We start from the raw sequence: 57072 nt of genomic DNA, 5'->3' as shown, positions 1-57072 counted from the left end.
GCCGGGCGCGGCAGAGGGAAAACTTGCGGGTTTTAGGCGGTAAAATGGACCACGGCGACGCGTCGATCAACGAGATGAATGCGAGCGGCTCTTTGTCATCAACCGTCTCCGAGGCGCGTCTGGCGAGTGTCTTTGATACGGCGGCGGACGGCATCATCGTCATGAATGACCGGTGCCAGGTTCTGGCGTTCAACAAGGCTTCAGAGCGGATTTTCGGTTACGACGCTGCCGATCTGCTGGGCGGGAACATCGACAAGATCATGCCCGCTGATTACGCGGCAGCCCATGACGGCTATGTCCGCCATTATCTGGACACCGGCGAGAAGAAGATCATCGGCATCGGCCGGGAGGTGCGCGGGCGCCACAAGGACGGCACGGAATTTCCCGTCGAGTTGTCGGTTGGCGAAGCCTCGACACCCGAAGGCCGCCAGTTCATCGGAATTCTGCGGGACCTGAGGCCGCGGCGTAATGTCGAAGAGCGTTTGGCACAGGCACAAGCCCAACTGGTGCACATGACGCGGATCAGCGCGCTGGATGAGATGGGGGCTGCGATTGCCCATGAGCTGAACCAGCCATTGACGGCACTCATTCTCTATATGCAGGCTCTGTCCAGAAAAGCCTCCGCTCTGGAAGAGGCCAACCCGCAGTTTCTCGATATCCTCGCGAAGGCTCTCGGTGAGGCTGAACGGGCCAGCGACATCATTCAGCGCATGCGCCAGTTTGTGGAACGCAAGGAGCCCGAACGCGAACTGATCGACATTCCGGCATTCGCCACGGAGTGTATCGGCCTGGTCAACATGGCAGATGCCGGGGACCGGCCGGACTATCAGCTCACAGTTTCAGACAATCTGCCGCCACTGGAGGCGGATGCGGTCCAAATCCGTCAGGTTCTTGTCAATTTGCTCCGCAATGCGAGCGATGCAGTTCAAAAGCAGCCAACCAAAATCGTTTCGCTGAAAGTTCAGGCGGATAAGGGGTCAATAGAGTTTATCGTTCAGGACAGCGGTCCGGGTGTGCCTGACAGTTCAATTCCGGAGCTCTTCAAGGCATTTTCGGGCAGAAAGAAAAAAGGCCTGGGGCTTGGGTTGGCAATTTCGAGGTCGATCGCCCAAAATCACGGCGGCGACTTGGTGCTGGATACAAACAGGACAGAAAGCGGAGCCACGTTCATCTTGCGTTTGCCCGCTGGCGTCCACCAAAACTAAATACGTGTATTTGAAAAAGGAGCGCGGTTCATGTCGGATACAGCCGAGGCCATCTATATTGTTGACGATGATCCTGCTGTTCTGGACGCATTGTCCGTGATCTTCAATATGGAAGGGTTCGAGGTCGAAACCTTCAGCGACGGCGACACTTTCATTAAGTCGGCAAGCAAGACGCAGCCGGCATGTGTCCTCTTGGACGTGCATATGCCCGGACGGTCCGGTATCGAGATTTTGAAAGCCCTGAATGCGGAACACTATCCGGCTCCGATCTTTATCATTTCGGGCCAGGGCGACATTCCGATGGCAGTAGAAGCGATCAAGAGCGGCGCCTATGACTTTATCGAAAAGCCGTTCGACGCCGATACCATGGTGTCCCGGGTCAATGACGGCATCGCGGCCTTGCGCAACCTTCATTCCAGTGAAGTCGAGGACACATTTGCAGGCTCCGAACAACTGACGCGGCGCGAGCGGGAAGTGCTGAAGGAGATTACCAACGGCGCGTCCAACAAGGAAGCCGGGCGTACTCTTGGCATCAGCCCGAGGACCGTTGAAGTGCACCGTGCCCGGATCATGGAAAAGCTTGGTGCGAAGAATGCCGCAGATCTGGTCAGGATTGTTCTCAACAAGTGACAGCGCTCCTGCCGTGGATTGGCGAAGGGCGGCCGCTTTTGGGCAATCGGCGGGCAATCCGGCATCCGGCAAAGCGCGAGATAACACCGACAGGGTTTGTGCGTACAGCCCTTTGCCCAATAATGGTGTAGTTTGACAGCATCATTGGTCCGCAAAGAGGAAGGTACTTCCTTGATAGTTCACATCATAGAAGATGATTACGCTGTTGCGGATTCGCTCGCTCTGCTGTTGGAGGATTTCGGGCACGAGGTGGTTTGTTATCCTGATGCCGAGTCCTTTTTCGAATCCGGCCCGCCAAATTCACAGGACTTCGTCGTTGTGGACCTCGGCTTGCCCGGAGTTGCCGGAGACGAGGTCATCGGCTGGCTGCGGCAGTTGAAGAAACCGCCGCAGATGGTGGCAATCACCGGAAAGCCGAAAACACTTTTGCAGCAAAGCAAGGCGGATTTTTCCAGCCTGCCGCTGCTGCGAAAGCCCTTGTCGATGCGTGTATTGACCGAGTATTTCGGGCCCGGGACGAGCGGAGCTGGGGCTGCTGCCTGATGTGCGGCAGTTTGTCTTAGGTACTAGACCCTACGCAATCGACCGAATTTATTGATTTAAATCATATCTCTAACGTGGAGCCATGAGGACGCGGCAGGTCGGACGGGATCTGCCGGGTTCGGAAAATTCGCTGGACGGGCGTTGTTTTCCGGCAAATCCGCGTGGGCAGAACAGTCTTTGCCCATGTGTCCTTTAATACAAAGATATCAGGTGGGGCTCATGGCGTATCTATCCTATCCGGCAACTGGCGAAGCCGACCCGATGCGGGCGGAAAGTGTCACGCAACCCGCAGCCGGCGGGTCATTCGCGGACATTGGCGCAAAGACCCATTCCTTCGGGTCGCACGATGTCATTTTTTACGAAGGTGATCCGGCGAAGCGGCTCTACGAGCTGGCGGCGGGGACGGTGATGCTGTTCAAGCTGCTTCCCGATGGCCGCCGCCAGGTTGTCGAGGTCTTGCGTCCGGGCGATATTTTCGGGCTCGCCAAGTCGGAGGAACACGAGAGTACGGCCGAAACCCTGACCGAGGCGCAGGTTCACGAAATCGACCTGAGGCGGATTGAGCAGTCTCCCGGCCTGCAACGCAAACTGACCCGGTGTCTGATGACGCAGATGCAGGCGCTTCACGAGCATGCGGTCTTGCTGGGGCGCAAATCAGCTGTGGAGCGTGTGGCAAGCTTCCTGATGTATCTGGTGCCCAACCGTGGTGGTGTTGGATGCTTCGGTCCGAAGGATGGGGCGGAAGACGGTTTTGATCTCCATCTCACCATGACCCGTCAGGAAATCGCCGATTATCTCGGATTGACCATCGAGACGGTCAGCCGGGTGTTTTCCGATCTGAAGCGCCGGGGTATCATCCGGATCGACCGCGCCGACCAGATTCACCTGAACAAGGTGTGCGGTTTGTGCCAGATCACCGGAATTCACTGAAACGCCCCTGGTTCACGCAAGCCCCTTCCGAAGACCAGGCCGGACTTGTCCGGCCTTTTTCATGTGCTCTGCGCGGTTCTTGCAGGGCAGGGTTTGAAGATCCGGCCGGGAATCAACGCGGCTTGATCAGACCGCCATGGAATGGCGGGCCTTGGGCGCGTTCGAGCTGGTGTGCAAGTAGGCATCGAATGCAGCCGCCACCAGACGCACATAAGGGAGGCCCTTGTCTGTCATTTCGATTTTCGGACCCTGGTCAGATCGGCCTTGGATGGTCACAAGGCCGTCGCGCTCCAGATCGCCCAGCAGATCGACAGACCATTCAAGCTCCGCGGGATTGGTGTCGAAATCCCGGCAGATTGCCGCGGTGTCGCAGGCATGGTCCGTCATGATCTGTTCGATCAGGCGGCCCCTGAGCAGATCGTCCTTGCTGAGGGCGAGCCCCTTTGAGACCGGCAGCCGACCGGCCGCAAGTGCACGTTCCCAGTGGCGGACATCGGGCATGTTTTGAACGAAACCCTTGTCCAGCTTGCCGATGGACGAGACGCCGAGACCGATCAGTTGTTCGCCGGTATCCGTTGTATAGCCCTGAAAGTTGCGCTTCAGCAGGCCCTCCTGCAAGGCGATGGCCATGCTGTCATCGGGCCTTGCGAAGTGATCGAGACCGATGGCGACATAGCCCGCTTCCAGAAGGGCATCGCGTGCAAGTCCGGCCAGTTCCAGCCGCTGACTTGCGTCCGGCAACCGGTTTTCGTCAATCAGTCTCTGGTGCTTGCGCATCCATGGCACATGGGCATAACCGAACAGGGCGATGCGGCTCGGGGCTAGGTCGAGTGTCTTGCCGACCGTGTCGCGGATTGTATCCGGTGTCTGCTCCGGAAGGCCGTACATCAGATCGAAGTTCATGCTGTCAAGGCCAGCGGCGCGCAGGTGTTCCGTTGCCGCCTTGACCTTTTCAAAGGGCTGGACCCGGCCAATTGCCTGCTGGACCCTCAAGTCGAAATCCTGCACCCCGAGGCTGGTGCGCGTCACGCCCATGCTTGCAAGGGTTTCGGCAAGCGAGGCGCTGACATAGCGCGGGTCCAGTTCGATCGCATGTTCCAGATCCTCCGCCAGATCGAAGGAAACACGCATCAGACCGGCAAGCTCGACCAGAGACTCCTCCGGCAGCAGGCTCGGCGTGCCGCCGCCCCAATGGATGTGCTTGACCGGTCCGGCATTTGCCAGGTGTCCGGCAACCAGTTCGATTTCGCGGCCCAGTGTCTTGCCATAGGCTGCCAGCGGGGCATCCTGGCGGGTGGCCTTGGTGTGGCAGCCGCAATAATGGCAGATGTCCCGGCAGAAAGGGACATGAAGATAGAGCGACAGTGTGTCCGCCGGTCCAAGCGTTGCCAGCCACTCGGCATAGGCCGCGCCGTCGATCCCGGCATGGAAATGCGGTGCGGTGGGATAGCTGGTATAACGCGGAACGGTCCGCATGGCGTAGGAAAGGCTTTGCTCGGTCATGTTTCGACCATGCGCATGGAATGGCAGCTGCGCCTTGATCTTGCTCAACCGGCAAAATGAAAAACCGCCGCCAGACGGGGCATCATCCCCGGTTGCTTGACACAGCTTTGGGGCAAAGAGGGGGGAGCAGAGTGATCTCAAAATCTTGCGGGATGTTTTTATATTGATTCATGCAATCAATCATGACGGCAATGCATCCGCCTTGTAGGGGCTGTTGTGAACCGAATGTCTCTGTTTCAATGGTGATCCGGCATCAGCCGGGCGAGAAGATGCGAATGTCTGGTATTCATCGATTTGCCCTGACCTGTCTGCTCGGGCTTGCAGGCGGGTATCTGTTTCATCTGGCGCACATGCCTGCGGCGTGGCTCTCCGGCGCAATGGTTGCCGTAGCCATCGCCTCCTTGCTGGGGGCGCCCACCCATATGCCGGACAGGGTTCGCAACGGCGCATTCTTTCTCATCGGACTGACCATGGGGGCAGGCGTGCAGCCGGAAGTCCTCGAACGAATTGACGAGTGGCCTGTGTCGATGCTGGCGCTCGTCGTCGTCGTGGTGGCCAGCACTGCGGGGGGATATATCGTGTTGCGCAATCTTGTGCGCTGGAAACCGGAAACGGCCTTTTTCGGAGCAATTCCGGGAACCTTGTCCTATGTGCTGGCTCTTGCCTCGGAGCGGTCGGCGGACCTGCCGCGCATTGCTGCCTCGCAATCCCTGCGTCTGTTCATTCTTGTCGCCATTTTGCCGATGGTCCTGACGAATGGCATGACCGGCGATCTGGAAGGCGTGAGCCGGGCGGTGACTGCTGCGCCTTTCGAACTGGTTCTGGGCGGCCTGCTATGTCTCGGGGCAAGCTGGACGGCAAACCGGCTGCGGATCCCGGGTGGCTGGATGACGGGTGCCTTCTTCATGAGCGCTTTTTTGAATGCAACCGGATTGCTGCCCCTGGCTCTTCCTGTTTATTTGATGATCCCGAGTTACATCGTGCTGGGGGCGATGATCGGTTGCCGCTTTGCCCAGATGAGCCTGCGGTTTTTTCTCAATCTGATCTGGGGCTCCCTTGCCGCGTTTGCGGCGGCCTTTTCCATCGCCTCTCTGGGGGCATGGGGCGTGTCGGCTGCCATGGGATTGCCATTCGGTCAGGTTCTGCTGTCTTATGCGCCCGGCGGACTGGAAGTGATGACGTTGCTTGCGTTCATTCTGGATCTTGACCCGGCTTTCGTGGCCGCCCATCAGCTGGTGCGCTTCATTGGCATGGTGCTTCTGCTGCCGGTCATCACCGTTCTGGTCTTCGGACGCGGCGTCAACTCACCTGCGGAGTGACCAGGTCCGGGAGGTGCCCTTTGGTCATGCAAGGGGCTGTGCCAATATGCCACAATCCCCTTGTGCGGCGCAGAAATCCGCCGATTTTTTCCATTATTACCAAAATGAGACTTGACTTGCCCGGCACATCTGCCGGGGAGCGCCGCCGTGCCTTGATTTGAATCAACGCCACACACCGCCCGCCATGCGCAAGGTCCCCGTATCGTTGGCACCTTGTAACGATTTTCAAGACTGGGGCGCTAAAAAAATGGCACAGAACAAGGCCGGGATGGTATCGCTCGAGGAAGGCGCCTTTGCGTTTTTCCTTGTGCTGCTGGCATTCGCCTGCCTCATCATCGCAGGCAAAACATTCGATCAAGTCATGGCGTTTCACGCGATGCTCGGCGCGGTCCTCGCCGGCGTTTTCGTGTTCGTCATCTTTAAAAACTACTTCAATGACGGCGGGATTGTTATTCCGCAGGAAATTGACGGCAAACCCAACTACAATTTGGGTCCGATCAAGTTCGGCGCCGTGGCAGCGATGTTCTGGGGCGTCGCGGGCTTCACCGTCGGGCTGATCATCGCATTGCAGCTGGCCTATCCGCTGCTGAATTTCGATCTGCCCTGGATCCATTTCGGACGCTTGCGGCCGCTGCACACCTCGGCGGTGATTTTTGCGTTTGGCGGCAACGTTCTCCTGGCGACCTCCATGTATGTGGTGCAGCGGACCTGCCGCGCGCGCATGCCCGGCAAGATCCTGCCCTGGTTCGTGATCATCGGCTACAACGTCTTCATCCTGATCGCCGGTACCGGCTACCTGCTGGGTGTGACCCAGTCCAAGGAATATGCGGAGCCGGAATGGTATGCCGACCTGTGGCTGACTGTGGTCTGGGTGGCGTATCTGATGCTGTTTCTGGGCACGATCTGGAAGCGCAAGGAACCGCATATCTATGTGGCGAACTGGTTCTACCTTGCTTTCATCGTGACGATCGCATTGCTGCACATCACGAACAATCTGGCCGTGCCGGTGTCGATCTACTCGACCAAGTCCTACATCGTCTGGTCCGGTGTGCAGGATGCCATGGTCCAGTGGTGGTATGGCCACAACGCGGTGGGCTTCTTCCTGACCGCCGGCTTCCTGGCCATCATGTACTACTTCATCCCGAAGCGCGCCGAACGGCCGGTCTATTCGTACCGCCTGTCGATCGTGCACTTCTGGGCGCTGATCTTCATCTACATCTGGGCCGGTCCGCACCACCTGCACTACACGGCTCTGCCGCAATGGGCCTCGACCCTTGGCGCGACCTTCTCGATCATCCTGTGGATGCCGTCCTGGGGAGGCATGATCAACGGCCTGATGACCCTGTCAGGGGCCTGGGACAAGCTGCGCACCGATCCGGTTCTGCGCATGATGGTCGTCTCGGTTGCCTTCTACGGCATGTCGACCTTTGAAGGTCCGCTGATGTCGCTGCGCGCGGTCAACTCCCTGTCGCACTACACCGACTGGACCATTGGCCATGTGCATTCCGGTGCTCTGGGCTGGGTTGGCTACATCTCCTTCGGCGCGCTCTACTGCCTGGTTCCGTGGCTGTGGAACAAGAAGTCGCTGTACTCGCTTCGTCTTGTAGACTGGCACTTCTGGCTCTCAACGATCGGTATCGTGCTCTACATCACCGCGATGTGGGTCTCCGGTATCATGCAGGGCCTGATGTGGCGCGCTTACGACAGCCTTGGCTTCCTCGAATACTCCTTCGTGGAAACCGTCGAGGCGATGCATCCCTTCTACGTGATCCGGGCTCTGGGAGGCGCACTGTTCGTCCTCGGCTCGCTGATCATGGCCTACAATCTTTGGATGACGGTTCGTCACGGGGAGGCTGAAGAAGTCGAACCGCTCGCAACCGGCTCCCTGGCACCTGCCGAATAAGGGGAGAATGGAATGTCTTTATGGACAAAACACCAAGTCTTTGAGAAGAACTCCTTCATTCTTCTCGTCGGTATCCTGGTCATGGTCTCCATTGGCGGCCTGGTCGAGATCGCCCCGCTCTTCTACCTGAAGAGCACCATCGAAAAGGTGCAGGGCGTGCGGCCCTACACCCCGCTGGAGCTGGCAGGCCGCAACATCTACATCCGCGAAGGCTGTTATTTGTGCCATTCGCAGATGGTGCGCCCGATGCGCGACGAGCTGGAGCGCTACGGCCATTATTCGCTGGCTGCCGAATCCATGTATGATCACCCGTTCCAGTGGGGGTCGAAGCGGACAGGGCCGGATCTGGCCCGCGTCGGTGGCAAGTATTCGGATGACTGGCATGTCGAGCACCTCGAGAATCCGCGCTCGCTGGTTCCGGCCTCGATCATGCCCGGTTATCCGTTCCTGAGCGAAAACCGGTTGAACACGCGCGACATCGTCAATGACCTGAAGGCCAACAAGATGGTCGGCGTCCCCTATACAGACGCGCAGATCGAAAACGCTCTTGCCGATCTGCGTGGCCAGGCGATGCCCGACAGCGACGCGGCCTACGAGTTCGAGGAGCGCTGGCCGACTGCAACGGTGCGGAGCTTCGACGGCAATCCGAAGGAAGTCACCGAGATGGACGCGCTGGTCGCCTATCTGCAGATGCTTGGCACGATGGTCGATTTCTCGATCTACGACGACAAGGCAAACCTGAGGTGATGCTATGAACGAGACCTATACCGCAGTGGCAGGCTTCGCTCAGACCTGGGGCCTTCTCTACTTCATGATCATGTTTGCCATTGTCGTGGCCTACGTCTTGTGGCCGAAAAACCGCAAGTCGTTCGATGATGCCGCACAAATCCCGTTCCGGGAGGACTGATCCATGGCCGATACACACAAAAAAGAAATTGACCACATCTCGGGCGTCGAGACGACCGGTCACGAGTGGGACGGGCTGAAGGAGCTGAACAATCCGCTGCCGAAGTGGTGGTTGTACATCTTCTATGCCACGGTTGTCTGGGCGGTCATCTACTGGGTGCTCTATCCGGCCTGGCCGCTTGTTTCCGGCTACACCACCGGCCTGCTTGGCGACAACCAACGTGCAAACGCCATGATCGCCTACGACAAGGGGTTGGCGGAGCGTTCTCACTATGCCGAGAAGGTCATGGAAGCGGACTTTTCGACGATCGTCGAGGATCATGAGCTTCTGCAATACGCTCTGGCAAACGGTGCGGCAGCTTTCGGTGACAACTGCGCCCCCTGCCACGGCTCCGGCGCAACCGGGTCGGTCGGTTATCCGAACCTTCAGGACGACAACTGGCTATGGGGCGGCACGATGGAGGACATCCACACCACCTTGCAGCACGGTATCCGGGCCGGGAACGACGACACGCGTTTCGGTGATATGCCGGCTTTCGGGATCGACGGCATCCTGAGCAAGCAGGAGATCTCCGAAATCGCCAACTATGTGGCTTCCCGTATCGGGCTGGAGCCTGAAAAGGGTGTCGACGTGGCGGCCGGGGAAACCCTCTACCAGGACAATTGTGCCGCATGTCACGGCGACAATTTAAAGGGTATGCAGGAGCTCGGCGCGCCGAACCTGACGGCTGCGACCTACCTCTATGGCAAGTCTCTGGATGCCATCAAGGCGCAGATCCATGCACCGCGCAATGGTGTCATGCCGGCCTGGGAAGGCCGTCTTGATCCTGCGACGCTCAAGTCGCTCGCGGTTTACGTGCATTCCTTCGGCGGTGGTGAAAAGCCGGAATAACGCACAGGTTTGACCAGCCGCAAAGCAGCATGTGCTGCAAGCGTCTAAAAGGTTGAGCATACGAAAACTGCCGGGCCGGCATTCGGCCGGCCCGGTGTGAGACGAGGGATCCTGATTGGGGCGGGGTCCGACCATAACAAAGGACGGACGGCAATGGTTGCTCATGCCGACGACAAACATGCTGAGCAGTCGGACGATTGGTTCGCCTCGGCAAAGAAAATCTACCCCATGGCGACACATGGCCTGTTTCGCAGGATCAAGTGGGGCCTGCTTTTCCTTACCCTCGGTATCTATTATTTCCTGCCCTTCATCCGCTTTGACCGGGGTCCGAACGCGCCCAGTCAGGCGGTTCTGATCGATCTGGAACACAAGCGGGCCTATTTCTTCTTCATCGAGATCTGGCCCCAGGAAGTTTATTATCTCACCGGCCTGCTGATTATCGCGGCTGTCGCGTTGTTCCTGATGAACGCGATCGCAGGCCGGATCTGGTGCGGCTACTTATGTCCGCAAACGGTCTGGACGGATCTGTTCATGTTTGTGGAGCGTCAGGTCGAGGGCGACCGGCGCGAACGGATGGCGCTCGACAAGGCGCCTTGGTCCCTGTCGAAAGTATCCCGCAGGGCGGCGAAGCACTTCCTCTGGCTGATGATCGCCTGGTGGACGGGCGGCGCCTGGGTGCTTTATTTCAACAATGCGCCGACACTGGTTTATGAGCTTGCAACATTCCAGGCGCCGATGGTGGCCTATGTCTGGATCGGAATCCTGACCGCCACGACCTATTTGCTGGCCGGGTTCATGCGCGAGCAGGTCTGTATTTACATGTGCCCCTGGCCACGTATTCAGGCAGCGCTTACCGACGAAAAGGCGCTCAACGTGACCTACCGGTGGGACCGTGGCGAACCGCGCGGATCCCTGAAGCAAAATCAGGCGCTGGAGAAGAAGGGCCTGCCCGCTGGCGATTGCATCGATTGCTACCAGTGTTTTCAGGTATGTCCGACCGGCGTCGACATCCGCAACGGAATGCAGCTGGACTGTATCCAGTGCGGACTGTGCATTGACGCCTGCGACAATGTCATGACCAAGATCGGCAAGCCGACCGGCTTGATCGGATATGATACTGATGAAAACATCCAGCGCCGTATCGAGGGCAAGGAGCCGGTATACGAGATCGTCCGGCCCCGGACGGTCATCTATGCGGGTATCATCGTCCTGGTCAGTGCCATCATGCTTTATGCGCTCCTGACCCGCGATTTTGCCGACATCTCGGTGCTGCATGACCGGAACCCGGTTTATGTCACCCAGAGCGATGGATCGATCCGCAACGGCTACACCATCCGCCTGTCGAACAAGCGCAATCACGAGCGGCACTTCGTCCTGAATGTCGAGGGCATGCCTGCAAACACCCGGATTGACGCGATTGGTGCAAGCGGAAACGTGGCGAACCGGCCGGTGATTGATGTCGGCCCCGATACAACCCGTGAAGTGCGGGTCACCTTGACGGCGCCTGTGTGGGAGAAGCTTCCTCCAAGCACGCCGATCACCTTCCGGATCACGGATTCGGTCATGGGCGAAGTCGTGACCGCCAATGATAACTTCAAAGCGCCGTAGGAGACCAAAATGGCCATGACACATCCCGAGATGCGTGATCCGAAGGCGATTACCGGCAAGACGGTTCTGTTTTGGCTGCTCGGTTTTTTCGCGGTCATCTTTACCGCGAATGCCATTTTCATCTACCTGGCGCTGGGGTCTTTCCCCGGCGTCGCGGTGGAGAGTTCCTATAAGGCAAGCCAGGCTTTCAATTCCGACATTGCGGCGGCAAAAGCCCAACTGGCGCGCGGTTGGGACGTGAATGCCGGGGTCGTCCGGGCATCCGGTCAGGACGTCGTTGTCGAAGTTGATGCAAAGGATGCGTCCGGTCAGGCCCTGAACGGCCTTCTGTTCACCGCAAGCCTCAGCCGTCCGGCCAATGACCTTGCCGATATCAGCGTGCCCTTGAGCGAGACCTCTGACGGAATTTACACCGCGCGTGTCCCGAACATCGGTGCGGGCAACTGGAATGTGGAGATCGAGGCCACTGACGATGGCCAGAGGGTGTTCCGGTCCCAGAACCGGATCTTCCTGAAAGACTGAAGGGAGGGGCCACCGTGACCGTGCACATGCGCGACTGGGACGCTTTCGTCACTCCGGCCGAAAATGGCGCGGTTCACATGGATCTCGCCGTCGAAGGCATCACTTGTGCCGCCTGCATGGGCGAGATCGAGCGCGGCCTGTCGCGGCTTCCCGGCATCCGCAATGCCCGTGTCAATCTGACAAGCCAGAGGCTTGCGGTGGACTGGGACCGGGACCAGACGGCGGCAGACGATATTGTCGCGACCCTGTCACAGCTCGGTTACAAGGCCCATCCGTTCGATCCGGCAAGCAACAAGGACCGCCAGGACAAGACCGGACGCCAATTGCTGCGCTGCATGGCCGTGTCCGGGTTTGCCGGCATGAATGTCATGTTGTTGTCTGTCTCTGTCTGGTCGGGAAACGCAACCGACATCACGCCGGAAACCCGCGATTTCTTTCACTGGATTTCTGCGCTGATTGCGCTTCCGGCTGTAGCCTATTCCGGGCAGCCGTTCTTCAAAAGCGCCTTCAGCGCGTTACGGGCCGGACGGCTCAACATGGATGTGCCGATTGTGATCGGCGTGGTCCTCGCCGTCGCCTTGTCGTTGTTCCAGACACTGCAGCATCAGCACGAGGTTTATTTCGAATCCGCCGTAATGCTGCTGTTTTTTCTGCTGGTCGGGCGGTATCTCGACCACAACATGCGCGGACGCACGCGCTCCTTTGCGGAAAACATTGCAGCACTCAAGGCAGAGGTAGCCGGTCGCATCGACCCGGACGGTCTGGTGCGCGAGGTGCCGCTTTCCAAAATCTCGGCCGGTGATCTGGTGCTTGTTACCAGCGGCGAGCGGGTTCCGGTCGACGGGGTGGTCGAGGAAGGCCTTTCCGAAATCGACCAGAGCCTTGTCACCGGCGAGAGCCGTCTTGTGCGGGCAGACAAGGGGACGCAGGTCTATGCCGGTACGCTCAACGGCGAGGGCAGCCTCAAGGTGCGGGTGTCCGCGGCCTCCGGCGCAACTCTGCTCGATGAGGTCAACCGGCTTCTGGAAACGGCAGCACAGGCCAAGTCGAGCTATGTGCGCATCGCCGACCGCGCAGCGCAGCTTTATGCACCGATCGTTCACGCCGCCGCCGCCCTGACTTTCCTGGGGTGGCTGGTCTTCGGTCTCGGCTGGCAGCCATCGCTGGTGATCGCGATTTCGGTTCTGATCATCACTTGTCCCTGCGCCTTGGGACTGGCGGTTCCAGCCGTTCAGGTCGTGGCGTCTGGCCAGTTGTTCCGCTCCGGTGTGCTTTTGAATACAGGCGATGCCATTGAGCGCCTGTCTGATGCGGACACGATCGTGTTCGACAAGACCGGCACGCTGACAACCGCCGAACCGGAATTGTGCGCATCACTCCCGAAGGATGATCCGCGTGTTGAGCTGGCCGGACGTCTGGCGCTCAGCAGCCGGCATCCGTTGTCAATGGCACTGGTGCAGGCAACCGGCGCGCTGGTTCCGTTTGAAACGGTGACCGAAGTCTCCGGCGCAGGCGTCGAGACCATCCATGAAGGCAGGACACTGCGGCTTGGCAGTCCGGTCTTCTGCGGCGCCGATCCCCAATCCGTTGACATGCTTCTGAAGGCGCACCCGGGGGCTTCGATCCTGGCAACTTGTTATGGAGATAGTCAGCCCATACTCCTGCCGATGCGCCAGAGGCTCAGAAGCGATGCGGTCGAGACCATTGCCCAGCTGAAGGCAAGGGGATACGGCATCGAGATCCTGTCCGGTGACCGCAAGGGAGCGGTTGCCGAAGTTGCCGATGCGCTCGGTGTGTCCGAGTGGTCGGCGGAATTGCAGCCCGGCGACAAGATCCGCCGTCTCGATGCCTTGAAGGCCGAAGGCCGCAAAGTCCTTATGGTCGGGGACGGTTTGAACGATGCACCGGCGCTGGCGGGAGCTTATGTTTCTCTATCACCCGTCACGGCGGTTCATCTCAGCCAGGCGGCAGCCGATGCGGTCTTTCTTGGTGAACGCCTGTCGCCGGTGGCCGATGCGCTTGCCATTTCCGGCCGGGCCCGGCGGGCGATTGAACAGAATCTCTGGATTTCGACGCTTTACAATGTCATAGCGGTGCCGATTGCCGTTGCCGGGTTTGTCACACCGCTGATGGCCGCAGTTGCCATGTCCGTGTCGTCACTGGCTGTGACGGCAAATGCCTTGCGGTTGCGTATTGGCGCTGCAAAGTAGTAGCCGGGCAGACTGCCTGTTCCGGTTTGTTCCTAAGCCCATGGAGGGACAGCGTCCGATGGACGTTTTGATCTATCTCATCCCAATTGCGCTTTTTCTGGGTGCGCTCGGACTGGTGGCTTTCCTGTGGTCGCTCAAAAGCGGTCAATATGATGATCTGGAAGGCGCGAAGTGGCGCATACTGAATGACGACGACCTGCCTGACAGGCGTAAATAAGCGACCGGATATCGGGGCTGTTGTGTCAGGGGCAGCGGCTTCGCGGAACACTGCCGAATCACTCACCCGGATGGTGAATGCCTGTGGCGGTTATCCGGCCAGCGGCATCGTGACGTGGCAGGAAACCCGAGCATGACATGCCAAGATTGCAAATTTCCCGAATGTGTCTTGGCATAACGCTCTTTTCAGAATTTTGTGGCACACTCTTCCTTCGGACATGGAGGGAATTGTGAGTCTTGATCTCGCCTCGCTGACGTTTTTGCTGGTTGAAGACAGCGCCTATATGCGGACGATTATCCGGACAATGCTTCAGGGGTTCGGTGCCCGGCGCATCGTTGAAGCAGAAGACGGGGCTTCGGGTCTGGAGGCCATGGACCGTGCCAACCCGGACATTCTCATTCTGGATTGGGTCATGCCCATTCTGGACGGGGCGGACATGGTGCGGATGATCCGCACGCCCAACAATCCCTTTGCCTATATTCCGATCATCATGGTGACGGCCCATACCGAGCGCAGCCGGATCGTCGAAGCGCGGCGGCTCGGGGTTCATGAGCTGCTGTCCAAGCCGATTTCGGCCAAGGCGCTTTATCAGCGGGTGTCGAGTGTCATTCTGCATCCGCGTGATTTCGTGAAAACCGCCACCTATTTCGGCCCGGCCCCGCGTGAAATCCGCAATCGGCAGAAGATCTGGCAGGGCGCTCCGGGGACCACCTACGCGACTGACGAAACCTTGGGCATTTAGCAGGCGGCTTGGTGTGAAATCGCCTCATGCCCCGCCTGGGGCGGCCGCAGTCTGTTTGGAGGAGGGGAGCGGACAAGCGCTCTTTGATGCGTCGCGTGAGACTTCCGCAAGAAGGTCGAGATCGACGACATAGCGATCAAGCAGATACGCGTAGATCGTTTGTGTTGAACTGAGATTGCACGTCTTGAGCGCGTCTTCGATTGCTGTCTTGCTCACAAGTGTCTTGCGGATTGCGGCCATGTTGTGTGTCCTTGCGCCAACCAAATCACGGGCCTCGCCTTTGAGCGGTACGCAATACAGGAAGCCTGGAGTTAAAATGTGGCAAGCCAAACTTGTCTGAAGCTTTCATGTCCATGCGATCATCGCACAGCTGGTTCCGTATCGTTCCAATTTCAGAGAAAGAAAAATAATGACCAAAAAACTATATGTTCTGAATGGGCCAAATCTGAATCTTCTGGGCAAACGGGAGCCGGATATCTATGGGCATGAGACGCTGGCCGATATCGAAGCAAGGTGCCGCGCACTGTGCCAAGATCACGGATTTGAACTCTGCTTTTTCCAAAGCAACTCCGAAGGTCAGTTGATCGACTGGATACAGGAAGCGCGTGAAACGGCCTGCGGGATTGCTATCAATCCGGCAGCATACACACATACATCTGTTGCCATTCTTGATGCCTTATCAGCCTGTGAGTGTCCGGTGATCGAGGTGCATTTGTCCAATGTCCACAAGCGCGAAGCCTTCCGGCACCATTCCTATGTCTCCCTTCGTGCGGACGGCATTGTCATCGGCTGCGGCGCACAGGGTTACGAACTCGCGCTCCAAAGGCTGATCGCGTTGAACGCGGACACAGAGTGATCTTTGACGGCAAGGCCAGGATGGCAGGTGTTTGATTGGTCCCGGTCAGCCGCACATGGAAAGCAAAATGCCCTGCACCTTGGTCTTCAATGTACAGGGTGTTTTTATTATGCGGCGACTGGCGGAAGCGAGATCAATAGGCCCGGCCAACGCTGGTGTATTTGAAGCCGCGATCATCCATGTCTGCAGGTTCGTAGATGTTGCGCAGATCCACGACATTCGGTTCACGCAACAGCTTTTTCACACGGTCAAGATCAAGGGCGCGGAACTGGTCCCATTCGGTGACGATCACCACCGCGTCGGAGTTTTCAATTGCATGGTAAGGGCCATCGCAAAACAGGACGTCCTTCATGATGTGGCCCGCTTCGGCCATGCTGGCCGGGTCATAGGCCCGGATTGTCGCACCTGACTCCTGCAGCTTGGTGACGATGTCGATGCTGGGAGCGTCGCGCATGTCGTCGGTGTTGGGCTTGAAGGCCAGGCCGAGCAGGGCAATCGTCTTGCCGGAGACATCGCCGCCAAGAAAATCGATCACCTTGTCCGCCATCCGCTTTTTACGGGCTGCATTGACGTCGATGACCGAATTGACGATCTTGAGGTCAACGCCTGCTTCATGGCCGATTCTTGAGAGCGCCAGCGTGTCTTTCGGGAAACAGGAGCCGCCATATCCAGGGCCGGCATGCAGGAACTTGCCGCCGATACGATTGTCCAGGCCGATTCCGCGGGAAACCTCTTGCACATTTGCGCCGACAGATTCGCACAGGTCCGCGATTTCGTTGATGAACGTGATTTTTGCAGCCAGAAAGGCATTGGCAGCATATTTTATGAGTTCCGATGTCCGGCGCTGGGTGACGATGATCGGGGTTTCATTGAGGTAAAGCGGGCGGTAAAGCTCGCGCATCACCTTGACCGCCTCTTCGTGGTCCGTGCCGACGACGACCCGGTCCGGGCGCTTGAAGTCGTTGATGGCTGCTCCTTCGCGCAGGAATTCCGGGTTTGACACGACCGCGAAGTCCGCATCCGGATTTGTCCGGCGGATAATGGCGTCGACCTCGTCGCCGGTTCCAACAGGTACGGTAGATTTGGTGACCACCACTGTAAAGCCGTCAAGCAGGCCGGCAATCTCTTCGGCAGCCGCATGGACATAGCTCAGGTCCGCATGGCCGTCGCCGCGGCGGGTCGGCGTGCCCACAGCAATGAAAACGGCATCCGCGTTCCGGATCGCATCGGTCGGGTCGGTGGTGAAAAACAGCCGGTCTTCCTCGACATTCTTGGCGACGAGCTGTTGCAGACCCGGTTCGTAAATCGGAATCCCGCCATTGTTCAGCGCGTCAATTTTCCGGGCGTCCTTGTCGATACACGTCACCACGTGTCCAAAGTCGGCAAAACAGGCTCCTGAGACCAAGCCGACATAACCGGTGCCAATCATTGCAACGCGCATGGGAAATTCCTGTTCAGTACTACATGAAGCGGGGTAAGGACGTCTTTCGGGAAGGGACGGGCATCGTCTCCTGAGCGAGCGATGTACCATGGACCGCCCCGCGTTTGCCAGAACTCCCTTGCGAAAAAACCGGACGCTTTTGGAAGCACAGTTGTTCGAAGAGATACCGGTTTTCGAACGCACCCAGCAGCAGCTGATGTCGGTCCAGACCTGTAGAAATTGACAGGTTTAACCGCATTAAAAAGTTTTCATCTTGGTTGGCTTTTGTTCTGAAAATTAAAATCTGGTTATTTATTTCCTTTCAGAGAGCCGGGAAACAATAATTTTAAATAAATCTCTTGGTGTATTGCTTGCAATTTGTCGATTCGCCCTTTGATTGCGTCTTTTAATCTGATGCAATCATTTCTGAAATTTCCCAAATTGCAGTCTTATTGTCGTCCTATTTTGGCCCAAACCGAAAATTAATAATTCAGTCCATGTTTAATTGGGTTAAAAGTCTAACGATATATGAATTAACTATCTTTAGTTAGTGATTATATTGAATGAAAGCTAACAATAAATAGTAAAACTTTGAAAATTAACTTGATTTAATCAAATTTATTTGCGCTATTCGAAATATTGCGGTGCAAAAAAGGAGCTGTAAAGCGGGGAACTACATCATGAAGCAATTGTATCCACATATCGGTCTTGCGCTCTTTACGGGTGTCACCTATCTCGCTTTGCTCAGCGGAGTGCCGGCACAAAATATGATTCCGGCAACATTTGGTGTTGGTTCATTTATCGCGATGACAGCCTGCATGGTTCTGGCCGCAAGGATTGCGGCTGTCGATGAACTGTGCGGGGGGCCGGGCCGCTCCTATCAGCTTCACAGGGTGATGGCGCACTGGGCCTGGATCTTGATGCTGGCACACTGGATCCTCGCGCAGCCGCGTGGCCTCGGGCTGTTCCCGGGCTGGGAATGGCTTGGCACCAGCACGGGCACATTTGCCGGCATCTATTTGCTGATCCTGGTGTTTTACGGCATGATTCCGGCAATTCCCTACCACATCTGGCGTTGGACCCATTTTGCCATGTCGCCGATCTACGTGATCACGGTCATGCATGTGTTTCTGACGGCGATCCCGGTGGTGCCATTCAGTCTGCACTGGTGGTCTCTGGTTGCCGTTTCGGTCATCGGTCTTGTGGCCATGGTCCGGGTGTTGGTGCATCACTTCCATCGTCCGCGCCGCATGAGCGTTGTGGCCTTGCGCAGGCTGAGCGACGCCATTGACGTGCGCCTTGCGCCTGCGGATGGCCGCGGGCCGGTTGAATGGACGCCGGGTCAGCATGCGAGCTTCGCCTGTACAAAACGGGGTTTGCGTGAGCCGCATCCGTTCACCATTGCCTCGGCTCCCGAGCAGGGCATGGTTCGGTTCCTGATCTTCGATCGGGGTGACTACACCCATCGTCTGCAATCCGATCTACAGGTGGGGGATCAGGTGCTGCTGAGCCGGGTTGCCGGGGATTTTGCGCCCCAGTATCAGGTCGATCGTCCGTACCGGCAGATTTGGGTCGCAGGCGGTGCCGGATTGACGCCGTTCCTGGCGGCTATCGGGGCCATGAAGCCTGACAACGGGCCGCGGATCGACCTGTTTTACAGCTACCGGTCTCTCGATCAGGCTGTCGATGTCGCCTATCTCGTTTCCATGGCGAAAAAGCTGCCGCAGCTTGGGGTTCACCTTCTGGGAGATGCGGAAGGTGCCCGGTTCAACATCCAGACGTTCGACGCACATCTGCCGCCGGGCTGGCAATCCTCCGAGCTCTATGCCTGTGGCCCGGATCCGCTTTTGACCCTTGCGTCCTGTGCCTATCGGGCTGCGGGCGGACAGTTGCCGATCCATACGGAAGTCTTCGATTTCCGCAATCCGGTACGCACCTGGCGTCAGGCATTGGGGATCGGGCCGAAAAGGATCATTCAGCAAAAGGCTCCGTCCGCCAAGGGACAGGCAATCGGGCCGCAAGTGGTTGGCGTCTACAATCAGGCGACACCAGCCTGGCCACACCGGTTCAACCCCGGGCAGCCGGCTGAATAACGGCAGGTAACCGCTGCAATCAATTCAAGGGTGCGCAATTTTGCGCGCCCTTTGCTGTTGATCGTGGCCATCCGAAAAACAACGGCTGTGGCCCGTCGTGATGTGCCGGTGTTGTTGTCTGGTCAGAGCGACCCTTATCGTGATCCAACCATGTTGAAGGCACGCTTGTTGTTGACCTTGATACCGACAACGGCATCAACGATTTCGATGTGCCTGCCTTTTGCGCCCATTTTGAAGTGTTCGGTCATGCGGTAGAGCGTTTCAAGGTCGTCGGCTTCGAGCAAATTGACCTGATCATATTTTCCCGAGAAACCCATGCAAAGGACATGCGTCAGGTTCTTGTTGTATTCTGCAAGCGCGTCGACATGCCCCTTTGTCACTTCGGCGCGATCTTTCTCGTCCATGGCGAAATATTCGTCTTTGATCTTTAAAAACATGAGCGACATGTAGCGCCCATCGATTTTCCCTTCGGCGGTGCTCATAGGACTCTCCCTTTCCTAAAAGACAAATTTACCCTACGTTAATCCGGTGAAAATACAACCATTAAAAGAGTTCTAAATATTAAACCTTAAAGTTGTATTTTGAGGGGATTGTTGAAATGCCTCCTAACGCCGTCGAAGGGGGATACGTGGCATTTCCAATCCTGGGCAAAGCCCTGCCGGAAATTCAAGGTTGCTGCGAAGCTTGAAAATCGGGTGCTTGTATTGCACGTGAAGCGCTTCATGATAATCCGCGCGAGTCATGGCGGGTGCAATCTCAAGGGCAGAAGCTCCGAATTGGTGACCATTGGCAGAACATTCAGGATAAAGGGGCTGGTCCAGGGCGTCGGTTTCCGGCCCTTTGTTTGGCAACTGGCCCGGTCCGAGGGGGTTTGCGGATCTGTGCGCAACGATGCTGCCGGAGTTCTGGTCGAAGCCCATGGTACGAGGGCTGCGTTGGAGCGCTTTGCGCATCGGTTGCTTCAGGACGCTCCGCCGCTTTCCAGAGTGGACAGCGTCGAGAGCGCCGAAATACCGGTTTTGCAAAGCGGGCAGCCCACGGACTTCATTATTCTAGAAAGCCGGACCGGTCAGGTGTCGACCGGTGTGGTTCCGGATACGGCAACCTGTTTGGAGTGTCTTCGTGATATACGCGATCCGCAGAACCGGCGGTTCGGCTATGCGTTTACCAATTGCACGCATTGTGGTCCGCGGCTGTCGATCCTGAAATGTATTCCGTATGACCGGCAATCGACTTCCATGGCCGTGTTCGAGATGTGTCCGGCTTGCCGGAGCGAATATGAAACGCCTTCGGACCGCCGGTTTCATGCCCAACCCAATGCCTGTCCGGTCTGCGGACCGGGGCTTTGGTTCGAAGACGGCAGCGGAACGGTTGTTGAGGGCGAGCCTGTATCTTTGGCCGCCAAATATCTTCAGCAGGGAGCGATCCTTGCCCTCCAGGGGCTGGGCGGGTTTCAGATCGCGGTGGATGCGGGGGATGACGAAGCGGTCAGGCGTTTACGGTCCCGCAAGCGCCGTCCGGCAAAGCCGTTTGCATTGATGGCAAGGGATTTGGCGCAGGTGAAGCGCTATTGCAGGGTCTCACGTGAGGAAGAGGCGCTGCTTTCCGGGACATCGGCACCAATAGTCCTGCTTGAACAGCATGATCTGCGAAGTCTTGCACCGGGAGTGGCTCCGGGCATGGACCGGCTCGGCATCATGTTGCCGAATACTCCATTGCATCACTTGTTGCTGGACAGGCTGGAGCGTCCGATTGTCCTGACCTCCGGCAATCTGTCGAGCGATCCACAGGAAACCGGCAATGCGCTGGCACGGCAGAACCTGACGGGTCTGGTCGATGGTTTTGTCATGCATGACCGGGAGATCGTCAACCGGGTGGACGACAGTCTTGTCAGGGTTGACCGGACAGGCCCTGCGATACTGCGCCGGGCACGCGGGTTGGCGCCAGCTCCCATCCGGCTGCACGAAGGGTTTGCAGAAGGGCCGAATGTGCTTGCACTGGGAGGAGAGCTTAAATCCGTTTTCGGCTTGGTCCGGGGGTGGGACGTGGTGTTGTCCCAGCATATTGGCGACCTTGAGAACCTTCGAACCTACAAGGATTTTAAACGTACTCTTATGGTTTATCAGGATCTTTATGACTTCGCGCCCGAGGTCATCGCGATAGACCGGCATCCACAATACCTGTCGAGCCGATTGGGTAGGAAGGTCGCCAGAGAAACCGGTGCTTCAACCGTGGAAGTCCAGCATCATCACGCACATTTGGCCGCTTGCCTTGCCGAGCATAACTGGCCTCTTGGCGAAGCGGAAAACGTACTTGGCATCATTCTCGACGGCACCGGCTGGGGAGCGGACGGGTCGATCTGGGGCGGTGAGTTCTTGAGCGGAGGCTATGAAGGGTTTGAACGGGCCGGGCATTTTCAACCCGTGCCGTTGCCGGGGGGGGCGACCGCTGTGCGGGAACCCTGGCGCAATCTGGCGGCTCATCTCGGGGCAGCCTTTGGACCGGACTATCGGGAGTTTCTCAAGGGAACGGGGCTCGAAGCGGCACTGGATACTCCGGATGCGCATATGCTCGACCGGATGATCGCCGGTGGGGTCAATGCGCCGCTGTCGTCTTCAGCCGGCAGACTGTTTGATGCGGTGGCCGCAGCGCTCGGGATCTGTTTCAAGCAGCAAGGGTATGAGGGCGAGGCGGCCATGCGGCTGGAAGCGCTTGCCCGGCCTTACCTGACAATGGAGCCGGGTTATCGTTTTGGCGGCCAGTCTGGAGGGGTGCTGTCTTTCACCGGGCTTTGGGTGGCACTCCTGGAGGATCTCAAAACGGGCACCGGCGCGGGAGTAATCGCGGCGCGGTTTCACAACGGACTGGTTGAGGCGATAACAAGCATGGCGCTGGATCTTGGCGCGAAGGATGCCCCAGCCGTCGTGCTTTCGGGAGGCGTGTTTCAAAATGCCATCATGAAACACGGTGTGACTGAAGCACTTGAAGCAGCCGGATGCCGGGTCCTGTTGCCGCGCCAGGCGCCAGCGAATGACGGCGGTCTTGCCTTGGGACAGGGCGCAATTGCCGCAGCCAGATCGCTGCGGAGGTGACGGGCGCGAGCTTGTATTAACGTAGGGGAAAACCATATCCCTTGACATTGGTCAAGGACGCAGGGGCTGAACTCTGCGACGAAATCTCCCGGAACGCGATCTGTGAGGGGAGAGGCGTCAATATGATACCCATCCAGTTTCATGCTGCCGGATTGTTTAATGGTTTGGCGCCATCGTCCCTTCAAGACGGAGGCTTCCATGGATAATGGTCACGGCACCCAAAATGGTTCGGCTGTCGCTTCCTGCGATGTGACGCCAGTTCCGGAAAGTGACATCTCCGAAATCTGTCAGCGCTACGGCAATGACCGGCACCGGATGATGGATATTCTTCTGGATGTGCAGGACCGATACCGGTGCATTGCACCCTCGACCATGGACAAGATCGCGGCCCGGATGGACATGACCCGGATCGAGGTTGAAGGGGTCGCCAGCTTCTATTCCTTCTTCTCGCTGACACCCAAGGGGAGGATCACGATCCGCCTGTGCGACGACATCGTCGACAGGTATCACGGGCTCGAAGCGGTGACCCAGGCGTTTGAGGAGGTTCTCGGCATTTCTATCGGCCAGACCTCGGCGGACGGCGTTTTTTCGCTTGAATACACTCCCTGTATCGGCATGTGCGATCAGGCACCGGCCGCGATGGTCAATGAAGTGGTAATCACCCGGCTGACACCGGACAAGGCCCGCGCCTTTGCCGAAGGCCTCAAAGCGGGACGGACACCCGAGCAGCTTGTGACCGGACGTTTCCTCGAACTGACGCCGTATGAGCGCGCAAACCGGATGGTCGACAACAATATCCGCCATGCAGGCGAGGTTCTGCTCGGGCCGGTGCCGGAGGATGCCGGGCTTTCGAAAGCTGCGGCCATGACGCCCTCGCAGATCATCACAGCGGTCGAGGACAGCGGCCTGCGTGGCTGCGGCGGTGCCGGTTTTACCACCGGGCGCAAGTGGCGCTTTGCAGCCGCCGAACGTTCGGAACGGCATTATGTTTTCTGTAATGCGGACGAGGGGGAGCCTGGGACCTTCAAGGACAGGGTTCTCTTGACCGAGCGTCCGCATCTCGTTTTCGAGGGGATGACCATCGCGGCGCGCGCGGTCGGAGCTCGGGACGGCGTGATTTATCTGCGCGGCGAATATGTCTATCTGAAGCCGCTGCTGGAACAGGTGCTTGAAGACCGGCGCCGGAAGGGCCTGCTCGGCAAGGAGATTTTGGGCCGCAAGGGCTTCGATTTCGATATCCGCATCCAGATGGGTGCCGGGGCCTATATCTGCGGTGAGGAGGGGGCTTTGATCAGCTCCTGCGAAGGGCTGCCCGGCGAGCCGAAAACCCGCCCGCCCTACACGGTGGTGCGTGGCTATCTCGGCTACCCGACGGTTGTCAACAATGTCGAGACCTATTGTCATGCTGCCCGCATTCTCGACAGGGGGGCGACGTGGTTCAACGCCATGGGCGTCGAGGGCAGTCATGGCACCAAGCTTTATTCCATCTGTGGCGATTGCCTGAACCCGGGCATTTACGAGCTGCCCTATGGCCACACGGTCTGGGACATTCTCGACATGGCCGGTGGCAAGGATGCCGCAGCGGTTCTGGTCGGCGGCCCGAGCGGTGCGATGATTGCCCGCGACAGCTTCCACCGTCAGTTGACATTCGACGACCTGTCCACCGGAGGGGCGATCATCATCTTCAGTGGTGAGCGCAATATCCTTGAAATTGTCGAATATTACCTGTCCTTCTTCGTGCACGAGAGCTGCGGCTACTGCACGCCTTGCCGGGTTGGCAATGTCTTCCTGCAAAAGGCGATTGCCAAGTTCCGGGAGGGGCTGGCGAACCCTGAAGACATCGAGTACCTGAAGGACCTGTCGTCGACGATCATCGAGACCAGCCGCTGCGGACTGGGGATGACTTCGCCGAACCCGGTCCTCAGCACGCTGCAAAATTTCCCGCTTGTCTATTCCGCGATGACCAAGCCCTCCAGGGACGGACTGCGCGACACGTTCGACATTCAGTCGGCGATTGACGGTGCCCGGAAGATCGCAAAAAGGCGGTCCTACATCTTCGACAGGGATTTCACGCAATGAGTGGTACGGAGAAAGAGACCGGCTTCACCTTCACAATTGATGGTGTGGAAGTCACAGCCTACGCCGGGCAGACCATCATGGAGGCAGCCGACGAGGCAGGCGTCTATATCCCGCGCTTGTGCGATCATCAGGGGCTGCGGCATCAGGGCAGTTGCCGGGTGTGCACGGTCAAGGCGGGCGGGCGCAGCGTTTCGGCCTGCACCCAGCCAGCAGCCCCCGGTCAGACTGTTGAAAACGAAACACCGCATCTGACCAAGCTGCGCCGGGATCTTGTCGAGATGCTGTTTCACGAGGGCAACCACCTTTGCCCGATCTGCGAGGCCAGCGGCAATTGCGAACTGCAGGCCATGGCCTACCGGCTCGACATGACCGAGGAAACCAAGTTTCCCTATCTGGAACCCTGCCGGGCGCTCGACGCCTCCCATCCCGACATTGCGCTCGACACCAACCGCTGCATCAGTTGCGGACGTTGCATCCGCGCCTCCCAGGATGTCGATGGCAAGGGCGTTTTCGGTTATGTCGGCCGCGGCATTCATCGCCGTGTTGCCGTCAATGGCGAAAATCTTGCAGCAACGGATGCCGATGTGACTGACAACGCGATCTCTTCCGAAGTCTGTCCGGTCGGTTGCATCATCCGCAAGCGGGTCGGCTTTGTCACGCCGATCGGCGAACGGGAATTCGACAAGGGTTTGATCGGTCACGAAATCGAGGAGAAGCGTAAATGAGCGATACCGCCACCGCCGACCTTCCCAAGGCCCGGATCGCCACTGTATCGCTGGCAGGCTGCTTCGGCTGCCACATGGCGTTTCTCGACATTGACGAACGCTTGATAGACCTGATGAAACTGGTCGAGATCGACCGCTCGCCGCTGACCGACAAGAAAAGTTTCGACCGGCGGTGCGACATCGGCGTCATCGAGGGCGGCTGCTGCAACGAGGAAAATGTCCACGTGTTGCAGGATTTCCGGCGGCATTGCGATGTACTGGTCGGCCTCGGCCAATGCGCGATCATGGGCGGGCTGCCTGCCATGCGCAACGCGATCATGCATTCCGATGCCCCTTTGCGCGAGTGTCTGGACGAGGCCTATATCACCGGGCGCTATATCCGCAACACCACCCACCATGTCCCGAATGATCCTGCCTTGCCCCTGCTGCTCGACAAGGTCTATCCGTGTTCGCAGGTGGTGGAGATCGATTACCAGATCCCGGGTTGTGCGCCGACCGGGGACATTATCTTCGACACGCTTTCCAAGCTTCTGGCCGGACGGTTCCGGGGCTTTGAAAGTGACATGATCAAGTTCGACTGACCGGGAGTTTGCCTGCCATGAGCGAACCCAGAATGATCGAGATTTCGCCGGTCACCCGCGTTGAGGGCCACGGCAAGGTCACCATTCACATGAATGCGGAAAACGAGGTCGAGGAGGCGCGGCTGCATATTGTCGAGTTCCGCGGCTTTGAGCGCTTCATTCATGGCCGGATGATGTGGGAAGTCCCGGTGATCGTGCAGCGGCTTTGCGGGATCTGCCCGGTCAGCCACCATCTTGCGGCAGCCAAGGCGATGGACATGATTGCCGGCGTCGACCAGCTGACGCCAACAGCGGAAAAGATGCGCCGCCTGATGCATTATGGTCAGGTGATGCAAAGCCACGTATTGCACTTCTTCCATCTGGCGGCCCCCGACCTGTTGTTCGGTTTCGGCGCGCCTGCGGAAAAGCGCAATATCTTCGAGGTGCTGAAGGAAAAGCCGGAACTTGGCAAACGCGCGATCCTGATGCGCAAGTTCGGTCAGGAGATCATCGAGGCGACGGCAGGCAAGAAGATCCACGGAACCGGTGCCATACCCGGCGGCATCAACCGGAACCTTTCGATTGAGCAACGGGATCATTTCCTGTCCAGGGTCGACGGGATGATCGACTGGGCGCAAGACGCTCTGGCGCTTGCGCGGGACTATACACTTGAAAACGAAGACCTTGTCGCCGAGTTCGGGTCCTTTCCGTCAAACTATCTCTCGATTGTGCGCGAAGGCGATGGCGCGCTGGATCTCTATCACGGCAATCTCCGGGCCTTGAGTTCCACCAGCGACATGATCTTCGATCAGGAGCCCTATACCCGCTATCACGAGCTGATTGTGGAAGATGTCCGGTCCTGGTCCTACATGAAGTTTCCGTTCATCACCGAGCTCGGACCGGCTGCCGGGTGGTACCGGGTTGGCCCTCTGGCGCGGATGAACACGGCAAGTTTCATCGACACGCCGCTGGCCAATGAGGCGCACAGGGCGCTTATGGCGGTGACCAGCGGCACGCCGAACAATTCGACCCTCACCAACCACTGGGCGCGGATGATCGAGGTGCTGCATTGTGTCGAGAAAATCCGCGAGCTTTTGCACGACCCCGACCTTCAGGGCACCGATCTGGTCGTCAAGGGCGAGCGGCGCGGCGAGGGCATCGGCGTGATCGAGGCACCGCGCGGCAACCTGATCCATCACTATCAGGTGGATGAACATGATCAGGTGACCTATTGCAACCTGATCGTCTCGACGACCCATAACAACGAGGGCATGAACCGGGCGGTCAAGGACGTCGCGGTCAAGCATCTGTCCGGTCACGAGAAAATCACCGAAGGCATGCTCAACCATGTCGAGGTGGCGATAAGGGCCTATGACCCGTGCCTGTCCTGCGCGACCCACGCCCTTGGCCAGATGCCGCTGCAGGTCGAGCTTTTTGATGCTGCCGGCGACCTGGTCGACAGCAAGACACAATCGGTGTGAGGACAAGGCCATGCTGCTGATCGGTTACGGCAATCCGGGACGGGGGGACGACGGGCTCGGACCGGCCTTTTCAGAAGGCATGTCCGCCCGTGGCTTGCCGGGGCTCGAAGTCGATACCGATTATCAGCTGGTTGCAGAGCATGCCTTTGCGCTGTCGGAGCAGGATATTGTGATCTTCGTGGATGCGGAAATCGGCGGCGAGGACAGCTTTTCCTTCCGGGAAATCCTTGTAGGCACGCCAGACGCCATGGGCAGCCACAGCCTGACACCGCGCACCGTCTTGAGCCTGTGCCAAACCCTTTATGGAACCGCACCGCGCGCCTATGTGCTTGGCATATCCGGCTATGAGTATGGCGAGGTGAAAGAGGGATTATCGGAGCGGGCAAAAGCCAATCTGGCCGAAGCCGAGGCGTTCTTTCTGGACTGGCAGGCGGAACAGACTTCAAACCTGGAGCTAGCTCATGCATGAAGTGTCGCTTTGCGAGAGCATGCTGGATATCCTGAAGGCCCAGGCGGCACGGGATCATTTTACCCGTGTCAAACGGGTCGCTGTCGATATCGGAGCGCTGTCCTGTGTAGAGCCGGAAGCTCTGAAATTCGGTTTTGACGCGGTCATGAAGGGGTCTCTCGCTGACGGGGCCGTGCTTGAGATTTCGCGACCGGCTGCGCAAGCGCTGTGTCTCGACTGTTTCAGGACCGTGCCGGTTGGCAAGCGGTTCGATACCTGCCCGGAATGCGGCTCGGAAGCGCTTCAGGTGGTGGCGGGCGAAGAGCTGAAAATCCGGGAACTGGAGGTGGTCTGATGTGTACGGTTTGCGGCTGCGGCGAGGGGCATGTCCATGTTCAGTCTCATGAGCAAGACCATCATCACGGCGATGACGGCACTCGGCACTTGCATTTCGGCCAAGGCGAAGCCGGGACTTCGGTGCCGGGGATGAGCCAGACACGGATCATTCAGGTCGAGGCGGATATTCTGGGCAAGAACAATGCCTATGCCGCGAAAAACCGGACGCATCTCGCGGAACGTGGCGTGCTGGCGCTTAATCTCGTTTCCAGCCCCGGCGCGGGCAAGACCACATTGCTGGTCGAGACGCTGAAAGCGCTTTCCGGCAAGGTCCCGGCGGCGGTCATCGAGGGCGATCAGCAAACCAGAAATGATGCGGACCGGATCCGGGAAACCGGTGTCCCGGCGGTTCAGATCAACACCGGCAAGGGCTGTCACCTTGATGCGCATATGGTGGGCCACGGGATCGAAAAGCTTGGCCCCGAGCAAGGCTCCATTCTGTTCATTGAGAATGTCGGCAATCTTGTGTGCCCGGCGGCCTTCGATCTTGGGGAGGCCTTTACGGTTGTCATCCTTTCCGTGACCGAGGGGGAGGACAAGCCGCTGAAATACCCGGATATCTTTGCCACGGCCGACGTGATGATCCTCAACAAGACCGATCTGTTGCCGCATCTCGATTTTGATGTGCCCGAGGCAATCGCCAATGCGCGCAAGGTCAACCGCCGGATCAAGGTGCTGGAAGTGTCGGCACGCACCGGCGAGGGCCTGAGCGACTGGTTGCGGTGGCTCGAAGGCGCGCGAGCGATGCAAATGGCGGGCGCTGCGGCCCCACGTGCGGCAGAATAGGAGAGAACCACATGTGTCTGGCCATTCCCGCAAGGGTTGTTTCCGTGGACAGCGATGACATGGCAACTGTTGCTCTGGAGGGAATACGGAAACCGGTTTCGACTGCCTTGCTGGAGGAGGTCGCAGTCGGCGACTACCTGCTTGTCCATGTCGGGTATGCGCTTCACAAGCTCAGTGAGGAAGAGGCCGAGCGGACACTGCAGCTGATGGCGGAAGCCGGTGTCCTGGCCGAGGAGCTGGAAGAAATGACCGGCGGTTCCAAGGCGGAGGCTCCGGCATGAAATACATCTCCGAATTCCGGGACGGGAAACTTGCCAAGAAGCTTGCAATGGCCATCACGCAGGAGGCAGATCCGGCGCGCCTCTATCACCTGATGGAGTTTTGCGGCGGCCATACCCATGCGATCTTCCGCTATGGCGTGCAGGATCTGGTGCCCGGGAATGTGACCTACGTGCATGGTCCGGGCTGCCCGGTCTGCGTGCTGCCGGTGCGGCGGCTGGATGATGCGGTGGAGCTGGCGCTCACCGAAGGCGTGATCCTGACCACCTATGGCGACATGATGCGCGTGCCCGGCACCCGGCAGAAAAGTCTGATCAAGGCCAAGGCGGAAGGGGCCGACATCCGCATGGTCTATTCGACACAGGATTCCTTGCAAATCGCGCGGGACAATCCCGACCGGCAGGTCCTGTTCTTTGCCATCGGGTTTGAAACCACCACGCCGCCGACTGCTGTTGCGATCCTTCAGGCGCAAGCCGAAGGGCTGAAGAATTTCACCGTCTTTTGCAATCATGTCCTGACGCCGCCCGCGATTGCCCACATTGTTCAGGCACCCGCCGAACCGGGCGAAGACCCGGTGCGCATCGACGGCTTTCTCGGGCCGTCCCATGTCAGTTCGGTGATCGGGTGGGCGCCATATGAACCGGCTGCCCGCAATTTCCGCAAACCGATCGTGATTGCCGGGTTTGAGCCGCTCGACGTGATGCAGTCGACCCTGATGCTGATCCGCCAGATCAACGCGGGGCGGCATGAGGTGGAAAACCAGTACACCCGGGTCGTCACCCGTGGCGGCAACGAGAAAGCTCAAGCACTGGTGGCCCGGGTACTGGAGTTGCGCGACGAGTTCGAGTGGCGCGGTCTCGGAACGGTGCCGGAAAGTGCGCTGAAAATACGGGAAGCCTTTGCGGACTTCGATGCAGAGAAACGTTTTGCCGTCACGCCAAAGCAGTCGCGTGAGGTGAAGTCCTGCGAATGCCCCGCGATCCTGCGCGGGGTCAAGAAGCCGGTTGATTGCAAGCTGTTTGGCACGGTCTGTACGCCGGAAAATCCGATGGGAGCCTGCATGGTATCGTCGGAAGGTGCGTGTGCGGCCTATTGGACCTACGGGCGCAAGCGGGCTGCCGCACAAACACAAAAGGAAAAAGCCGCATGACCGGCCCCGTTTATCAGGAGACATTTCGCACCGGGGCCGTCGACCTGACCCATGGCGGCGGCGGACGGGCGATGTCCGACCTGATTGAGGACCTGTTTCACCGGTACCTGAAGAATCCGATCCTGGATCAGGGCCATGACGCCGCCGTTTTTGACGCTCCGCCGGGCCGTCTGGTCATGTCAACCGATGCCCATGTCATCTCGCCGCTGTTTTTCCCCGGTGGCGATATCGGCGCGCTTTCGGTCCACGGCACCTTGAACGATGTCGCCATGGCAGGCGCAAGGCCGATTTCCCTGACTGCGGGTTTCATTCTGGAGGAGGGCTTTCCACTGGCCGACCTCGAGGCAATCGTGATCTCCATGGCAAAGGCCGCGCGAGAGGCCGGTGTTCCCATTGTCTCTGGCGACACCAAGGTCGTGGAAAAGGGCAAGGGCGACGGTGTGTTCATCACCACGGCGGGCGTTGGTGTCTTGCCCGGGGGCGTGTCGATTTCCCCCCGGTCTGCGAAACCTGGGCAGGCTGTGCTGATATCCGGCTCCATCGGTGATCACGGTGTTGCCATCCTGTCCAAACGGGAGAACCTTGCATTCGAGACCGAAATCCGGTCCGACAGTGCTGCTCTGCATGGGCTGGTTGCGGAGATGATTGCGGCTGTTCCTGAGATCTCGGTGTTGCGGGACCCGACACGCGGCGGGCTGGCGACTGCGCTGAACGAAATCGCCCATGCCTCCGGTGTTGGTATCGTTCTTGAGGAAGACGGCATACCGGTCAATCCGGACGTGCAGGCGGCCTGCGAAATTCTGGGTCTGGATCCGCTTTATGTCGCCAATGAAGGCAAGCTGATCTGCATTTGCGACGAGGTACGGGCACCGGTTCTGCTCAATGTCATGCAGGGGCATCCGCTTGGGCAACAGGCGGCACGGATCGGCACCATTGTCGAGGACCCGGACGCGATGGTCGTGATGAACACGTCGTTCGGGGGCGCAAGGGTTGTCGATTGGCTCAGCGGGGAGCAATTGCCGCGTATTTGCTGATCCTGATGCCGAGGATTGGCAAATGTCCGGAATCCCGCTTGGTTCCACAGTGTTGTAGTTTTTGCGCCTTGTTTTACGGAAGGGGCGAAACTAGCTATCAATCGAAGCCATTTATTGCCCTTTACAAAATTATTGAACGGGAGAAACAGGATGACGGACACCGCCGTCAAGGAAACCTACGAATTCCAGGCCGAAGTCGGCCGTATTCTGGAAATCGTCACGCACTCGCTCTATTCGAACCGCGAAGTGTTTCTGCGCGAATTGATTTCCAACGCATCCGATGCGTGTGACAAGCTCCGCCACATGGCGTTGACGCAGCCGGAATTGATCCAGGGTGACACCGAATTCAGGATCACGATCCACGCCGACAAGGAGGCGAACACGCTGACCGTTACCGATAATGGTATCGGCATGGACCGGGACGACCTTCTGGAAACCCTCGGCACGATCGCGAAATCCGGGATTGGCGCTTTTCTCGACAAGCTTAAGGAAGACGACAAGAACGGTCTGAACCTGATCGGGCAGTTCGGCGTCGGCTTCTATTCGTCGTTCATGGTGGCGACAAAGGTTGACGTTCTGACCCGGAAGGCGGGAACAGACGAGGCCCATCTCTGGTCTTCGGAAGGCCAGGGCGAATTTTCCGTCGAGCCGGCGGAACGGGATGGACGCGGCACCACCATCACCTTGCATCTCAAGGAGGATGCGAGCGAGTTTCTGGAAAAGATGCGCATCCAGCGGGTGGTGCAGACCTATTCCGATCACATCGGATTTCCGATCCTGTGGGGGCAAGGCGAGAATGTCAGCGAGCTGAACGAGGCGTCCGCGCTCTGGACCCGTCCGGCCAAGGACATCACGCCGGAGCAGTACAAGGAATTCTATCATCATGTGACCAAGGGCTACGATGAGCCTTCCATGACGATCCACAACCGGGTGGAAGGGGTCGTCAGCTACACGAACCTTCTGTTCGTGCCGACGATGCCACCGTTCGATCTGTTTTCCCGGGAACAGAAGTCGCACGTCAAGCTTTATGTCAATCGTGTGCTGATCACCGAAGAAGCGAAGGATCTGTTGCCGCACTTCCTGCGCTTTGTGCAAGGTGTGGTCGATTCGGAAGACCTGTCGCTGAACGTCTCGCGCGAGATGCTGCAGACCGATGCCAAGCTTGCAAAGATCAAGTCGAGCCTCACCAAGCGCATTCTGAAGGAATTCGGCAAATACGCTGACAAGGATGCCGAGGAGTATTCCAACTTCTGGAAGAAGTACGGCGCCGTGATCAAGGAAGGCCTCGTGGAGGATCCGGCCTTGCAGGAACGCATCCTTGAAGTCTGCCGCTTCAACTCTACCCATGGCGAAGGGCTTTTCAGCCTGAAAGAGTACATGGAGCGGATGAGTGAAGGCCAGGAAGCAATCTACTACATCGTCGGGACCGACGCCAAGAAGATTGCCAGCTCGCCGCATCTGGAAGCCTTCCGCGCCAAAGGCGTCGAAGTGCTGCTTCTCTCCGACCAGATTGACGAATACTGGGTCAACCGCGGTGCCATCTTCGGCGAAAAGCAGTTCAAGTCCGTAACCGAAGGGGCCAACGATCTCGACAAGGTCGAAGGCGAGGACAAGAAGGAAGACGAAAAGGAAACCGAGGACAAGGCCGCCAATGTCGCGCCGCTGATCGGGGCCATCAAGGTGGTTCTGGACACGGCCGTCAAGGATGTGCGCGTGTCCAAGCGCTTGCATGAAAGCCCGGTGTGCCTTGTCGGTGACGACGGCGGCATGGACATTGCGCTCGAAAGCCTGCTGCGCCAGCAGGGCAAGCTCAATGACAGCTCCCGCAAGATCCTCGAAATCAATGCCGACCATGATCTGATCCGCAAGCTTGCGGAGCGTGCCAAGGCGGATAATGCCGCCGAGGATGTGGTGCTCGAGGATGCGGCCTATCTTCTGCTCGATCAGGCCCGGATTGCAGATGGTGATGATCCGGTAGAGCCGGCCGAGTTCACCAAGCGTTTGGCCCGGGTGATGAGCAAGGCGCTCTGACCGGCCCTGCGTCAACAAAAACAGGCCCGCGCTGGTTCAGCGCGGGCCTTTTTGTTTCCGTGTGTTCGGTGTCACACGATTGGCAGAACGAACGGCACCTGTTGCTTGCGCGGTGCGGTGTTGATTTCGATCGGATGGTCGAACGCACGGGACAGCGTCTCGTTCCGGTAGACCTCGGCGACCGGACCATGGGCGATCCTCCGGCCGCCGCGCAAGGCGAGAACGGTACCGGCATAATTTGCGGTCAGATTGAGATCGTGCATCACGGCCAGAACCCCGCCGCCCTGCCGGGCGTAGTCGGCGGCCAGGTCCATGATCTGAACCTGGTGCTTGATGTCGAGGCTTGACACCGGCTCGTCCAGAAACAGCCAGCGCGGAGCGCCATCTGCGCTTACAGGCTCCCAAACCTGACACAGAACACGGGCCAGATGCACCCGTTGCTGTTCGCCGCCGGACAGGTCGTGCACCATGCGGCCTTCAAAACCGGCGAGATCGACCTTGCCGAGGGCTTCTGCCGTCCGTGCCTTTCGTTCTTCATGAGTGGTTGCAAAAGACTGCGCGGACAGTCCGAGGCCGATTACTTCGGACACGGTCAGCGGGAAGGAGAGTGAGGTGTGTTGAGCGAGCACACCACGCAGTGCGGCAAGCTCTTCCGGCCTTGTGTTGCGTATCGGCAGGCCGTTCAGGCTGATCTCCCCGGTATAGGCATGCTCGCCGGTGATGGCCTTCAGGAGCGTGCTTTTGCCCGATCCGTTCGGTCCGATGATGGCGTGGAATTTGCCCGCTTCCAGTCTGACGCTGACATCTTGCAGGACGGTGCTGCGTCCGAGATGCACGGATGCCTGTGTGACGTCCAATGTGCGGGCTGATGCTTGAATTGAAGCGCAAGGGGCCGTCATGACACTCAAAGCCCCGTCAACCCGCGCTTGCGCAGCAGGATCCAGAGAAAGAACGGTGCGCCCGCAAAGGCCGTCAGAATTCCGATCGGCAGTTCTGCGGGAGCCACCATGGTGCGGCTTGCCGCATCGGTCAGGATCAGCAGGCTGGCCCCAAGCAACGCGGAGGCGGGCAGGAGATAGCGATGGTCGGGGCCGATGGTCAGGCGCAACAGATGCGGTACGACAATGCCGACAAAGCCAATGCCGCCACTGACGGCAACCGCAGCACCCGTTGCCGCGGCGACAGCGACAATCGCCAGATTTTTCAGGCGCTGGACCCGAATGCCCATATGGCCAGCTGCGGCTTCCCCCAGCATCAGCGCGTTCAGGCCGTGCGCCAGAAACGGAACGGCGACAAGCATGAACAGGATGATCGGCCCCGCGCCGAGCACCTTGTCCCAGTTGGCACCCGCAAGCGAACCCAGGTTCCAGAAGTTGATGTCCCGCAATTGCTGATTATCTGCCACATAGACCAGGAGCCCGATCGAGGCTGCTGCCAGCGCCGTGAGCGCGATCCCCGCAAGAAGCAGGGTGGCAACGGACGTCACGCCTTGGCGCGTCCCGATGCGATAGAGAAGCAGCATGCAAAACAGAGCACCGGTAAAAGCGGCAATAGGCAAGGCGAAAGGGCCGAGGAACACGGAAACCGGAGCAAGCACAGTTCCGCCAAATACAATGAAACTGGCGGCTCCAAGCCCCGCACCAGCCGAAATGCCGATGATCCCGGGATCGGCGAGCGGGTTTCTGAACAGCCCTTGCATGACCGCACCGGACACGGCCAGGGCCGCGCCGACCAATGCGCCCAAAATGACGCGTGGCATGCGGATTTCAGTCAGGACGATCCAGTTGCGGACCGCGATCGGGTCGTCAGCCGGAACAGTGCCCTGCAAAACGTGCTTGAGAACCTGCGGCAACATCTCGATAACGGGAAGAGAAATCGGGCCGATTACTAGGCCTGCCATTATGGCAGCCAGCAGGGTAACAGTCAGACCGCAAAGGGCCAGACGCGCAAGCGATTCCCTGTCACCTCCGGTCCCCAACCGGAAAAAGGCCGGCAGGGGACCGCGGACACGCGGGGATGGGGCAACGTGATCGGTCATTGCGAGGGTGGGACGATCTCATAAGCGGCCAGGGCTGAAGCCAGTTCGCTGACAGCGCCAGCGGTGCGCGGGCCGAAGCCGAGCAGATACTGACCGTTCATGCGGATGATCCGCTTGTTGAGGCCGGCCGGTGTGGCGGCAACGGACGGGTGTTCGAAAATGTCTGCACCCTCGTGATCGCCTGTCCGGTCCATCATCAGGATCACATCCGGAGCAGCCTGCAGGATCGCCTCGTCGCTCAGCGGCTTGTAGCCAGAAAAGGCCTGCATCGCGTTTTGGGCCCCTGCCAGCTTCAGGATGCCGTCTGCCGCAGTGTCCGTGCCCGAGGCAAGGATCCGTCCGCCCTGTGTCGAAAGCACGAACAGAACCTTGACGTGAGCGGCCTTGCCGTCAGCTTGGCTGTGCGCTTCCGAAAGATCCGCTTTCACGCCCGCAGCCAGATCCGCTGCCTGATCCTGTTTGCCGAGAGCTTCACCCACGGCCAGAACCTTCTCCGCGATCCCCTCGGCGGTGAAGGCTTCGGGGATACTGGCGATCGGGATGCCGGCCTTTTGCAGAAGCTCCACGGTTTCCGGCGGGCCGCTTCCCTCCAGCAACAGGATCAGGTCCGGGCCGACCGACAGCACCCCTTCCGGCGAAAGCGCCCGGATATAGCCGACATCCGGCAGGGCGGCGGCGTCTTGCGGAAAGATGCTGGTGGTGTCGCGCGCCACCAGCCGGTCCTCCTCGCCGAGCGCATACACGATTTCGGTTACAGCCCCGCCGACAGAGACGATCCGTTGCGGAGCCTCTTCGGCGGCTTGTGCCGGTGTGATGACATGATCGAGTTTCAGAGGTGTGAGCGCTGCCATAACCGTCAGCGCACTTGCGGCCAGAAGCTCCTTGAAAGCGCGGCGGTTCACTTATGCACCTCCCAAAGCAACAGCCCGTTCGATCTGCGGCAGACGCTCGACCAGATCGCGCCAGTCCGACCGTTCGACCTGGCCTTCCTTGCGCACGCCAAAGAACTGGATGATCAGATTGCCGGTATCGTCATAGGCCTCGATCGAGGTGACATGTTCGGTGTCGGCGGGCTTGCGCACTGCCCAGACCGTCGTGATGTGATCCGTGCGCAGGTGCAGATGGAAGGTCGGGTCCATCACGTTGATCCAGGGTCCCTTTTCCATGATGTTTTCGACCGGTCCGGAATGAATCTGGATGCAGCCACGGTTGCCGACAAAGCACATGATCGGAAGGTTTTCACCCGCTGCATGATGCAGCATGGCGGTGACTGCGCCCGGGTCGAGTTTCCAGGCCCAGCTGTCGCCCGCCAATTCGAAGGCACTTTGACGATCAAGACCGAGGTCGCGCAAAAGGCCGTGGAACTGGTGCGGATCAGTCATGCCTTGCCAACGCTCGCGCAACACCGGCTCCAGATGAGAGGCGGGCTTCTGGCGTTCGGTTGGCGACGCCTCCGTCACCCCTTCGGCGATCACGTCCGACTGATTGTCCGAAACGAGACTGTCGACCAGACGGTTCCACGCGTCCAGATCGGTCGCAGTCCGGGTGTGGATTTTTTGAACCGCTTCGCCATGGGCATCAAAAAACTGCAAGGATCTGCGAACCGCGTCGCCGTCCTGCTTTTCGACCGCAAACCCGTGAACCCAGGAGGACGGAAACATGCGGGTGTCGATCTGCTCGCCGAGCATCAGGGCTGCGTGCTTACCGGAGACGAATTTCTCGAACGGCCCGATCTTTTCATGCACAGCACTTTCGTTGCGCGTCAGTGCCATGACCTCGCCGACCGTCTTCAGGCCTTCGAAGATGTCGTCAAAACGGACCTCAAGGCGTCGTGTTCCGTGGCCGCAAAAACTCGCCACCAGTTCAGCCTCCGAAACACCCAGCATCCGGGCAAGATCACGTTCGCGCATTTTCGGATATTGCGTGCGCATGGTCCGGATGTGCTGCGGGTTCGGTGTGGCGCCTTGAACAGGGTTGCCGTCGGTCATTTATTAAAGCCTTCGCGTCTCAAACGTCCTCCCCACGGTCAGGTTTACCCGAAAGGCACATCGAACCTGTCTTCGGAAAACTTGTTGCATTTCCGGTGGTTCAATAGCGTTTCGGTCATTCCCTGCCGGGATGTAATACTTGACTCTCATAATCATGTTTCCTATGAACTGCAATACCTGAGTTCAATATTCATATTATATTGAGTGACACGGCGCGGGAAAAAGCGCGGCAAACGCGCAGGCAGATGGAGCATGGAATGGGGTCGTTTAAGGGCCATCAGAAATATCTGATGGGAACCGTTGCGGTTGGGGTTTTGGTTATAGCGGGACAGGCGGCAGCTCAGGACGGGCAGAAGGTGCAGGATGTTACGCCACTCGACCGGATTGTGGTGGGGACTGGTGTCGAAAAAGTGGCGATCGACACACCGCAGGCGGTCACCGTTGTGGATCAGGAAGCAATCGACGAGCTGCAGCCGCGGACCGTCGGCGATCTTTTTGCCGAAATCCCGGGTGTGACGTCGACAGGCAGCAACTCGGTTTTCGGTGAAAGCATCAACATCCGCGGCATTGGTGAATCCCTTTCCGGCGACGAGTCGCGCATCATCATTCAGGTCGACGGCGTCAACAAGTTTTACGAACAATACCGGATGGGATCGTTCTTCTCCGATCCGGAACTCTATAAGCAGGTCGAGGTTTTGCGCGGCCCGGCCTCTTCCACCCTTTATGGCGCCGGTGCAATGGGCGGGGTCGTCCTGTTCGAAACCAAGGATGCCAGCGATTTTCTCGATGAAGGTGATCTCTATGGCGGTCACTTGAAAACCGGCTGGGATTCCAATGGCAACGGCTGGCTGACCAGCGGAATTGTTGCGTTCGAGCCTTTCGAGAATTTCGAGGTTCTCGGGGCTTTCAATTACCGCCAGTCGCAAGATTTGACCGACGGCCACGGCAACAAGATCAGCGACAGCGACTTCAGCTCCATGAGCGGTCTCGCGAAGGCCCGCTATACATTCGGGGCCAACGACGATCAGTCGGTGTTTGCCAGCTACGAGCGCTGGTACAGCGACGAAGACAACCAGACCTATGACCAGATCGAGTGGGGAACCGGGTTTGGTGACGTGGATCGCACCGTGACCGATCAGACTGCGATCATTGGCTATGAAAACGCATTTTCCGGCAATGACTTGCTGGACTTGAAGGCGCAAGTCAGTTGGTCGGATACACGGGTCGAGCAGGACAATCAGGATGAAGTCTGTGTTCAATTCAGCCCCTCCACGCCCCCTATTTGTTACTATCCGTTCGGTTACAGCTCGGAATATTCCTACGAGACCTGGCAGGGCAATATCGACAACCTGTCGACGCTGACCTTGGGCGAAAGCTGGATTGCCTATGTCTCGACGGGTCTGGATGGACATTATCAGGAACGCAAGAATCCGCGTGATTTCGGCACCTACACCCAATCCGGGTCAAACACTCATCCGGAAGGGGACTCGACCCTTGTCGGTGGTTATGTCCAGAGTGAGTTTGTCTGGAATGACCAGGTGACCCTGATCCCAGGCATGCGGATTGATTATTCGCAGGTTCATGTCGGCAGTTATGTCGACAGCAGCGGTACGACGGTCAATCTGAACGACACCCAGAGCGAATTTGGCTATTCGCCAAAGTTCGCAGCATTGGTGAAGATGTCGGAATGGTTCGGGATTTTCGGGTCTGTTGCCCGTACCGAGCGTCTTCCAACCCTCGACGAAGCCTACAACAACTACACCGTCAACGACGTCGAGAAGGAAGTCTCCAACAACTTCGAGGCCGGGTTCACCCTGTCGTTCAACGATCTTGCGAGTGACGGTGATGCGCTGCAGATCAAGACGACGGCCTTCCGCAACAACATCTCGAACTTTTATGCCAGTTACTGGGACGGGTCTGAAGTCCAGACCGATATCGTTCCGAAGGCGCGGTATCAGGGGCTTGAGATCGAGGCAGCCTACGCTTCCGAGACGTGGTATGCGGGCCTCGGCGGGTCGATCATTCGCGGCACCAATGTCACCGACGACACTTATCTCAATGCAGTTCCTGCCGACAGCCTGTTCCTGAAAGTCGGCTATGTCTATCAGCCCTGGGATCTCGATTTCGGCTGGAAGGGCGACTTCTACGCCACGCAAACCCGCGTCGGCGACGACGAGAGCGAAACCGCAGGCTACGCCCTCCATAATCTCTATGCCGCCTGGAACCCGGAGGACGGCCACTTCCGGAACAGCGAAGTCCGGTTCAACATCGACAATATTTTCGACAAGTCCTACCGGAACCACTTGAGTGACGACGAAGGGGCCGGCCGCAGTTTCAAGCTGAGCTTCACCCAGAGATTTTGACGATATCCGGCCGCCTGGTCTCCGGGCGGCCGGACCTGTTTTTGACTTTTTTTGACGGGCGAGGGAGCTGTTGATGTTGAATGCAAGGCGAATTCTGAAATCCATTTTTCTGACGGCAGCTTGCCTGGCGGCACCTGCTGCGCAAGCCGCCGGACCGGCGGAACTGGCGATCGAATTGAACAAGGTTGAGCCAGCGGAAAGCGGTTGCAAACTGTCTTTTGTCGCCGTCAACGGCACTGGCCATGCGCTGGACAAAAGCTCTTATGAGCTGGTGTTTTTCGACCGCGACGGCGTGATTGCCCGTCTCACGGCCATTGATTTCGGCAAGCTGGCTGCCGGCAAGACCGTGGTGCGCCAGTTCAATGTGCCCGGTGTGAGCTGCGAGAACACCGGCCGGATCCTGGTTAACGGGCCATCAGGCTGTACCGGCGAGGTGCCGTCCGCCCATTGCTCCGCGCCGCTTGCGCTGACCAGCCGCACATCCGTGTCCTTCATTCACTAGGAGGTTTTCCGATGGTTTCCACCGTTCTCGATCGTGTGTTCGAACTGCTTGATCTCGGCGGCCCGGTCGTCACTGTCATCGCGGGATTGTCAGTCATCGCTCTGGCGGTGATCCTGATGAAGGTGGCCGAGTTTCTGCGCTGCCACGTCGGGCAAAAGCACCGTGCCGAGACCGCCGCGCGCTACTGGATGGCCAACCGCCAGACCGAAGCCCGGCAAATGCTCGTCAATCCGGTGAGCGCTGCGGAACGTGCCGTCTCAACCGCCATGGAACTTTCTGTCACCAGCTGTCTCGACAAGGCGCGGGCGGAGGAGCGAATCGCCAGCGATGCGGCAGCCGACCTGCACCGGTTTTCGCGCGGTGTCCGCGCTCTTGAAGCCATTGCCCAGGTTGCGCCTTTGATCGGACTGTTCGGCACCGTGCTTGGCATGATCGAGGCGTTTCAAGCCTTGCAGAACGCGGGCTCGAACGTGGACCCGTCCGCACTTGCCGGCGGGATCTGGGTGGCGCTGATGACGACAGCTGCCGGGCTTGCGGTCGCCATGCCCGTGTCGCTGGTGGTGACCTGGCTGGAAGGGCGGCTGGAAAGTGAACGGGTGGCGGTTGAAACGCTGGCCGCGTCTATTCTGCTCAATGCCCAGAGCGCGGGGCTTCAACCGCGCCCGGCGGCCCCCCAACCGGCCCGGTTTGCGCATGCATATTAACCGCCCGCAGCGCCGGGCCAGGCCGATTTCACTGACGCCGCTGGTCGATGTGATCTTTCTGCTGCTGCTGTTCTTCATGCTGTCGTCCACCTTCACCCGGTTTGGCGAGGTGGAAATCGGTGCGCCCGGTGGCGGCGGTGGCACGGGGGCCGTGCCCAAGGCGCTGCTTCTGGTCGAGGGCGATGCCTTGCGCCTGAATGGAAATGCCGTTGAACCCGACAGGCTGCACGGTGAGGCGGAAGCGCTGACGGCACGCGACATAGACAGCCTGCTGGTTCTGGTGCGCGGCGAGACGACCACCCAGCAACTGGTCACCGTGCTTTCGGATTTGAAATCCGTCGAGAACCTGAGCGTGACCCTTGCCCGATAACCCGTTATCCTGATGCTGAAACTTCCTCCTCCCCAAAAGAAACGCCAGATGGAGACGACGATCTCCCTGATCAATGTCGTTTTCCTGATGCTGATCTTCTTTCTGGTCGCAGGCCAGTTGTCACCGCCCGAAGACCCGGAAGTGACACTTGCGGCGAGCGAAAATGCACCGCCCTTGCCGCCACCCGATGCCCTTTACGCGCGCGCGGATGGGGGGCTGTTTTATCGGGATGAAGCGGTTACCGCTTCCGACTATCTCGCAGGGCTGGAACAGGTGGTGGAAGATGGTGGTCCATTCGTTCGTCTGGCCGCGGACGAGGCCCTCGGTGCAACGGATCTGCTTGCCCATGTCGACGCGCTATATGCGGCCGGTGCGGGCCGCGTGGTGATCGTGACGCGGAACGAAGCACCATGAGGCTGACACGGCAGGTCTTTTTAGGTGCAATTGCCGTTTCTGCAGCACTGCATTTCGGCGTGGTGGCGTTGACCGTCAAACAAGAGCCCTTGCTTCAGATCGAAGGCGCGGGCGCGGTCCAGGATGCTGTCCTTGGTTCCTCTGCCTTCGACACCGTTCTGGCCGGAACGACGGCAGCCACAGTGACGCCGGAAGAGGTCCCGGAACCTTTGGCCGCCGAAAGACCGCGCCAGGCAGCAGAAGCGGAAACAACCGAGCTGATCCGTCCAGAGGCCGTGAACCCTGTTGCACCTGCAGCCATTGAAACGGCAACACCGGCCGCTGCCGTTCCCCTGCAAAAGGCGGAAGCCGCTCTCGCCGTTCCGCTCGCCGAACCGGCGATGCTCTCTCCCGACGACATCCTTCGAGAGGCCCCGGTTCAACCGGATGCAACAATTCAACCTGCGGAACCGGTGCAATCTGATCCGGCCGAACTGCTGGTGGCTAAGGTCAGCGCCGACAAAGTGGCCGAATCCGCAAATCTACAACCTCAAGCTCAGCCTTCAAAGGCCGATACATCCGAACAGGCAGAGGCGCCGCGGCCGTTGGAACCTCAGGATCCTGCAGAAAATGTGGAGCCTGCGGAGATGGCCGAACCGATCAATCCGGCCGGGGTTTCTGCAAAGGCAGACGTAACCGCGCCCTTGGAAACAGCCGAAAAGCCGGAGATACTACAGCCCGTGCAGACTGTGGGCATCCCGCGCAGACGCCCGCCGGACCGGCCCTTGAAACAAGCCGGGGCACGGCCTGACCCGGCTGCCAAAACGGAGACCACCCGGCCCAAAAGAACCGCCGCAGAGCGTCCCGCCGCCAACCGGAACGCGGTCAGCGCAGCTTCATCCGACGGGCAAGGCGGTCAGGGCGCGCGCACGGCAAAACGCGGCGGGTCCCAGCGCAAGGGAAAGGCTGCGCAAGCGGGCAACTCCGATGTCACCAACTACCCTGCCAAGGTCCAGCGCAAGCTCGCACGTTCTGTCCGCGCGCCGCGAGGTGGCGGGGGGCAGGTGAAAGATGTGGTTGTTGCCTTCACAATTGCGGCTTCCGGCGGCGTGAGCAATGTCCGGCTGGTGACGTCCTCGGGCTCGACCCGTCACGACGAGGAGGCCCTCAAAGCGGTTCACCGCGCTGCACCCTTCCCGAAAATCCCGGAAGCGGCCAATCGAAGAAGCTGGTCATTTACATTGCCGGTTCGTTTCAAGCGCAATTGATTTGGTGTTTGCCCGGCTGAGTTTGGTATTCTGAATATTAGTCGTGTTCAGTAAGGTAATTTTGCTTGTATTTAAGTATTTTTGAGTGATATTTTGGTAACTTCAAGTGATGTTCAAATATGAATTTTCCAATAAACTCCTGTATGCTCGTTCGGAAAATGTCTCCATAAACCGGTCAGGTATATCTGCAGGATGTGTTATTTTTTCTTTTATCGAAGTACTGGTTGCGATCTCATTTTCAATGACAATTTCACCGTTGATATGTTTCCATAAGAGTTGATATCTGCCGAGATCGATAGTGGTGTTTCCACACCCAAATACAGTGTATTTTCCTGTTTCTATAGCGTAATCATCAAATATCATTATATTTGTTGACTCTGTTATGAATTTATCTGCTCCACTTTCTAAATAATTTATAAAAGATTCAGTAATGTTTGCGCGGCCAATTATTTTGGGTGAATGTGGAATGACAACATGAGCGCCGTCATGGTACATTTTAGCAAGCTCATTTATAAGCTTATTATTATATAATAATGAAAATTTGCCTTGAAGCGAGTTTATATCCGAGGTTGATATCGTCATTGGACTGCTCTGAGACTGCGTTTTGAGATATGATATAAATACGGATGATTGTTTGGTATTTTTATTTATTTAATATTGCAGTCATTTGTTGAATAAATTTCATTAATTATACTTATAAGTATAATGATATTTAATATCATTCTCTGTTTTTGTTTTTGAAGTCTTTTAAACTTGTTGATACCATGTCGCTGTACGCCATTTCGGAAAATGTGTTAATAAAATTGCTTTCGTCTTGGGTGAATCTATTTCCAGTCAATTTCATGGATATGCTTGTTGCCATGTCTCTTACTATGAATAGACTGCCATTAATATTTTTCCATAGAATTTGATAGGTTCCAAGATCCACAATTTTCGAATTTTGATCATGGACCATGAAGTTTCCTGATTCTAAAGCGTAATCATCGAATACTTTTACATCACTTGTTTCAGTCGTGTATCTATCTGCGCCACTTTCGAGCAGTGTGGCAAAACTATTGTAAATCCTCAGAGAGCCATCCATGATCGGTGCGTGAGGTAGTATTAATTGGGCGTTTTGCGTGTAAAGGTTGGTCAGCTCATCGAATCTCCTCTCGTTGTATAGTAGGCTTATTTGTCGGGATCGAAGTTTGACTTGTGGGATAAGTATGGTCATTATCGCCCTCATAACCGCAAAGACGGCTCACTTGACGATACGGGATGCTGGATTGCGGCGGCCTTAAAACTTGATGAATAGTGATTAATGCTGATGTTTATGATTTGAATTTGCTTGTGGTTTGGAGGAAAAACTGTCCTGTGAATGGGGCGGCAGTCTTTGTGTTCGCGTCCGGTAAAGGGCGCGCCGGTGGAATATGTGCGCAATAGCTGGTGTTTTTCCAGCTTGAGATGCTCAATTGGGATTGGCGGTACCCAGTATAACTGCCGAAGTGCATCGGTCAGGCAAGACTATATCTTTTGTCTGCCTGAAAGGGTTAATCATGTGGAGCCGCATAAAGCAACGTTCCTGTATACTCTGCCATTTTTGATGGGTGTACCGAAACTAACACCGTACATGCGAAGAAATTATATATATTCGTGTTGAATTTGTAATAAGTCTAATTCGCAATTTCGAGAAAAAATTGTCTTTCACTGCGCTCCAATAGAAAAAGTCTGTAACTCTTAGTGAAGTGGTGAGTGCCGGGGTCTCACCACTTCACAAATCACACTCAAATACCCGGCAGGTTCAGACCCTGACCCCGGGCGCAGTCGAGGGCGATCTCGTAGCCGGCATCGGCGTGGCGCATGACGCCGGTGGCCGGGTCGTTCCACAGAACGCGTGCGAGGCGCTGGTCGGCATCTTCAGTGCCGTCGCAGCAGATCACCATGCCGGAATGCTGGGAATAGCCCATGCCGACGCCGCCGCCATGGTGCAGCGACACCCAGGTGGCACCGGAGGCGGTGTTGAGCAGGGCATTCAGGAGCGGCCAGTCGGAGACGGCGTCCGAGCCGTCCTTCATTGCCTCGGTTTCCCGGTTGGGGGAGGCGACGGAGCCTGAATCAAGATGATCGCGGCCGATCACCACCGGTGCCTTCAGCTCGCCCTTTCGGACCATTTCGTTGAAGGCAAGTCCCAGCCGGTGGCGCTGGCCGAGGCCGACCCAGCAGATCCGGGCGGGCAGGCCCTGAAATGCGATGCGCTCGCGCGCCATGTCGAGCCAGTTGTGCAGATGCGGGTCGTCCGGGATCAGTTCCTTGACCTTGGCGTCGGTCTTGTAGATGTCCTCCGGATCGCCGGACAGCGCGCACCAGCGGAACGGCCCGATGCCCCGGCAGAACAGGGGGCGGATGTAGGCGGGCACAAAACCGGGGAAAGCGAAGGCGTTTTCAAGACCTTCGTCAAAGGCGACCTGCCGGATGTTGTTGCCATAATCGAGCGTAGGCACGCCCGCATTCCAGAACGCGACCATGGCGGCAACATGGTTTTTCATCGAGGCGCGGGCGGCCTTTTCAACCGCTTTCGGATCGGTTTCGGCCTTTGCGTGCCATTCGGCGACCGTCCAGCCCTTGGGCAGATAGCCATTGACCGGGTCATGGGCCGACGTCTGGTCGGTGACAATGTCGGGCTTGATGCCGCGCGCGGCCAGTTCCGGGAACACATCTGCCGCATTGGCGATCAGCGCGACGGACTTGGCCTCGCCTGCTTTGGTCCAGCGCTCGATCATCGCCAGCGCCTCGTCGAGCGAGTGGGTCTTCTCATCAACATAACGCGTGCGCAGGCGGAAGTCGGCGCGCTTTTCATCGCATTCGACGGCAAGGCAGCAAGCGCCCGCCATGACGGCGGCCAGCGGTTGGGCACCGCCCATGCCGCCCAGACCTGCGGTCAGGATCCAGCGGCCGTTCAGATTGCCCTCGTAATGCTGGCGCCCGGCCTCCATGAAGGTCTCGTAGGTGCCCTGAACGATGCCTTGCGTGCCGATATAGATCCACGAACCCGCTGTCATCTGGCCATACATGGCCAGTCCCTTCTTGTCGAGTTCGTGGAAATGATCCCAGTTGGCCCAGTTTGGCACCAGATTGGAATTGGCGATCAGCACGCGCGGGGCGTCCTTGTGGGTGCGGAACACGCCAACCGGCTTGCCCGACTGGACCAGAAGGGTTTCATCATCTTCAAGTGATTTGAGGCTTGAGACAATGCGGTCGAAATCTTCCCAGGTGCGGGCGGCACGGCCGATGCCGCCATAAACCACCAGCTCATGCGGGTTTTCGGCGACGTCCGGGTGCAGATTGTTCATCAGCATGCGCAGAGGCGCTTCGGTCAGCCAGGATTTTGTATTGAGATCCGTGCCGGTCGGCGGGAAGACGTCACGGGCATTGTGGCGGCGGTCAGCCATTGTTGTCTCCTGATGCGCGGGATTAGCGGGCAAGGGTTGGGGCAAGCGCTTCCAGCGCTTCCAGGATCTGTTTCAGGTGAATGCGCAGACGGTCTGCCTTGGCCGGATCATAGGCAAACGGCGGGGCTTCGCTGGCAAGATGTGTCGCCTGCGTCAGCTCCATCTGGATCGCATGGATGCCGGTTTCCGGTTGGCCGTAGTGACGGGTCGTCCAGCCGCCCTTGAAGCGGCCATTCAAGACAGACGTGTAGCCCCCGGCCTGTTCCGTCGCTTCTGTCACGGCCCGCTCGATTTCGGGTGCGCAGGTGGTGCCGCCATTGGTGCCGGTGTTGAGGTCCGGCAACCGGCCCTCAAACAGGAACGGGGCATGTGCCCGGATGGAATGGCAATCATAGAGGATCGCGATGCCGTGCCTGGCTTTCACCCGCTTCAGTTCGGCCTCAAGGGCTGCATGATAAGGCGCGTGCCAGGCAAGCCGCCGGGCTTCGATTTCTTCCCCGTCCGGTTCCGAGCCTTCGTGATAGATCGGCGTGCCGTCAAAATCGATCACCGGGCAGAGCGTTGTGGTGTTCTGGCCCGGATAGAGCGACACCCCTGCAGGGTCCCGGTTGGCGTCGATGACATAGCGGTGAAAGTTGGCCTTCACCATGGTCGCGCCCGCAAGCAGGCCCGTATAGAGCCGGTCCACATGCCAGTCGGTATCGGCAAGCAGCTGCCCGGTTTCATTCAGCCGGGTCCGGATCTCTTGCGGCACGTAGGTTCCCGCGTGGGGAACGCCGAGAACAATCGGGCCGTCGCCCGCAAACACCTCAACCGGCTGCATGGACGGCTCCCAGCTTGATCATGTGGTTTTCGGAGAGGACCGAGACGATTGCGCGGTCGCGCACCAGTTCGGCCGCGGTTTCCAGATCCGGGGCCATGTAGCGGTCCTGTGCGAGGGGCGGCACAGTCTCCCGCAACCGGTCCAGAACCTTCTGCAAGGCAGGGCTGGTCTTTAAGGGGGCACGGTGTTCAACGCCTTCGCAAGCGCACAGCAGCTCCACGCCGAGAATATGCGACAGGTTCTCCGTCATCCGGATCAGGCGCCGCGCGCCATGGGCTGCCATGGAGACATGGTCTTCCTGATTGGCGCTGGTCGGGGTGGAATCCGTCGAGCAGGGATTGGCGAGGTGCTTGTTCTCGCTCATCAGGGCGGCGGTGGTGACTTCGGCAATCATCATGCCGGAATTGAGCCCCGGATCCTGTGCCAGAAACGGCGGCAGGTCAAAGGACAGCGCGGGGTCCACCATTAATGCAATCCGGCGCTGGGCGATGGCACCGAGTTCTGCAATGGCAAGAGCGATCTGGTCGGCGGCAAAGGCGACCGGTTCCGCGTGAAAATTGCCGCCGGACACGATCCGGTCCGCATCCACCAGCACCAGCGGATTGTCGGTGGCGGCATTGGCCTCGATTTCGAGCGTTCGGGCGGCCATGCGCAGGAGATCGACGCAAGCGCCAGCGACTTGCGGCTGACACCGGATGCAATAGGGATCCTGCACGCGGGTGTCGCCTTCCCGGTGGCTCTCGCGAATTTCCGAACCGTCCATGATCGTGCGCATGGCGCGGGCGACCTCGATCTGGCCGCGATGGCCACGCAGCTCGTGGATCTCAGGCAAAAGCGGTGCCGTCGAGCCCATGATCGCATCGGTGGAAAGGCTTGCGGTCACGAGTGTTGCTTCGGCCAGCCGCCAGGCCTGAAACAGCCCGGCCAGTGCGCAGGCCGTGGAGAATTGCGTGCCGTTGATCAGGCCGAGACCTTCTTTCGGGCCGAGCACAACCGGTGCCAGACCGGCCCTTGCCAGTGCTTCGCCTCCGGGCAGGCGTTCACCGTTTAGCTCCGCTTCGCCTTCACCGATCAGGACGGCGGTCATATGGGCAAGCGGGGCCAGATCTCCGGACGCACCAACCGAACCTTTTTCAGGCACGACCGGTGTCACGCCCTTTGCGAGGCAGTCTTCGATCAGCTTCAGAACCTCGAACCGCACGCCCGAAGCACCCCGTCCCAGTGAAAGCAACTTGAGGACCATCATCAACCGGGTGGTGGCCCGGTCGAGCGGCGCTCCGACGCCGCAGCAATGGGACAGGATCAGATTGCGTTGCAGGGTTGCGGTGTCGTCCGCTGCGATCTTGACACTGGCGAGCTTTCCGAAGCCGGTGTTGACACCGTAGACGGCGTCTTGCCCCTTGGCTGCCTGGGCCACCTGTTCCGCTGCGAGATCAATGGCCTCCCGGGCAGACCGGTCAATGTGAACGGCTGGTTCCTTGCGGTAGATGCATTCCAGCGTGTCGAGCGTAACCATGCCCGGGGTCAGGGTGAGTGCGCTCATTCACGAGCCTCCGAAAATTCGTTGTGTCAGGGAATTGAAGCCGATGCGGTAGGAGAGTTCCGCCGGATGCTCGACATTCCAGATCGCAAGGTCGGCGCGCTTGCCTTCTTCCAGCGTGCCGCTGTCCTCCAGTCCGAGCGCCTTCGCCGCGTTTGTGGTGACCCCGCGCAGGGCCTCTTCAGGCGTCATGCGAAACAGGGTGCAGCCCATGTTCATGGTTAGAAGCAGGGACGCAAGCGGCGACGAGCCAGGATTGCAGTCGGTCGCAAGTGCGATTGGAACCTTGTAGGCACGCAGCAAGTCCAATGGCGGATGTTGGGTCTCGCGCAGGGTGTAAAACGCACCGGGCAAAAGCACGGCAGCGGTGCCGTGCGCTGCCATCGCCTTGATGCCGTCTTCATCGAGATATTCAAGATGATCGGCGGAGAGTGCGTTATAGGAGGCGGCAAGGGCCGCGCCGCCGAGATTGGAAAGTTGCTCGGCGTGGAGCTTGACCGGCAGGCCGAGTGCGGCTGCGGCGTCAAACACCTTCCGGATCTGGTCAGGTGAAAACGCAATCCCCTCGCAAAAGCCGTCGACCGCATCGACAAGGCCTTCTTCATGGGCTTGCCGTAGTGTGGGCAGGCAGATCTCATCCAGATAGGCGTCCGCCCGGCCCTTGTAGTCCGGCGGGATGGCATGTGCGCCGAGAAAGCTGGTTCTGACCCGGACTGCCCGTTCCCTGGCGATGCGGCGGGCCGCCCGCAGCATGTTCAGTTCCGTGTCCCGGTCAAGACCGTAGCCGGACTTGATTTCGAGTGTTGTGATGCCTTCGGCGATCAGGGCATCGACGCGCGGCAGGGCTGTTTCGACCAGTTCATCTTCGCTCGCCGCCCGTGTCGCGGTCACAGTCGACAGAATGCCGCCACCGGCGCGGGCAACTTCCTCGTAGGTCGCGCCATTGAGGCGCATTTCGAATTCCCGCGCCCGGTTGCCGCCGAAGACCACATGGGTGTGGCAATCGATCAGGCCGGGCGTGATCAAACGCCCGTGCTGGTCTTCTGCGGCAAGGCCATGAAAAACTGCAGGCAGGTCCTTCTGCGGACCGGCATAGGCAATTGTCTCGCCGTCTATCACCAGCGTGCCCCGTTCTATCAGGCCATAGGGTGTGTTGCTGTCGCGCAGGGTCGCCAGCTTCGCGTTGGTCAGGAGGCGCTGAGACACGGGTCAATCTCCGGCTTGATTAGATTGCGATATAAGGTAATATGCATGCACATAATTTGCTGTCAACGGGAGGAATGGCGAATATGTCGCCCAACGCCGGCACAACGATCTTTGCAGACCAGGCGCTCCTGCCAGACGGTTGGGCGGAAAATGTTGCGGTTCGTTTCGCACAAGACGGCCTGATCACGGAGGTTCAGCCCGGAGCCCGCAGCGCGCCCAGCCAAATCCGCGTTTCCACTCTGTTGCCTGCCCCTGTGAACCTGCACAGTCATGCGTTCCAGAGGGCCATGGCGGGCATGAGCGAGCGCAAGGGCACAGAACAAACCGACAGCTTCTGGACCTGGCGCCAGATCATGTTCCGTTTCCTCGACATGTTAACACCCGAGGATGTCGAAGCGATTGCAGCCTTCGTCCAGATGGAAATGCTGGAAGCCGGGTATGCGGCGGTCGGCGAGTTCCACTATCTGCATCATCAGCACGGCGGCGCGCCCTACGACAATCTGGCGGAAATGTCGGAACGGATCTGCGCGGCAGCTGACCAGACCGGGATCGGTTTGACCCATCTGCCGGTGCTTTACACGTATGGAGGTTGCGACAAGCGGGCTCTTGCGGCGGGTCAGGTCCGGTTTGGAAACGATTTTAACCGGTTCCATAAACTCCGTGACGGGGCTGCAAGGGCCATGCGTCACCTACCTTCCGATACTGTTTTGGGAGTGGCTCCGCATTCGCTGAGGGCCGTGGACGAAGACGGGCTCCGGCAGGCCGTCGCCCTTGCCGGTGACAAGCCGCTGCACATGCATCTGGCGGAACAGGTCGCCGAGGTCGAGGAGGTTGAGGCTGCCAGAGGAATGCGGCCGGTCGAATGGTTGCTGGATCAGCACAGGGTCGGGTCGAACTGGTGTTTGATCCATTGCACCCAGATGACGCCGGAAGAAACCGGGGCGCTCGCCCGGACCCGGGCGGTTGCCGGTCTTTGCCCGATCACGGAATCGAGCCTCGGGGACGGCATCTTCGATGGTGTCCGTTATCTGGGTGCCGGTGGGCGGTTCGGTATCGGATCGGACTCCAATATCCGCATTTCCCTGTCCGAAGAATTGCGCACTCTGGAATATTCCCAACGTCTTAGAGACAAAGTGCGCGCATCTGTTGCAACGGCTGAGAAATCCACCGGCCGGGTCTTGTTTGACGCGGCGGTGCGCGGCGGAGCGCAGGCGGCGGGCCGCCGTTCGGGCAAGATGGAAGCCGGCTGTTTTGCGGACTTGGTGACGCTCGACCCGACTGCGATTGATCTCGACGGTTTGCGGGGAGACGCAATTCTCGACGCCTACATTTTTGCAGGGGATGACCGCATGGTGCAGGATGTCTGGGCCGCAGGTCGGCATGTTGTTGCCGGCGGCTATCATGTTAAACGCGATGCAATCCGTGCACGCTACCGCTCGACCATGGCCGCCCTGCGTGCCCGATTGTAAGGAAATGACGCAACGTGGCTTTGAGTGAACCCAATACATGGATGTCCATCCGGGAGGAACTCCTCCGCAGGATACACAACCGTGTCTGGCAACCCGGAGACCAGATTCCGCATGAAGCGGATCTGGCAGACGAATTCGGCTGCGCGCGTACCACGGTCAACCGCGCGCTGAGGGATCTGGCGGACAGCGGGCTGGTCATTCGAAAACGGCGGGCCGGCACAAGGGTTGCTCTCAATCCTCCGCAAAGAGCCACCCTGACGATCCCGATCATTCGGGAGGAAGTTCAGGCGCTGGGCGCCACATACCGGCACAGCCTGATTGCCCGGGAACTTGGGCCCTTGCCGCCAGCGCTTCACGGGGCATTCCCGGTCGCCCGGAACGAGGCGGTCCTGTTTCTCAAGACCGTTCACTTTTGTGACAACCGGCCCTTTGCCTATGAGGAGCGGTTTATCAATCTGACGGTTGTCCCTTCGGCAGGCAACGAGCCGTTTGACAAGCACAGCGCGAACGAGTGGCTGGTTCACAATGCGCCCTACACCCATGGCGACCTGTCATTCTTCGCCGTAAGCGCGGACGGGACTATGGCCAACACATTGGATACAGGCGTTGGAGCCGCGCTTTTTGCAATGGAACGGATCACCTGGACCGGTGACGATCCAATCACGCACGTGAAGCTCGTCTATGCTCCGGGATACCGCATGCGCACCCGGATTTGATCACGGGTCGGATCGGTCTTGAGTATTCCCGGTCCGTAATTCGGCTTTTCCCTTTTTGATAAATACCCTTACGGTAGGTGCGTTGTGGCTGGTGAGTCCCTTGAGGCAATACCGGCTGCAACACTTCACCGACCGAATGGGAAGGGGCGGGCCATGAATGTCGCGGAATTGATGATCGAAACACTCTACCAGCATGGTGTCCGGCATGTCTTCGGCATACCGGGCGACGCGATTTGTGATTTCACCTATGCCTTGAAATCGCGCAAGGACATGGATTTTATACTTGTCCGTCATGAGGAGGCCGGGGCCTTTGCCGCCGCAGCACAAGCCAAACTTTCAGGGGAGCTTGCCTGCTGTATGGGAACGGCGGGCGGCGGTGCCATTCACTTGTTGAACGGACTGTACGACGCAAAGCTTGACCATGCGCCGGTGCTTGCGATCACGGGGCAGGTTCAAACCGAGTTTGTCGGCACCGGGTATCATCAGGAGGTCGACACAGAGCGGCTGTTTTCCGATGCCTGCGTCTATTCCAAGACCGTGATGGACGAAGGGCAGCTTCCTGCAATCATCATGGAGGCGTGCAAGGCCGCTATTTCGGAGCGCGGTCCTGCACATGTGTCTGTTCCGACCAATGTGGCGGGGCGCAAGGTGCGCGAGATCCCGTCCAATCTGACCCCTGCCCTGTCGGGAGCGCGCATGCGCCCATGTGACGAGGATCTGCAAAAGGCCGCCGATCTGATCAACAAGGCATCAAAGCCGGTGATCCTCGCCGGGATAGGCGCGGCTGGCGGAGCCAGTGAGGTCACCGCCTTGGCGAAAAAGATCAAGGCGCCGATCGTGCGCACCTTGCGCGCCAAGGACTGGATTGACGAAAGCCATCCCGATTGCGTCGGAGGTCTCGGTCTGCTCGGCGGGGTGCCCGGGTCGAAGGCCATGGACCGCTGCGACCTGCTGATCATGATCGGCGCGGATTACCCTTATGTCGACTTTTATCCGAAGAAGGCGAAAACGATCCAGATTGACCGGAAAGTGCGCCAGATCGGCAAGCGCAAGTCGATCGACGCGCCGCTTCATGGCCATGCAGGACCGACCGTGAGTGGATTGCTGGAGCTGGTGCACGAGAAGGCCGATGGCAGTTTCAAGCAGGAAATCGGTGCCATCCACGAGAAGGAGCGTGCCAACTGGAAATCCGAAGAGACCTCCAAAAACGTTCCGGTCCGGCCGCAGACCGTGTTGCATGCGGTGTCCGGGCATGCGCCCGACAACGCGATTTTCCTGTGCGACACGGGCACGGTGACGGCCTGGTCGGCCCGGCATCTGATCGTCAAGGAAGAGCAGCGCTTTACCGCCTCCGCGTGTCTCGGGACCATGGCCTTTGCCTTGTCCGGCTCGATCGGGGCGCAGCTCAAATATCCGGACAGGCCGGTTATCGCCCTGTGCGGCGACGGCGCCTTTGCCATGTTGATGGCGGACTTCGTCACCGCCGTGCGCTACGATCTCCCCGTTACCGTAGTGGTGCTGAACAACCAGAAACTCGGTTTCATCGCACTGGAGCAGGAAGGCAAGGGGCTGCCGGAGCATTCCATCGATCTGGTCAATCCGGATTTTGCCGTCTTTGCACGGGCTTGTGGTGGCATCGGTATCGATGTCCATCGGCCTGACGAGCTTGACGATGCGATGAAGGACGCCTTCTCCAACGACAAGGCGACGGTGGTGAATGTCTTTGTCGAGCCGGGCGAATTGATCATGCCTCCCGAAATCACCGCAAGACAGGCCTATCATTTCGGACTTGCCAAGGTTCGCGAGGTCATGGACCCGGTGAAGGAATCCATTTCCGGCTAGCAATGTGCCCTGTTGGCCCCCGCGGCATTCACGCGCTGTTCCCGCAATTGTCAGCGTTCTGCGCTGGCAATTTTTCCGGATTTGGGCTAACAGGCAATCATGCGCAAGGTATTGGCAACTCTGTTGATGTGTTTCTTCGTGCTGGTTCACGCCATGCCCGCATCTGCGCTCATGCAGGGAAGTGGCTCTGATCTGCGGGCGCCCGCTCGCACTGCCACGGTGCAAGCTGTTTCGTCTCAGGAAACGCTTGACCTTGCAACGATGGCCTGTTGCCAGTCCAAGGACAAGGCTGCCGTGAACACCAACGCCAGCAAATGCAGTAGCGATTGCGCGACCATCTTGCCGACGGTCTCTGGGATCAAGGCCCCGCCTGTCCTGGAACTGCACGCCGGCGCAAGGGCTGCGATGCATCCGCTTGCGCCGAATGTCGCTGACCGCCCGCCCAATAACGCCTGACCACGCCGGACATGTGTCCGGATGGACGCTTAACAATCCTCCGCGGCCGGGATCCGGCCTCCGCGGAACAACAGGCTTATTGGACAAGACAAGATGAAGAATGTTCAAAACTATCTGCATGCGGCCCTCAAGGCGAAGCGCTTGACCGCCGCTGCTGTTTTCATGGCAGGGTCGCTCGTGATCACGCAGGCCTCCGCTGATCCGGAGAGCACGGTCACCGTCTACAAGACACCCTGGTGCGGTTGCTGTCACCTCTGGGCGGAAGCGGTCGAGCAGGCCGGTTACAATGTGACTGTCAAGGACATGGAAGACCTGTCGGGCATCAAGAAACAGGCCGGTGTTCCGGCCGAACTGGAAGGTTGCCACACGGCTGTGATGAAGACTGGCGGCCACACCTATGTTCTTGAGGGGCACGTTCCCCTTGAGGCGATGGCCAGGCTGGCGGATGAACAGCCGGACATCCGCGGTGTTGCGGTGGCGGGCATGCCCATGGGATCCCTCGGCATGGGGGACGACCCGTCGGCCAGCTATGACGTTGATGTCTTGCCGGAAACGCCTTCGGGCGCGCCTGCCGTCTTTATGCACATGGGGGAGGGCAACTGACCCGATGATCCCGCTGACAAGAAGATCCTTTCTTGCAGGATCGGCGAGCCTTGCGGGGCTCGCCGTCTCCGGCTGCATGACCTCCGGGCCACCACGGCCCGCTGAACCACCGCCATCGCCCTATGCCTTGATGTATCAGGCGGTGCCGGAAGAGCCGTTTCCCTTGCCCGCCGTCGATCTGACCAAAGTGCCGGAGCAATATTACCGGCAGCAAGTGCCATACCCGACGTCCGAGAAGGTGGGCACGCTGGTGGTCGATACCTCCAATTTCTACCTGTATCTCGTGCAGGAGAACGGCACGGCCATGCGCTACGGCGTCGGGCTCGGGCGCGCCGGGTTTGAGTGGTCGGGCCGGGCGCGCATCGCGCGCAAGGCCGAATGGCCGCGCTGGGTGCCTCCCGAAGAGATGATTGAGCGCGAACCCCATCTCGAGCAGTGGAGCTGGAAAAACGGGGGCATGGATCCGGGCCTGCAAAACCCGCTCGGGGCGCGTGCGCTTTATATTTATCAAGGCGATGTCGACACGCTCTACCGTCTGCATGGAACCGGCGAATACTGGACCATCGGCTCGGCGGTCTCCAGCGGATGTGTCATGCTGATCAATCAGGATGTGATCGATCTCTACCAGCGTGTGCCAAACGGTTCTGAAATCGTGGTGATCTAGGGGATGAAGTTTGGACCCGGGAAACTTCTGACTGCAGGTCTGGGTTTGGTCGTGGTGCTAGCGGCTGGCTGGGCGGCCTTCGGCACGGGGGGTGTCCTGAACCCTGGCAAGCCGGAGCGTCAGCGCCTCTTGATGCCGGAAGACCCGGAACTTGTGGCCCACGGTCAAAAGATCTATGCCGCCAATTGCGCTTCTTGCCATGGAAACCGGCTTGAAGGGGAGCCGGACTGGCAGACACCAAATGCCGACGGCACCTTTCCGGCCCCGCCTCATGACATCACTGGCCATACTTGGCATCATGGCTCGGAGCTGCTGTTTGCGATAACCAAATACGGTGTCGCGCAAGGTGCCGGGCTTGAGGGCCACGTCTCCAACATGCCCGCCTTTGGCGGCATGTTGTCTGATCAGGACATCATCGCGGTCTTGTCCTTCATCAAGTCACGTTGGCCCGAAGAGATCCGGTTACAACATGATGCGCTGGACGAGAGCCTGTCCCCGGGGCGATAGACCATCTTTCGAATGCCCCAGGCTTTAGACCTCTGTGGCAGGGTTGCAAGGACCGGTCAGGCGGTGCAACAGCGTCCTACAGCCGAAGCACCAGTCTAACGCAAGTTCCAACTGTGCCGAGCCTTTTGAGCGATGACCCGCACGATTTTCCAAACCGCTCTCGGCCGAACCGGCTTCATGTCCCGCGCATGGCACGCCTCGCTTTTTGGTGGGATATGTGCCCGTTTCCACGTCCGTCCTGAAAACAGCACCTCTTGTGCCGCCCCTGAGTGCCGTTCACGCACCAGTTGAGTTTTCGGGTTTTGAACATCAGTTATGGCTTCCTTCGATTGAGAAAGATGAACGGGATGTTACTTCCGTATTAATAATGCCGCTAGGTGATGTGTATTAAGTTTTATTATAAAAATAATTATGATTATAGTATTTCTGGTTCAATAATTACGAATTAACGAAAGGTTGCGTTGATATTGTAATAAAATAACCTTGACTGTCTATTGTTAATTCTTCGATTGGTGCGACCGTTGGTGTGTAAATACTAGCGGGGTGATCTTGTGACAGCGCCTCGAGGCAGCTGTTGATGCAAGGTTTTGGGTGAAGTGCCTTTTTCCATGCAAGCAAACCAGTGAAACGAG

At 58.6% G+C, this 57072-nt stretch carries 56 protein-coding genes; 41 read left to right on the top strand and 15 right to left on the bottom strand.

The window, feature by feature from the left end; translation table 11 throughout:
* Window positions 1-44: 44 nt before the first annotated feature.
* The 4 genes from E1297_RS29845 (at window position 45) to E1297_RS29830 (ending at window position 3308) form a co-directional block, all read left to right on the top strand.
* Window positions 45-1205: a nitrogen regulation protein NR(II) gene (locus E1297_RS29845; RefSeq protein ID WP_209016077.1), complete on the top strand. Its 1161-nt coding sequence runs from the start codon at window positions 45-47 to the stop codon at window positions 1203-1205.
* Window positions 1206-1235: 30 nt separating this feature from the next.
* Complete coding sequence (locus E1297_RS29840; RefSeq protein WP_155144629.1) at window positions 1236-1835, top strand: response regulator transcription factor; 600 nt, start codon at window positions 1236-1238, stop codon at window positions 1833-1835.
* A gap of 171 nt (window positions 1836-2006) precedes the next feature.
* Window positions 2007-2378, top strand: coding sequence for a response regulator (locus E1297_RS29835; RefSeq protein WP_155144628.1), 372 nt, complete (start codon window positions 2007-2009; stop codon window positions 2376-2378).
* A 219-nt stretch (window positions 2379-2597) separates the two neighbouring features.
* Complete coding sequence (locus E1297_RS29830) at window positions 2598-3308, top strand: helix-turn-helix domain-containing protein (protein ID WP_209016076.1); 711 nt, start codon at window positions 2598-2600, stop codon at window positions 3306-3308.
* A gap of 126 nt (window positions 3309-3434) precedes the next feature.
* On the opposite strand, the gene hemN is transcribed toward E1297_RS29830, so the two are convergent.
* Entirely contained in the window at window positions 3435-4811 is a 1377-nt protein-coding gene (gene hemN / locus E1297_RS29825; RefSeq protein ID WP_155144627.1) for an oxygen-independent coproporphyrinogen III oxidase, read from the bottom strand.
* Between the two features lie 275 nt (window positions 4812-5086).
* On the opposite strand from hemN, the gene E1297_RS29820 reads away from it, so the two are divergent.
* From E1297_RS29820 to E1297_RS29775, 10 genes are all read left to right on the top strand, one after another.
* Window positions 5087-6130, top strand: coding sequence for an AbrB family transcriptional regulator (locus E1297_RS29820; RefSeq protein WP_209016075.1), 1044 nt, complete (start codon window positions 5087-5089; stop codon window positions 6128-6130).
* Between the two features lie 247 nt (window positions 6131-6377).
* Complete coding sequence (gene ccoN / locus E1297_RS29815; protein WP_155144625.1) at window positions 6378-8033, top strand: cytochrome-c oxidase, cbb3-type subunit I; 1656 nt, start codon at window positions 6378-6380, stop codon at window positions 8031-8033.
* 12 nt (window positions 8034-8045) lie between these two features.
* Window positions 8046-8780 (top strand): cytochrome-c oxidase, cbb3-type subunit II, encoded by a 735-nt coding sequence (ccoO, locus tag E1297_RS29810; RefSeq protein WP_155144624.1) that lies wholly within the window; start codon window positions 8046-8048, stop codon window positions 8778-8780.
* Between the two features lie 4 nt (window positions 8781-8784).
* Window positions 8785-8940: a cbb3-type cytochrome c oxidase subunit 3 gene (locus tag E1297_RS29805; protein WP_155144623.1), complete on the top strand. Its 156-nt coding sequence runs from the start codon at window positions 8785-8787 to the stop codon at window positions 8938-8940.
* Between the two features lie 3 nt (window positions 8941-8943).
* Window positions 8944-9831 carry a cytochrome-c oxidase, cbb3-type subunit III gene (ccoP, locus tag E1297_RS29800; RefSeq protein ID WP_155144622.1) on the top strand — a complete coding sequence of 296 codons (888 nt, stop codon included), beginning with the start codon at window positions 8944-8946 and terminating at the stop codon, window positions 9829-9831.
* A 228-nt stretch (window positions 9832-10059) separates the two neighbouring features.
* Window positions 10060-11439 carry a cytochrome c oxidase accessory protein CcoG gene (gene ccoG, locus E1297_RS29795; RefSeq protein WP_155144664.1) on the top strand — a complete coding sequence of 460 codons (1380 nt, stop codon included), beginning with the start codon at window positions 10060-10062 and terminating at the stop codon, window positions 11437-11439.
* 9 nt (window positions 11440-11448) lie between these two features.
* Window positions 11449-11961, top strand: a complete 513-nt coding sequence (locus E1297_RS29790; RefSeq protein WP_155144621.1) for a FixH family protein — start codon at window positions 11449-11451, stop codon at window positions 11959-11961.
* A 14-nt stretch (window positions 11962-11975) separates the two neighbouring features.
* Complete coding sequence (locus E1297_RS29785) at window positions 11976-14171, top strand: cation-translocating P-type ATPase (protein WP_368669734.1); 2196 nt, start codon at window positions 11976-11978, stop codon at window positions 14169-14171.
* Between the two features lie 58 nt (window positions 14172-14229).
* On the top strand, window positions 14230-14388 hold the full coding sequence (ccoS, locus tag E1297_RS29780) for a cbb3-type cytochrome oxidase assembly protein CcoS (RefSeq protein WP_155144620.1): 159 nt from the start codon (window positions 14230-14232) through the stop codon (window positions 14386-14388).
* Between the two features lie 229 nt (window positions 14389-14617).
* Window positions 14618-15130, top strand: a complete 513-nt coding sequence (locus E1297_RS29775) for a response regulator (RefSeq protein WP_209016073.1) — start codon at window positions 14618-14620, stop codon at window positions 15128-15130.
* Window positions 15131-15154: 24 nt separating this feature from the next.
* Here E1297_RS29775 and E1297_RS29770 read toward each other — a convergent pair whose 3' ends face one another.
* The gene (locus E1297_RS29770; RefSeq protein WP_155144618.1) at window positions 15155-15370 is read right to left on the bottom strand and encodes a hypothetical protein; all 216 of its coding nucleotides are present in this window, start codon (window positions 15368-15370) and stop codon (window positions 15155-15157) included.
* A gap of 169 nt (window positions 15371-15539) precedes the next feature.
* Between E1297_RS29770 and aroQ the strand changes: the two genes are divergently transcribed.
* Window positions 15540-15986 carry a type II 3-dehydroquinate dehydratase gene (gene aroQ / locus E1297_RS29765; RefSeq protein ID WP_155144617.1) on the top strand — a complete coding sequence of 149 codons (447 nt, stop codon included), beginning with the start codon at window positions 15540-15542 and terminating at the stop codon, window positions 15984-15986.
* A 133-nt stretch (window positions 15987-16119) separates the two neighbouring features.
* Here aroQ and E1297_RS29760 read toward each other — a convergent pair whose 3' ends face one another.
* The gene (locus E1297_RS29760; protein ID WP_155144616.1) at window positions 16120-17427 is read right to left on the bottom strand and encodes a UDP-glucose/GDP-mannose dehydrogenase family protein; all 1308 of its coding nucleotides are present in this window, start codon (window positions 17425-17427) and stop codon (window positions 16120-16122) included.
* A 659-nt stretch (window positions 17428-18086) separates the two neighbouring features.
* Between E1297_RS29760 and E1297_RS29755 the strand changes: the two genes are divergently transcribed.
* A complete protein-coding gene (locus tag E1297_RS29755; RefSeq protein ID WP_155144615.1) occupies window positions 18087-19499 on the top strand; it encodes a hypothetical protein in 1413 nt (470 codons plus the stop codon).
* Window positions 19500-19633: 134 nt separating this feature from the next.
* Here E1297_RS29755 and E1297_RS29750 read toward each other — a convergent pair whose 3' ends face one another.
* Window positions 19634-19981, bottom strand: coding sequence for a hypothetical protein (locus E1297_RS29750; RefSeq protein ID WP_155144614.1), 348 nt, complete (start codon window positions 19979-19981; stop codon window positions 19634-19636).
* Between the two features lie 240 nt (window positions 19982-20221).
* Here E1297_RS29750 and hypF point away from each other — a divergent pair, with 240 nt between their 5' ends.
* The 12 genes from hypF (at window position 20222) to htpG (ending at window position 33560) form a co-directional block, all read left to right on the top strand.
* Window positions 20222-22591, top strand: coding sequence for a carbamoyltransferase HypF (gene hypF, locus E1297_RS29745; RefSeq protein WP_155144613.1), 2370 nt, complete (start codon window positions 20222-20224; stop codon window positions 22589-22591).
* A 198-nt stretch (window positions 22592-22789) separates the two neighbouring features.
* On the top strand, window positions 22790-24670 hold the full coding sequence (locus E1297_RS29740; RefSeq protein WP_155144612.1) for an NAD(P)H-dependent oxidoreductase subunit E: 1881 nt from the start codon (window positions 22790-22792) through the stop codon (window positions 24668-24670).
* Window positions 24667-25395: a 2Fe-2S iron-sulfur cluster-binding protein gene (locus E1297_RS29735; protein ID WP_155144611.1), complete on the top strand. Its 729-nt coding sequence runs from the start codon at window positions 24667-24669 to the stop codon at window positions 25393-25395. The genes E1297_RS29740 and E1297_RS29735 overlap by 4 nt, the downstream gene beginning before the upstream one ends.
* Complete coding sequence (locus E1297_RS29730; RefSeq protein ID WP_155144610.1) at window positions 25392-25976, top strand: NADP oxidoreductase; 585 nt, start codon at window positions 25392-25394, stop codon at window positions 25974-25976. The genes E1297_RS29735 and E1297_RS29730 overlap by 4 nt, the downstream gene beginning before the upstream one ends.
* 17 nt (window positions 25977-25993) lie before the next feature.
* The gene (locus tag E1297_RS29725) at window positions 25994-27436 is read left to right on the top strand and encodes a Ni/Fe hydrogenase subunit alpha (protein WP_155144609.1); all 1443 of its coding nucleotides are present in this window, start codon (window positions 25994-25996) and stop codon (window positions 27434-27436) included.
* 10 nt (window positions 27437-27446) lie between these two features.
* Window positions 27447-27905 carry a hydrogenase maturation protease gene (locus E1297_RS29720; protein WP_196223438.1) on the top strand — a complete coding sequence of 153 codons (459 nt, stop codon included), beginning with the start codon at window positions 27447-27449 and terminating at the stop codon, window positions 27903-27905.
* Entirely contained in the window at window positions 27898-28239 is a 342-nt protein-coding gene (hypA, locus tag E1297_RS29715) for a hydrogenase maturation nickel metallochaperone HypA (protein WP_155144607.1), read from the top strand. The genes E1297_RS29720 and hypA overlap by 8 nt, the downstream gene beginning before the upstream one ends.
* Window positions 28239-29066 carry a hydrogenase nickel incorporation protein HypB gene (gene hypB / locus E1297_RS29710; RefSeq protein ID WP_155144606.1) on the top strand — a complete coding sequence of 276 codons (828 nt, stop codon included), beginning with the start codon at window positions 28239-28241 and terminating at the stop codon, window positions 29064-29066. The genes hypA and hypB overlap by 1 nt, the downstream gene beginning before the upstream one ends.
* Before the next feature lie 11 nt (window positions 29067-29077).
* The gene (locus E1297_RS29705) at window positions 29078-29347 is read left to right on the top strand and encodes a HypC/HybG/HupF family hydrogenase formation chaperone (RefSeq protein WP_155144605.1); all 270 of its coding nucleotides are present in this window, start codon (window positions 29078-29080) and stop codon (window positions 29345-29347) included.
* Window positions 29344-30495: a hydrogenase formation protein HypD gene (gene hypD / locus E1297_RS29700; RefSeq protein WP_155144604.1), complete on the top strand. Its 1152-nt coding sequence runs from the start codon at window positions 29344-29346 to the stop codon at window positions 30493-30495. Before E1297_RS29705 ends, hypD begins: the two co-directional genes overlap by 4 nt.
* Window positions 30492-31529, top strand: a complete 1038-nt coding sequence (gene hypE, locus E1297_RS29695) for a hydrogenase expression/formation protein HypE (RefSeq protein ID WP_155144603.1) — start codon at window positions 30492-30494, stop codon at window positions 31527-31529. The genes hypD and hypE overlap by 4 nt, the downstream gene beginning before the upstream one ends.
* 150 nt (window positions 31530-31679) lie before the next feature.
* Window positions 31680-33560 carry a molecular chaperone HtpG gene (htpG, locus tag E1297_RS29690; protein ID WP_155144602.1) on the top strand — a complete coding sequence of 627 codons (1881 nt, stop codon included), beginning with the start codon at window positions 31680-31682 and terminating at the stop codon, window positions 33558-33560.
* 71 nt (window positions 33561-33631) lie between these two features.
* Here the strand turns inward: htpG and E1297_RS29685 are convergent, their stop codons facing one another.
* From E1297_RS29685 to E1297_RS29670, 4 genes are read right to left on the bottom strand one after another with little or no spacing between them, the layout of a single operon-like run.
* Window positions 33632-34459 (bottom strand): heme ABC transporter ATP-binding protein, encoded by an 828-nt coding sequence (locus tag E1297_RS29685; RefSeq protein ID WP_155144601.1) that lies wholly within the window; start codon window positions 34457-34459, stop codon window positions 33632-33634.
* A gap of 5 nt (window positions 34460-34464) precedes the next feature.
* On the bottom strand, window positions 34465-35598 hold the full coding sequence (locus tag E1297_RS29680) for an iron ABC transporter permease (RefSeq protein ID WP_155144600.1): 1134 nt from the start codon (window positions 35596-35598) through the stop codon (window positions 34465-34467).
* Window positions 35595-36500 (bottom strand): hemin ABC transporter substrate-binding protein, encoded by a 906-nt coding sequence (locus E1297_RS29675; RefSeq protein ID WP_368669733.1) that lies wholly within the window; start codon window positions 36498-36500, stop codon window positions 35595-35597. The genes E1297_RS29680 and E1297_RS29675 overlap by 4 nt, the downstream gene beginning before the upstream one ends.
* Entirely contained in the window at window positions 36501-37529 is a 1029-nt protein-coding gene (locus E1297_RS29670; protein WP_196223439.1) for a hemin-degrading factor, read from the bottom strand.
* A 314-nt stretch (window positions 37530-37843) separates the two neighbouring features.
* On the opposite strand from E1297_RS29670, the gene E1297_RS29665 reads away from it, so the two are divergent.
* From E1297_RS29665 to E1297_RS29640, 6 genes are all read left to right on the top strand, one after another.
* Complete coding sequence (locus tag E1297_RS29665; protein ID WP_209016072.1) at window positions 37844-39949, top strand: TonB-dependent receptor; 2106 nt, start codon at window positions 37844-37846, stop codon at window positions 39947-39949.
* A 73-nt stretch (window positions 39950-40022) separates the two neighbouring features.
* Window positions 40023-40451 carry a hypothetical protein gene (locus E1297_RS29660; protein WP_155144598.1) on the top strand — a complete coding sequence of 143 codons (429 nt, stop codon included), beginning with the start codon at window positions 40023-40025 and terminating at the stop codon, window positions 40449-40451.
* A gap of 11 nt (window positions 40452-40462) precedes the next feature.
* Entirely contained in the window at window positions 40463-41155 is a 693-nt protein-coding gene (locus E1297_RS29655; protein ID WP_155144597.1) for a MotA/TolQ/ExbB proton channel family protein, read from the top strand.
* Window positions 41145-41525, top strand: a complete 381-nt coding sequence (locus E1297_RS29650) for a biopolymer transporter ExbD (protein ID WP_155144596.1) — start codon at window positions 41145-41147, stop codon at window positions 41523-41525. Before E1297_RS29655 ends, E1297_RS29650 begins: the two co-directional genes overlap by 11 nt.
* Before the next feature lie 48 nt (window positions 41526-41573).
* The gene (locus tag E1297_RS29645) at window positions 41574-41939 is read left to right on the top strand and encodes a biopolymer transporter ExbD (protein ID WP_209016071.1); all 366 of its coding nucleotides are present in this window, start codon (window positions 41574-41576) and stop codon (window positions 41937-41939) included.
* Window positions 41936-43186, top strand: coding sequence for an energy transducer TonB (locus E1297_RS29640; RefSeq protein WP_155144594.1), 1251 nt, complete (start codon window positions 41936-41938; stop codon window positions 43184-43186). The genes E1297_RS29645 and E1297_RS29640 overlap by 4 nt, the downstream gene beginning before the upstream one ends.
* Window positions 43187-43288: 102 nt before the next feature.
* On the opposite strand, the gene E1297_RS29635 is transcribed toward E1297_RS29640, so the two are convergent.
* The 6 genes from E1297_RS29635 to hutI form a co-directional block, all read right to left on the bottom strand.
* The gene (locus tag E1297_RS29635) at window positions 43289-43768 is read right to left on the bottom strand and encodes a hypothetical protein (RefSeq protein WP_155144593.1); all 480 of its coding nucleotides are present in this window, start codon (window positions 43766-43768) and stop codon (window positions 43289-43291) included.
* A 136-nt stretch (window positions 43769-43904) separates the two neighbouring features.
* Entirely contained in the window at window positions 43905-44399 is a 495-nt protein-coding gene (locus E1297_RS29630; RefSeq protein WP_155144592.1) for a hypothetical protein, read from the bottom strand.
* Window positions 44400-44949: 550 nt separating this feature from the next.
* A complete protein-coding gene (gene hutU, locus E1297_RS29625) occupies window positions 44950-46614 on the bottom strand; it encodes a urocanate hydratase (RefSeq protein WP_155144591.1) in 1665 nt (554 codons plus the stop codon).
* 22 nt (window positions 46615-46636) lie between these two features.
* Window positions 46637-47437 (bottom strand): N-formylglutamate deformylase, encoded by an 801-nt coding sequence (gene hutG, locus E1297_RS29620; protein ID WP_155144590.1) that lies wholly within the window; start codon window positions 47435-47437, stop codon window positions 46637-46639.
* Window positions 47424-48980 (bottom strand): histidine ammonia-lyase, encoded by a 1557-nt coding sequence (gene hutH / locus E1297_RS29615; RefSeq protein WP_155144589.1) that lies wholly within the window; start codon window positions 48978-48980, stop codon window positions 47424-47426. The genes hutG and hutH overlap by 14 nt, the downstream gene beginning before the upstream one ends.
* Window positions 48981-50183: an imidazolonepropionase gene (gene hutI, locus E1297_RS29610; protein WP_368669731.1), complete on the bottom strand. Its 1203-nt coding sequence runs from the start codon at window positions 50181-50183 to the stop codon at window positions 48981-48983.
* Between the two features lie 83 nt (window positions 50184-50266).
* On the opposite strand from hutI, the gene E1297_RS29605 reads away from it, so the two are divergent.
* From E1297_RS29605 to E1297_RS29575, 7 genes are all read left to right on the top strand, one after another.
* Window positions 50267-51652, top strand: coding sequence for a formimidoylglutamate deiminase (locus E1297_RS29605; protein ID WP_155144588.1), 1386 nt, complete (start codon window positions 50267-50269; stop codon window positions 51650-51652).
* Window positions 51653-51666: 14 nt separating this feature from the next.
* Entirely contained in the window at window positions 51667-52368 is a 702-nt protein-coding gene (locus E1297_RS29600; protein ID WP_209016070.1) for a UTRA domain-containing protein, read from the top strand.
* A 153-nt stretch (window positions 52369-52521) separates the two neighbouring features.
* Window positions 52522-54210, top strand: a complete 1689-nt coding sequence (locus E1297_RS29595) for a thiamine pyrophosphate-dependent enzyme (RefSeq protein WP_155144587.1) — start codon at window positions 52522-52524, stop codon at window positions 54208-54210.
* A 99-nt stretch (window positions 54211-54309) separates the two neighbouring features.
* Window positions 54310-54666, top strand: coding sequence for a hypothetical protein (locus E1297_RS29590; RefSeq protein ID WP_155144586.1), 357 nt, complete (start codon window positions 54310-54312; stop codon window positions 54664-54666).
* 162 nt (window positions 54667-54828) lie between these two features.
* Window positions 54829-55269 carry a DUF411 domain-containing protein gene (locus E1297_RS29585; RefSeq protein ID WP_209016078.1) on the top strand — a complete coding sequence of 147 codons (441 nt, stop codon included), beginning with the start codon at window positions 54829-54831 and terminating at the stop codon, window positions 55267-55269.
* Window positions 55270-55273: 4 nt separating this feature from the next.
* Window positions 55274-55933, top strand: a complete 660-nt coding sequence (locus E1297_RS29580; protein ID WP_155144584.1) for a L,D-transpeptidase — start codon at window positions 55274-55276, stop codon at window positions 55931-55933.
* A gap of 3 nt (window positions 55934-55936) precedes the next feature.
* Window positions 55937-56440 (top strand): cytochrome c, encoded by a 504-nt coding sequence (locus E1297_RS29575; protein WP_155144583.1) that lies wholly within the window; start codon window positions 55937-55939, stop codon window positions 56438-56440.
* Window positions 56441-56878: 438 nt separating this feature from the next.
* Here the strand turns inward: E1297_RS29575 and E1297_RS49920 are convergent.
* Window positions 56879-57072, bottom strand: a 194-nt coding sequence (locus E1297_RS49920; RefSeq protein ID WP_209016069.1) for a hypothetical protein, incomplete at its 5' end; no start/stop codon positions are given.

The organism is Roseibium sp. RKSG952 (assembly GCF_009711355.1).
Note: the sequence above shows the minus strand (reverse complement) of the source record. Positions and strands in the feature narration are given on the sequence as shown.

What these genes read in the sequence shown, in the direction of transcription:
- E1297_RS29840 (WP_155144629.1), top strand. Translation starts at nt 1,236, where the DNA reads ATGTCGGATACAGCCGAGGCCATCTATATTGTTGACGATGATCCTGCT.
- E1297_RS29630 (WP_155144592.1), bottom strand. Translation starts at nt 44,399, where the DNA reads ATGACCATACTTATCCCACAAGTCAAACTTCGATCCCGACAAATAAGC.
- E1297_RS29805 (WP_155144623.1), top strand. Translation starts at nt 8,785, where the DNA reads ATGAACGAGACCTATACCGCAGTGGCAGGCTTCGCTCAGACCTGGGGC.
- htpG (WP_155144602.1), top strand. Translation starts at nt 31,680, where the DNA reads ATGACGGACACCGCCGTCAAGGAAACCTACGAATTCCAGGCCGAAGTC.
- E1297_RS29820 (WP_209016075.1), top strand. Translation starts at nt 5,087, where the DNA reads ATGTCTGGTATTCATCGATTTGCCCTGACCTGTCTGCTCGGGCTTGCA.
- hutU (WP_155144591.1), bottom strand. Translation starts at nt 46,614, where the DNA reads ATGGCTGACCGCCGCCACAATGCCCGTGACGTCTTCCCGCCGACCGGC.
- E1297_RS29670 (WP_196223439.1), bottom strand. Translation starts at nt 37,529, where the DNA reads ATGCGCACGCAATATCCGAAAATGCGCGAACGTGATCTTGCCCGGATG.
- aroQ (WP_155144617.1), top strand. Translation starts at nt 15,540, where the DNA reads ATGACCAAAAAACTATATGTTCTGAATGGGCCAAATCTGAATCTTCTG.
- E1297_RS29735 (WP_155144611.1), top strand. Translation starts at nt 24,667, where the DNA reads ATGAGTGGTACGGAGAAAGAGACCGGCTTCACCTTCACAATTGATGGT.
- E1297_RS29605 (WP_155144588.1), top strand. Translation starts at nt 50,267, where the DNA reads ATGTCGCCCAACGCCGGCACAACGATCTTTGCAGACCAGGCGCTCCTG.
- hemN (WP_155144627.1), bottom strand. Translation starts at nt 4,811, where the DNA reads ATGACCGAGCAAAGCCTTTCCTACGCCATGCGGACCGTTCCGCGTTAT.
- hypD (WP_155144604.1), top strand. Translation starts at nt 29,344, where the DNA reads ATGAAATACATCTCCGAATTCCGGGACGGGAAACTTGCCAAGAAGCTT.
- E1297_RS29595 (WP_155144587.1), top strand. Translation starts at nt 52,522, where the DNA reads ATGAATGTCGCGGAATTGATGATCGAAACACTCTACCAGCATGGTGTC.
- hypF (WP_155144613.1), top strand. Translation starts at nt 20,222, where the DNA reads ATGATAATCCGCGCGAGTCATGGCGGGTGCAATCTCAAGGGCAGAAGC.
- E1297_RS29640 (WP_155144594.1), top strand. Translation starts at nt 41,936, where the DNA reads ATGAGGCTGACACGGCAGGTCTTTTTAGGTGCAATTGCCGTTTCTGCA.
- E1297_RS29660 (WP_155144598.1), top strand. Translation starts at nt 40,023, where the DNA reads ATGTTGAATGCAAGGCGAATTCTGAAATCCATTTTTCTGACGGCAGCT.
- E1297_RS29830 (WP_209016076.1), top strand. Translation starts at nt 2,598, where the DNA reads ATGGCGTATCTATCCTATCCGGCAACTGGCGAAGCCGACCCGATGCGG.
- E1297_RS29740 (WP_155144612.1), top strand. Translation starts at nt 22,790, where the DNA reads ATGGATAATGGTCACGGCACCCAAAATGGTTCGGCTGTCGCTTCCTGC.
- hypB (WP_155144606.1), top strand. Translation starts at nt 28,239, where the DNA reads ATGTGTACGGTTTGCGGCTGCGGCGAGGGGCATGTCCATGTTCAGTCT.
- hutH (WP_155144589.1), bottom strand. Translation starts at nt 48,980, where the DNA reads ATGAGCGCACTCACCCTGACCCCGGGCATGGTTACGCTCGACACGCTG.
- E1297_RS29585 (WP_209016078.1), top strand. Translation starts at nt 54,829, where the DNA reads ATGGCAGGGTCGCTCGTGATCACGCAGGCCTCCGCTGATCCGGAGAGC.
- E1297_RS29725 (WP_155144609.1), top strand. Translation starts at nt 25,994, where the DNA reads ATGAGCGAACCCAGAATGATCGAGATTTCGCCGGTCACCCGCGTTGAG.
- E1297_RS29845 (WP_209016077.1), top strand. Translation starts at nt 45, where the DNA reads ATGGACCACGGCGACGCGTCGATCAACGAGATGAATGCGAGCGGCTCT.
- E1297_RS29655 (WP_155144597.1), top strand. Translation starts at nt 40,463, where the DNA reads ATGGTTTCCACCGTTCTCGATCGTGTGTTCGAACTGCTTGATCTCGGC.
- E1297_RS29650 (WP_155144596.1), top strand. Translation starts at nt 41,145, where the DNA reads ATGCATATTAACCGCCCGCAGCGCCGGGCCAGGCCGATTTCACTGACG.
- hutG (WP_155144590.1), bottom strand. Translation starts at nt 47,437, where the DNA reads ATGCAGCCGGTTGAGGTGTTTGCGGGCGACGGCCCGATTGTTCTCGGC.
- E1297_RS29665 (WP_209016072.1), top strand. Translation starts at nt 37,844, where the DNA reads ATGGGGTCGTTTAAGGGCCATCAGAAATATCTGATGGGAACCGTTGCG.
- ccoP (WP_155144622.1), top strand. Translation starts at nt 8,944, where the DNA reads ATGGCCGATACACACAAAAAAGAAATTGACCACATCTCGGGCGTCGAG.
- E1297_RS29635 (WP_155144593.1), bottom strand. Translation starts at nt 43,768, where the DNA reads ATGACGATATCAACCTCGGATATAAACTCGCTTCAAGGCAAATTTTCA.
- E1297_RS29730 (WP_155144610.1), top strand. Translation starts at nt 25,392, where the DNA reads ATGAGCGATACCGCCACCGCCGACCTTCCCAAGGCCCGGATCGCCACT.
- E1297_RS29575 (WP_155144583.1), top strand. Translation starts at nt 55,937, where the DNA reads ATGAAGTTTGGACCCGGGAAACTTCTGACTGCAGGTCTGGGTTTGGTC.
- E1297_RS29590 (WP_155144586.1), top strand. Translation starts at nt 54,310, where the DNA reads ATGCGCAAGGTATTGGCAACTCTGTTGATGTGTTTCTTCGTGCTGGTT.
- ccoG (WP_155144664.1), top strand. Translation starts at nt 10,060, where the DNA reads ATGGCGACACATGGCCTGTTTCGCAGGATCAAGTGGGGCCTGCTTTTC.
- ccoN (WP_155144625.1), top strand. Translation starts at nt 6,378, where the DNA reads ATGGCACAGAACAAGGCCGGGATGGTATCGCTCGAGGAAGGCGCCTTT.
- E1297_RS29790 (WP_155144621.1), top strand. Translation starts at nt 11,449, where the DNA reads ATGGCCATGACACATCCCGAGATGCGTGATCCGAAGGCGATTACCGGC.
- ccoO (WP_155144624.1), top strand. Translation starts at nt 8,046, where the DNA reads ATGTCTTTATGGACAAAACACCAAGTCTTTGAGAAGAACTCCTTCATT.
- E1297_RS29645 (WP_209016071.1), top strand. Translation starts at nt 41,574, where the DNA reads ATGGAGACGACGATCTCCCTGATCAATGTCGTTTTCCTGATGCTGATC.
- E1297_RS29685 (WP_155144601.1), bottom strand. Translation starts at nt 34,459, where the DNA reads ATGACGGCCCCTTGCGCTTCAATTCAAGCATCAGCCCGCACATTGGAC.
- E1297_RS29720 (WP_196223438.1), top strand. Translation starts at nt 27,447, where the DNA reads ATGCTGCTGATCGGTTACGGCAATCCGGGACGGGGGGACGACGGGCTC.
- hypA (WP_155144607.1), top strand. Translation starts at nt 27,898, where the DNA reads ATGCATGAAGTGTCGCTTTGCGAGAGCATGCTGGATATCCTGAAGGCC.
- E1297_RS29770 (WP_155144618.1), bottom strand. Translation starts at nt 15,370, where the DNA reads ATGGCCGCAATCCGCAAGACACTTGTGAGCAAGACAGCAATCGAAGAC.
- ccoS (WP_155144620.1), top strand. Translation starts at nt 14,230, where the DNA reads ATGGACGTTTTGATCTATCTCATCCCAATTGCGCTTTTTCTGGGTGCG.
- hypE (WP_155144603.1), top strand. Translation starts at nt 30,492, where the DNA reads ATGACCGGCCCCGTTTATCAGGAGACATTTCGCACCGGGGCCGTCGAC.
- E1297_RS29580 (WP_155144584.1), top strand. Translation starts at nt 55,274, where the DNA reads ATGATCCCGCTGACAAGAAGATCCTTTCTTGCAGGATCGGCGAGCCTT.
- E1297_RS29755 (WP_155144615.1), top strand. Translation starts at nt 18,087, where the DNA reads ATGAAGCAATTGTATCCACATATCGGTCTTGCGCTCTTTACGGGTGTC.
- E1297_RS29705 (WP_155144605.1), top strand. Translation starts at nt 29,078, where the DNA reads ATGTGTCTGGCCATTCCCGCAAGGGTTGTTTCCGTGGACAGCGATGAC.
- E1297_RS29760 (WP_155144616.1), bottom strand. Translation starts at nt 17,427, where the DNA reads ATGCGCGTTGCAATGATTGGCACCGGTTATGTCGGCTTGGTCTCAGGA.
- E1297_RS29680 (WP_155144600.1), bottom strand. Translation starts at nt 35,598, where the DNA reads ATGACCGATCACGTTGCCCCATCCCCGCGTGTCCGCGGTCCCCTGCCG.
- E1297_RS29750 (WP_155144614.1), bottom strand. Translation starts at nt 19,981, where the DNA reads ATGAGCACCGCCGAAGGGAAAATCGATGGGCGCTACATGTCGCTCATG.